Raw genomic sequence first — 55,489 nt, 5'->3', positions numbered from 1 at the left:
TTGCGAAAGCAAAAGAAGTGCGAGACGAAATGGATCGCGCAATGGTTGGTTCCACCAAAGGACACAAAGGCGCAATTGATCGTGCGTGGATGCCACCAGGGCGTCGGCCAGAAGAGGTTGAAGAGTAATCTAGCTATCGAATCCTATTTTCGGGGGAGAAATGCTATGCGTTTCTCCCATTTTGTTCACAATGTTAGGTTGAATTGGGCAAAAAAGGACTTTAATTAACGAATTTGTGAAAAATAGCTCGACGTAGGAATATATTGATCTATGTTCCACACTTGATAATTTTCAAACGATCAAAAATTTTTGTGTGTATTTGATGGCCGGATTTTCTGTAGAACAATTTATTACAGATGACATTGAATTCTCCTCACGTGAGGAGGCCATCGGCCATTTGCACAAAACAGCCGCTAAATACAATGGTAAGCACATTGCCTACGGCATTCTAAACCCAGGCAAGCAGTCTCCACGCTTAGCGTTTGACGCAATATCCACCTATTCGGAAGACTGGCTGCAGCGGTATTTTAGCCAAAACTACCATGTGATCGATCCTGTCATTAAACGGGCAGCGAATAGCCCTACTCCTTTTGACTGGGAGGCGGAAAAGCACGATTCGCCGCAAGAAAGTGCCTTTTTTGGTGAATCCGTTGAACATGGTTTGGGCCGACAAGGATTTGCGATTCCTATTTTTGGACCTCAGGGTGAGTTGTGTGCGCTGTCATTTAATGCTGATGTTCCGGACAAAGAATGGATAGAATTGCGCAATGAAGTCATGCCGCATCTGTTCCTATTCGCTTATCAATTCAACGCGCTTGCACTAAACATTCGAAAACCGCAAAATAAACGCGCCAACCTTTCAATGCGCGAATTTGAGGTGCTCAAATGGGCTGCAGAGGGCAAATCTGTGTGGGAGACTGCGCAAATTCTGTCAATTTCTGATCATTCAGTAAAATCATATCTTCAGAACTGTCAGCGCAAACTACAATGCAGCAACAAACTCCACACTGTAGTTACAGCAGTTAGGCAAGGGCTAATTTAGCCTCCCCCATTTGGGGGTAGTGATATTAGTTACTCTTGGCTGCATAATCGACTACAGTGAAATACATACTTTGAATATTGGGAACAAAAATGAATGAGTTGAAGCTTAACAAAGTCAAGAAGTCAGGCGACAAGGATGACAGGCATCTGATGCTGGTAAATTGGTTGAATGAGAATTCAACCATTCTTCAGCGCGATAGATCCAATCCCGTCCCCGACTCATTTGAGCTTTTACTATTTGCTCGGAAGCTAGAACGCTTAACGACACGCGAGTTCGAGGTGTTTGAACAGGTTATCGAGGGTCTAACAGCGGTACAAATCGGCGAAAAACTTAAGATCAGCCCGCGTACAGTTGATGTGCACAAATCGCGTTTCATTCAAAAAATGGAAGTTGGCAATATGGTGGTTGCGGCCCGATATTTCGCGGTCCTTGAAACACTCATTGAGTCCGGACAATCAGCAGACCGGCTGCGCGAAGGAATTGCCGCCGCGAGTTAGCCGCAAAGTAAGTCATCATGCTGCACCTTCTGGGAAATACATAGTGGCACATCGCAAATGACGACGAGTAAAAATCAGGGTCAGCCCCATGTGCATCATTGCGCTTTGTGAGCTGGCAGCCAAGCGCAATAGCTGATTGAACAGCTCCCACTTCTCAACATGCTTTTGTTTTTGAGAAGCAAAATAGGCCCTGCCCCATCTCATATCAATTTCAGACCATCAAAAGCCACCACGCGATATCGGTTTAATCAATCGTTTGACTTTATTCAAACACTTGATTAAATTCTCTCTGTAGATGCAAAGAGTGCCGGTTGATCAACTCTCTCAAAGCACATCGGATTGGTGCTCATTGCGAGAATTGAAACGAAAATCGGCAGTATCGGTGATTAAGGGTTGTTTTGATGTGGGAAGAAGAAGGTACGCACACACGGTCTGATAAGGGCTCGAATGCGGACGACAATACGAAGAACGCATTGTTGCAGACAGCAATCTCGCTTTTTTCTAAAAACGGCTTTGCCGCGACTTCTACCCGCGAAATTGCAAAAGCTGCAAAAGCCAATATCGGCTCGATATCTTATTATTTCGGATCAAAAGAAGGGCTGCGGCGTGCTTGCGCTCGCTCCATTGCCAGCTTAGTGGCGGCTACTGCGGCGCGCGCTCTACCCGATTCTGATGCCCTAAGTCCTGATGAAGCGACTGAGCAGCTATCTAATGCACTTGGCAGTGTCATCAAACTGATGCTTTCACACCCCAATTCGCGCAATATGGCGGCGTTCCTCCTCCAAGAGGTCTCAGAGCAAGGTGAAGTACTTGATGAGATTTACACTCATCTGTTGGAACCACTCCACAAAAAACTCTGCAGGCTTTGGAGCGTCGCCACAGGCGATCCCGCCGAAGACTCTCAAACAATCATGCGCGTCTTTTCGGTTTTGGGCCAAGCCCTCTATTTCCGAATTGGCGAACCGTTGGTTGTTCGTCGCTTAGGCTGGGAACGAATCGGCAAGCCTGAGGCCGAACAGATCAGCGAAATGGTTCTGCAAAACCTGCAAGACATGATTATTGCTGCGCGTGTACGGAACAAAACGTAATGGATCTGTGCAACCTGCCCTTCATTGCATCACTTTTTAGCGCCTGTGCTGCGCCCTTGCCTCTGGCGTCTGGTTACGTGGAAGGCCAATTTGTGCTGCTTGCTCCGGTAGAAATAGCGCAAATTGAATCGATCGAACTGTCTCGAGGCGACAGATACAATGCCGGCGACAGTTTGGTGCAACTTGAACAGCGCGACGCTGAAATTGCTGTTGCAAAGGCGCGCGCGGGCTTGGCACAAGCAACAAATACGCTTCAAAACATCTCTCACGGGCGTCGACCCGAAGAAATTGCGGTAATTGATGCTTCGCTACAGTCTGCGCAGGTACAAGCAGAAGAGGCGTTACGTGAATATGATCGCCAAAAAGCGCTCTTTGACCGCGGTGTGATTGCCAAGGCGAGACTGGAACTTGCATCAACACAAAAAGATGTTAGCGCTGCACGCGTCAGTGAACTGCAAGCGAACCTCGCCGTTGCAAGGCTTCCTGCCAGACCTGAAGAGATTGCGGTTGCCCAAGCCGCTGTAAAGCAAGCAGAGGCTGCATTAGCCAATGCAGAATGGCGATTATCGAAACGCGTTTTGTCAGCAACAAAGGATGGCGTTGTATTTGACATCATCCGAAATGAGGGCGAAATCGCTGGACCGCAAGCACCTGTTTTATCGCTGCTGCCAGACGGAGCCGTTTCACTTCAAGTCTATGTGCCAGAGGCTAACATAGCTTCCTTGAACGTTGGTTCTATTCTTGAGGTCAAATGTGACGGCTGCCCAGATAATCTAACCGCAGAAATCACATATGTTGCGAATGAACCTGAATTTACCCCGCCTGTAATCTACTCGCTTGAGAACCGGCAGAAGCTGGTGTTTTTGGTGGAGGCAAAGCCTACCGAGCACTCATTCAGACTTAAGCCGGGCCAAATCGTCAATGTTGATTTGGCAAGTTTAGAACAATGAATGCCATAGACGTTCAGAATCTAGTCAAAAGATATGGCGACAAAACCGTCGTAAATGACGTGACGATGTCCGTGGCAGAAGGCGAGATTTCCGGGTTCTTGGGGCCCAATGGATCAGGCAAGACCACAACGATCCGCGTTATGTGTGGCCTACTCACTGCAGATTCTGGCGGCGGCACAGTTCTTGGATTTGACCTTAAGACTGAACAGCACAAAATCAAAAACCAAGTCGGCTATATGACGCAGAAGTTCTCTTTTTATGAGGACCTGTCAATTGAAGAGAATTTGGACTTTGTCGCGCGACTTCACCAGTTGTCACCCTACAAGCAATATGTACGTGAAACGTTGGATACGCTCGGCCTCACCAGCCGCAGGCATCAACTTGCAGGAAGTTTGTCTGGCGGTTGGAAGCAACGATTGGCCCTTGCGGCGTGCATAATGCACAAGCCAAAACTACTTCTGCTGGATGAACCAACGGCTGGCGTGGACCCAAAAGCACGACGTGAATTTTGGGACGAAATACATGCGCTTGCGGCCAACGGTATGACAGTTTTGGTATCCACTCACTATATGGACGAAGCCGAGCGATGCCACCGCATCAACTACATTTCGTACGGCAACCTGCTGGCTAGCGGGACGGTTCAAGAAGTCATCGATGGCGCACATTTGGCAACATTTGTGGTGGAAGGTCAGCAAATCAACACAGTTGCAAAAGCGTTGAAGTCTCTTCCGGGTGTCGACCAAGTTGCGCCGTTTGGCAACAGTTTGCATGTTGTTGGGCAAGACGAAAAGCAGTTATCTCAAACACTTGCGCGCCATTCAAATGAACTTGCGTACAGCTATCATTTGGGCGAGACCAGCCTTGAAGACGTGTTCATTCAATTCATGGCCAATTCTGCGGACAATATGCAATGAACCGGTTCTTCTCTCTCGTCAGGTTGCTTGCCCTGCTTGCTAAAGAAACCATTCAAATGCGGCGTGACCACATCACTTTTGGCATGATGCTTGGCGTACCCTTGATGCAACTTATCCTATTTGGATTTGCAATCAACAATGACCCAAAAGCGTTGCCAGCTGCCTTAGTCACGAACTCCCATGATCAATATACACGCGCAATGGTGACTGCGTTAGAGATGACTGGCTATTATCGATTTAGCCACATTGCGGTCAGTCCAGCCGAGGCCGAGGCTTTGATCGCTGATGGCTCTGTTTCTTTTGTGGTTACCGTACCTTCGGACTTTGCTCGGCGCATCGAACGCGGCGACCGCCCTCAAATCCTTGTTGAAGCGGATGCAACAGACCCATCTGTCGCCTCTGGCGCCATTTCGACACTTAGCTCTGTCGCCTCAAAGGCTATTTCACGTGCGCAAGGGTTAGAAGCACAATTGGCGCGGCAAAAAGGCCAACAATTAGAAGTCGTTGTGCACAAAAGATACAACCCGGAGGGCATAACGCAATACAACATTGTTCCCGGCCTTCTTGGCGTGATTTTGCAGATGACGATGGTAATGATGACATCCATGGCTCTGACACGAGAAACGGAACGCGGCACAATGGAAAACTTGCTTGCCATGCCGGCAACGTCGCTAGAGATCATGTTGGGCAAGGTTTTGCCCTATCTCGCGGTCGGTGCAGTACAGGTCTCGGTCGTGTTGATTGCGGCAAAACTGCTGTTCAATGTGCCATTTGCAGGCTCGATGCCCCTATTGCTAACGGGTATTTTGATTTTCGTATCTGCACTAGTGCTGTTGGGCTACACCATTTCCACCGTCGCAAAGACGCAAATGCAAGCGATGCAACTGACTTTCTTCTACTTTTTGCCTTCGCTCTTACTTTCCGGATTCATGTTTCCATTTCGCGGCATGCCGATTTGGGCACAATATATTGGCGAAATGTTTCCCCTCACCCATTTCCTGAGGGTCGTACGTGCGGTCATGCTTAAAGGGGCTGACTACCAGGCTGTGCAGAAACCCATGTCAGTTTTGCTATTGTTTACTCTTGGTTTTGCAACAATTGCGCTATTGCGGTTCCGCAAGACACTGGACTAGTTGGCCGATTGAACAACGCGCGGATGCACTAATCTATCGCCAGCCTTCAGACCGATCTTGAACGCCCCGCCGCCAACAATTTCAAAAACAAAACGAACCGGCCCGGCTGAAGGGATGGGTGTTGGGTCCTGTGGCCGTGCGTTCGAATGGATGTTGACAATAACGCCATCCGCCCTAACAAAAATCATATCCAGCGGGATAAGCGTATTGCGCATCCAGAACGATACGGGCCGTTCTTCGTGGAAATCGAACAACATGCCAGCGTTGTCTGCCAAGTTGGTGCGAAACATCAAGCCTTGGGCGCGCGATGCATCGTCATCCACCAACTCGATATTGAAATGATGCTCACCACTTTCGGAAATCAGCGTGAGTTTTTCTTCACTCGCAAAACAGGCCGAAAGCGAAGCGAAAAGAAAAAAGGCGCACAGTGTGCGCGCCAGGTAATTCAGGGAGGTTGAATTCATATTTAGTGCGAAGACGGTGCGTCGCCCCATCCATCTGGCCGTATTTCGGCAACCATCAATCCTTTTGGTCCATCGCCGTAACGAGCCAATACATATTGACCGGGACGCAACTCAGCTAACCCGAAGCGTCGTAGTGTTTCCATATGGATGAAAATGTCAGGATGTCCCTCGCCTGCAGACAAGAAACCAAATCCGCGCAACCGATTAAACCACTTTACTTGCAATCGTTCCAGCTTTGATGTCGGCTCGACGACCACATGCGTTTTAGGAGGTTCCATTTGCGCGGGATGCTTTGCCGTCGATTCATCCATCGACAAAATGCGGAAAGCCTGCAAGCCGCCCGGGCGATCTAGCGCTTCTACAACAATGCGCGCACCTTCATAGGCTGTCTTGAAGCCATCGCGTCGCAAGCATGTCACATGAACAAGCACATCCGGCATGCCATTATCTGGCACGATAAAACCAAAACCTTTGGCTACATCAAACCATTTAATTGAGCCGGCAATTTCAATAACGTCTACAGTTGGATCTTTTATTGCTTCACTAGCGCTACCGGTCGATGGCTCCTGGCCTTCGTACTCGACATCACTGTCTACATCGGCTGTGAATTTGGCCCCCATAATCGCCATGTCCTTCTGTCTCGCCTGTCCCACCACAAACAGGGTACACCTTACTAAGTTCTAAGTTTGTCCGATTCATCGCAATTTGTTAAGTAAATAATTAGAATTCATTAACCATTCAAGCAAACAACATGCACGTCTAAATTGCAATACGCGCAAAAACGTTGGCCCTTCAATCAGATAAGTATTTGAGAGTTATTCACATTCAAGTATCGCAATTGTTGCCAAATACGCAATAATCCGCAGGGTAGTCCCCGATAGTCACGAGAGGAATCAAGATGAAATATTTGCACACAATGGTGCGCGTATCAGATGTAGACGAGAGTTTGCGGTTCTATTGCGAAGGTCTGGGCCTCACTGAAACACGTCGCTATGACAATGAAAAAGGTCGCTTTACGCTTATCTTTTTGGCCGCGCCAGGTGATGACGGCGGTGAAATTGAACTTACCCATAACTGGGACGAAAAGGGATATGATGGCGGGCGCAACTTTGGTCACCTCGCCTATCGTGTGAAAGACATTTATGCCTTGTGCGCGCACCTGCAGGATATGGGATACACAATCAACCGCCCACCACGCGACGGGCACATGGCCTTTGTTCGCTCACCTGACAATATTTCAGTTGAGCTACTGCAAGAAGGCGATCTGGAGCCAAAAGAACCTTGGGCATCCATGCCAAATGTAGGCGAATGGTAAACGAGGATTTATTCAAAAAGATAAAATCTTAACTATTCTCATTGACTGGCGGTTAGTCATCGCCAGTCTATCTTAACGGCTCGTTTTCCATTTTTGCGAGCCGTTTCATGCGCGTTCTTATTGCTCTTTTACTTAGTGTCAGTGTGCTGGCAGGCTGCGCATCTATGGGCGGATTTACCGGCGGAACGAATTACAACAAAAAGTATGGACTTTATGTTGAGCACTCAAAGGTGCAAACATTTTGCTTGCTTCCAAAGCTTCGCTTTGTGTTGTGGAAAGCAGAAATGCATTTCAAGCGCGCAGCGGTTGTAACATCGGGCTATCGCAATCCATTTCACAATTGGAAAGTTGGCGGTGCTTGGGGCTCCTATCACCAGAAATGTATGGCAGCAGACGTTTTCATTCCCGGCGTTTCAAAGTCAAAACTAATTGCCTTTATGAAAAAAACTGGTGAGGTGGGCGGTCTTGGCTGCTATCCGGGTCGTAAGTTCATACACGTAGACATTCGCAAGCGGCCAAACGGCTATCGGCAACCCGTAATGTTTAAGGGATGTTGAGTTTTTTCCACGGGTTCCGATTGAAAAATCAGACTTTTTTGGAAAAAAGTTCAAAAAAATGAAATTGCCTCTTGCGTCTTTCGATGAACGTCAATATACGGTCCACACAGTTCGCTAGCGCCCTTCGTCTAGCGGTCTAGGACGCCGCCCTTTCACGGCGGAAACACGGGTTCGAGTCCCGTAGGGCGCGCCAACTCTTTGATGAGTTGGGCGAAACAAGAAGCCGGCCTTTATGGCCGGTTTTTTTGTGTTTAGCGGTACGAAAGCTAGTCATTCAAATCAAACTAAGCTAATTCAGTCGCACAAATTATCCAAAGAGATGCCTGTGCCAAATCAAAACAGTGACTTTGCAGTCAATACCTCGTTTCACACTTGGGTTTCGCCAAAACCGCTAATTGCAATGCTTGCTATATTGTTCACCCTAAAACTAGCATTCGCGTTTTTTGCCGAGGTCGCAGCCGACGAGGCCTATTATTGGACTTGGTCACAAATGCTTGCATTGTCCTACTATGACCACCCTCCACTAAACGTTTGGCTGATAGGTATAACCGACGCTGTTTTTGGTACAAACGTCGTTGGCTTACGCGCTGGAACATTTATCAGTTTTGCTGGCACTCTTTGGTTTTTTTGGCTGTTCGCAAAAAGGCTTTCACCGCAGGCGCCTGGGCTCCACCTCCTGCTGACAGTCGTTGTGTTCTTGGGTGCGCCAACGCTGCTCGTTTGGTCAACAATCGTCTATAATGATCATTTGTTGATATTTTTAAGCTTAGGTGCAGCTTATTACTTCGCTGACTATTTTGCAGCATTTGCCAGAGATAAGAATGCGAGAGTGCGGTCTCTTTATGTTGCCGCTATTCTATTGGGCCTTGCGGGCCTTACCAAATACAATGCCGCATTTATGGGCGTCGCAGTGGCGGGTCTTGTTGTATTGCATCCCAAACTGCGCCTGATGCTTCTTAAAAAGCACATCTACGCTGCGGGAATCGTAACCGTTTTGTGTCTCACACCGTTACTGCTTTGGAATATTGGCAACGATTTCTTGTCATTCAAACTTCATGTGAGCACGAGGTTCGAAGATGGACGTGATGTTCAATTTCATGCAGCTACATTCTTGCGGTATATTTATTCCACCTTGCTATATTTTGGGCCGCTGATGGTCATTCCAATGATTGCACTATTCATGCCATTTAAAAACGATGATGCATTCGTTGAATTCGGTGTCTGGATCGCGAGAGCTGTCATACTGACTTCCCTAGTGACCTTCACCTACCTTTCGACCCGCGGGTCGGTTCACTGGTATTGGAACTGTGTCGCTTACACTTTGATGCTCGTATATTTGCCGCTGCTTATTAGACACATGTGGGTTGTTTGGGGGCATGTTATTTTTGGCATATTGGTCACTTTAGTTGGTCTGTTTACCGTTACAGTCATGCCTGTTGCCTACTTAACTGGTGCAACTGAACCTGAAAGTGCACGCATGATTGGTTGGCCGGAATTGGCTCGGCGCACAGAACACCATGTTCAAAATATTGCCCCAGAATATTTGGCAACAACGACATACCAAGGTACCGGGAACCTCGGCTTCGCGATGGACAATGTTGATATCTATGATCTTTCCGACAAAGTGTCCCACTACAATTTTGTTGACCGCAAGAACCTACCTGCTGGCGCAAACGCTTTGATTTTGCACGACCGGTTTGGCGAACTTGAAGACATAACAGACAAGTTCAGGTCTGTAAGGAAGATTGAGGATTATCAAATCGTAAGAATGGACAGAGTAGTCTCAACCTACGAATTCTATCTCGGTGAAGGTTTCATACCACCACAGGATCAATAGAAATCCTTGAGCAGTCGATAGTACCAAAAACGCTCCTCATGGTCGAAGAGGTCGTCTATTTGTTTCGGCGACATGCCGGTAATGCGTTTGACGTCTCGACCCAAATGGGACTGATCAGCATAGCCGTGTTCTGCAGCAAGTTGCGAGATACTGAAGCTTGTATCGCCGCGTGACGCCAAGAAACTCTTATAAAGCTCTTCGCCTCTGCTATGCGCTTGAATTTCGCGCCGTGTTAGTCCAGTCCATTGCTTGATTCTTCGTTGCAACTGGCGGGTTGATTTGCCAACCCCATTGGTCGCAAGTTTCGCCAATCCACGATTGATCCAGTCTGATAAATCGTTCGGAATGATCGCATGTGTGGGCCGGTTTCGACGCCAAATTGGAATTAGGCAGTCTTGAAGCCTTTGAAACCCCTCATCAACATCTTCAGTTGGCGAAAAGCATTTTAAACTTGGTGCGAATTCTGGTGGAAGAAATTCATGCGCGTCAAAAATCTCATTTGCAACCTTGGCTGCAGATATGCCGGTTAGCGCAAACCATGCGTCAGGCAAAAACCCTATTGTAACAGCAAATACATCAGCGTCGTTCCAAGAGACCGTTGGCGTATCGGTGGGCCCACTAACGGCGACTTTCGGCATCAAGGGCCATTCTCGCGGATCGATTCCAGTCGAATTGTTCGACACCCGAACAGTACCCTCTACAATCCAAGACAGGGCGCAGTAAGGAGATGTCGAGAAGTTGTTGTATCGGTCCTCAAAACATAGATTTGCGCCGCGCGTATCCCGCACAACACCCGTGGCAATGCAAGAAGCAAGTGGCGTATCTGGCCACAGAAGTTTGGCTTTTGCCTTCGATTTATCGGCGCGTCCAATCACTTCTCTTTCAACGAAACTATCATCAAACATGTCGCATTCGTTCTATACCCAAACACATGATTTTCACAAGTTCTGTCGCAAAACACAGCGGAGCGAAATCATGAACCATCAAAACAACCTCACGAATAAAGATTCGATACATGGTGACAATTGGGAGCTGTTTTCAAACGAATTGGCCGACAAAGGACATGTTGTCACCAGCGCATCCGCGTTGATAAATTGGGCACGAACCGGCTCACTTCATTTGCTGAGTTTTGGCTTGGCCTGCTGCGCGGTTGAAATGATGCAATTCTTGACGCCAAGATACGATTTTGAACGCCTTGGCATGGCATTTCCAGGCACACCTAGACAAGCGGACCTTATGATTGTTGCAGGCACCGTTACCAACAAAATGGCACCAGCTTTGCGCAAAGTTTACGACCAAATGGCAGAGCCACGATACGTCATTTCCATGGGATCTTGTGCAAACGGGGGCGGATATTACCACTACTCGTATTCGACGGTGCGTGGTTGCGACCGCATAATCCCGGTAGACATCTATGTGCCAGGTTGTCCGCCAACAGCTGAAGCATTGATGTATGCGGTTTTGTTGCTGCAAAAAAAGATCCGGCGCACCGGCACAATCGAGAGATAGTTGCTCTGGCCCTAATTGTTGAAACCGCCTATAGAGCTGTCATGTAGTTTTGGGCATATGAGGCGAGTATGGCGGACAAGCGGCCAAACGACAAACTGATACTTGAATCGGCAACAGCTGGGCTTTCTGTTCGGTTTATGATTGGGGTGCTCTTGTATCTAGCGCTGGTGAAATTTGCAGCTAGCTTCTTAATGCAACCATTGGGCGATGAAGCCTACTATTGGCTGTGGGGCCAAAACCTTGCCCTATCCTATTTCGACCACCCAGGGCTGGCTGGATGGCTTCTAGGGCTCACTGACGCGGTTTTTGGCACATCCTTGTTTGGACTACGTATTGCATCAGTTTTGACTGCCGTCGGCTCATTGTGGGTTTTGTGGGCCTACGCGGGACGGATATTGCCACAGCATCAACATCGCGTATTTCTTTTCCTTACATTGATGATCGCTGCCTCACCAACACTATTCGTTTGGTCCACCCTAGTCTATCACGACCATCTGCTGATTTTTGTTTCATTGGCCGCAATGTACTTCTTCACTTGCTATCTTGGCGACGAAGCACAGAACAAGGCCGGTTCACATTCCCATCTCTATCTTGGCGCGTTCTTTTTGGGGCTTGCGGGGCTAACGAAATATAGCGCGGTGTTTATGGGGTTAGCGATTGCGATTTTGGTGATTGGGCATCCCAAACTGCGGCATTTGTTGGCAAAGCCACACATTTACTTGGCAGGTACCCTCACCATTGCAATGCAAACGCCAACTCTGATTTGGAATCTGAACAAGGATTTTGCGTCCTTTGGCTTTCATTTCAATGATCGGCATGGCGCCCAATGGCTGAGCGAGTTTAATTCTGACAGCTTCTTCAATTTCGTTCTGGTGACGCTACTGTTGTTCGGACCATTCCTTGTGCCACCGTTCGTTCGCTTGTTCCGACAATCTACAAATGCTGACTTTTTCGGCGTCGGGATATGGCTCGCGCGTTTGGTGACGGTAATGTCTACTGGCACCTTCATGTTCATCTCGCTGTTTTCATTTACGCTCTGGTATTGGAGTGATCTTTCTTACATTTTGATGCTTGTGATGCTGCCGGTGCTGGCAATGCGCAAATGGCTAGCGCTTTCGCATATTTGGTTCGGCGTGGTTGTTATCAGCCTTGTGTGTGCGAACTACACTATTGTACCAATTGCAAACGTGCTGGGGCAACGCGACATCGAAGCGGCCACCGTGTATGGCTGGCACGAGATTGCTGATTTTGTCGAACAGGCGGAACAAAAGCACAAGACTGATTTTGTGGCTGCAACGCGCTTTCAGTCAGCTTCTCAGCTCTCGTTTGCCATGCAACGCACTGACATCACTGCAATAGAAGTTCGCCCTTCTCAATTCGATATTTGGGAGGATCGCGCCAGAATTGCTGGTGGCACTGGCCTAATATTGCAGGATGAATTTGGGCACATGGGGGAAACACAGAAACGGTTTGAGACGCTTGAAAAAATTGGAGAGTTCACCGTAGAGCGGTTTGGCTACGAATTACTGACTTACGAATTGTATCTTGGGACAAACTACAAACCGCGCAACACAAATCTGATTGCGGATGAATGATTGACGCACCAGAGAAAACAGCCTGGGTAATTGGCGCAAGCTCTGGACTAGGTGCTGCGCTTGCAACGCGATTAGCCAACGAAGGGTATCAAGTCGCGATTTCAGCGCGCCGGGCTGAGCGATTGCAGGAAATGGTTTCGCACCAACCAAAAATGCATGCGTTCGCATTAGATGTTGCTGACCACGATGCAACGACCGCCTGCGCCAATGAAATTCTTGATAGATTTGGCCATCTCGATTTGATCGTGTTTTGCGCGGTGCATGGTGGTGAAACACTCGGATTTCACGACCGTGCTACAAAAGGCATGGCTATTGGTCTACTTGGTGTAACAGCAGCGCTTGAACCCATTCTCTCGTCGATGAAAGAGCGGAAGTCAGGTCATATTGCATTCATTGGTTCTCCGGTAGGGTTTCGTGCCCTACCCGGCACCGGTAGCTATGGTGTCATCAAATCTGCACTCCACTATCTCGCCGAGCAGCTCAAAATTGAGCTGTCAATCTATTCGATAAACGTGCAGCTTATTCTGCCGGGTTTTGTTGACACGGAACTCACGCAAAAAAACGAATTTCCGATGCCATTCTTGATGTCCGTTGATGAGGCAACAGATCGTATAATGCGCGGAATGCGAAAACCATCTCGCTTCAGGGTGGCGTTCCCTCGCCGGCTAATGTGGCCGATGCGCCTGCTGGGGATGCTGCCTGACCACTTGTACCATTGGGTTATGTCTAAACTCGTCAAGTCGGTTGACAAGCATCAGCCCCGGAACTGACGGGCATTGTCGCCTTGATGTCGCTTCCGTGACGTGGCCACCTTGTTGGCATTGGGCTAGCCAGAGTTCGGTAAATGACAGGAAACAAAATGAGCATTATTGGACGAAGAACCGAACGCGGATGGACACAAGAACAACTCGCAGAAGCAGCAGGGATTAGCACACGCACTGTCCAGCGCCTAGAGGCTGGACGGACCGCAAACCTTGAGTCTTTAAAATGCCTTGCCGCCGTTTTTGAAACCAATGTTGCCACACTCATTGAGGAACAAAAAATGGCGCATTCAGCAGAAGACACACATCTAGAAGACGATAATTCAAAGTCATATTTAGAATCTGAAGCAATAAAATACGTGAAGAACCTAAAGGACTTCTACAAGCATCTAATTGTCTTCATCATTGTTGCGCCCTGTCTCGTGGCCTTCAATGCTTGGCTGACGCCTGGCGTTTGGTGGGTTGTTTGGGCGATTGGTCCATGGGCCTTTGCAATTGCCATGCATCTCTTGACCGTATTTGGTTTTTTGAAGTTTTTTGGTCCCGATTGGGAGCAACGCCAATTTCAAAAGCGCATGCGCGAACATGAGTTGCGCAACTCGAAGGCAGATTTCATAAAGAAATAGTATGATTGCCGGGGAAGCGAGAACGCCTCCCCATTAGGGTCGTCTTCTTAGTCGTTGCGCCGATATTGATAGACGCCCACGTCGATCATCTCTTCAGCAAAACCAGCTTCGCAATAGCTCAGATAATAGACCCATTTGCGTTTGAACACATCGTCAAAGCCTAGCTTTTCAATCTCTGGCCATGCTTCAAGGAAGTTCTCGCGCCAAATACGCAAGGTTTTGGCGTATGATTGACCAAAGAGTTCTTGCCGCTCAAGGGTCAGTCCTGCGGCATCGCCCTGCTCTTTCATCGCCGTTTCGGTGAGAAGCATACCCCCGGGGAAAATGTAGCGCTGGATGAAATCAACGTTTTTGCGATAGTGCTCAAAATCAATTTCGTTGATCGTAATCGCTTGAATCGCAGCAGTTCCGCCAGGTTTGAGACGGTCATGTACGGTTTTGAAATAAACTGGCCAATGATCTTCCCCCACGGCTTCGATCATTTCAATTGAACAAACATGGTCAAACTGACCTTCAGTGTCTCGATAATCTTCAATCACCAACTCGGTTTTGCCGGATAGGCCGTGTTCTTCCATGCGGTGTTTGGCAAATTTGAGTTGTTCCGTTGAAAGCGTAATGCCCTTTAGTGTCGCGGCATAATCTTTGGCAACGGTTTCGGCAAACGCGCCCCAACCACAACCAATTTCGAGAACAGATGCGCCTTTCTTAACTCCTGCCATGTCGGCAACCAGATGGTTCTTTGCCCACTGCGCATCGGTAAGCGTTTGATTTTCATCATTGAAAAGAGCTGACGAATAGACCATCGATGGGTCAAGCCATAACGAATAGAAGTCGTTGCCCAAATCATAGTGCTCTGAGATGTTCTTCTTTGAGCCTTCCTTCGTATTACGCCGCGATAGATGGTACGCCATGTCGTGCGCTGCACGTCGGAACAGGTTTGGCTTTTTGCCCACCAGTTGTTCACGATTAAGCAGGAAGAAGGTGAAAACCTTCACTAGGTCATCAACTTCAATGTCTTCGTTCATGTAAGCGGCCGCAAAGCCTACAGTGCCGCGTCGGGCCGATTCACGAATTACATTGAAATTGTTCAGTTTAAGCTGCGCGTGAGGTCCGGCATTTGCGGGATCGCCCAAATTTATGGTTTTGCCTGAAGGCAAAATAATCTTCAGACAGCCATGTTTGATTCGACCAACAGACCGTTTCCCGATCCAGCCGACAAGGTTAGATACTATTTTTGACCACACGGAGTTTGATGTGTTCGCGCGATCTAGTGCAAAGTCACTCATACCACTTTCCGGCGTATATCGCGCGGGATAAGACTATAAAAAATCGCACAAATCTGCGCTAAAGCCTTTAAATCCGCTACGCCAAGGCCTCCCTCAAATTACTAATAGAAGTTTAACGAGGCTGTTTTTTTGTTGCAACCCCATTTCACAAGCCATTGATTTAGCGTTAATTTTGGGGTGCATTCGGCTTTTGGATCAGCCGATTGGCGCCGCATCCATAATCCTTAGCTGCACCTCTTCTCGGCCTTGCCAATGGTTTATTGATAACGTGCCAACCACATGAATCGGATCAGAATTTCTTGCTTCAAGTAAAAATTGTCCAAGCGCTGAACCGGCGGCCCTGAATGCGATGCCATTGATCCGCGCCCGATCTTGCGAAACCATGCTAACTTTTACATGTCCGCCAACCCCAACAATATCGGCAAAAGTAACTCGATGCGCGGGCAGCGCAAACACTGGACCAGGGTTGCCTGAGCCAAATGGCCCTGCCTTTTCAATAGAGTGAAGGAAATCAACGGTGGCGCCGCGCGCTGTAAGCGCAGCATCAATTTTGATTCCACTGTCTTTTTGTGCTGCTGCTACCGCGTCTTCAAGCTTTTCGCAAAGGAATGTGCGGAACGGGCCAATTTCTCCTGATGCGACAGAAATCCCCGCAGCCATCGCGTGGCCGCCACCTTTGGGGATAATGCCCTTGCTTACAGCCTCCAGAACAGCGGCACCAAGATCAACTCCAGAAATCGAACGGCCCGACCCCGTGCCACTTCCATCTGGACGTTGTGAAATAGCAAATGCGGGTCGGTTAAACCGCTCCTTTAGCCGTGCGGCAACCAGACCAACAACGCCCTGATGCCAATCCGGCGAAGCCACCACAATAACCGGCGGCCCGTCGCTTTCGCCAATTTCCGCCTCGGCCACAGCAACAGCTTCATCCACGGCTTGTTTCTCGATCTGCTGTCGTTCGGTATTAAGTTGGTCAAGCTGCGCGGCAATATGCATAGCGTCGTGCTCATCGCTGGTTGCCAACAGTTTCGCTCCCAGCCCCGCATCGCCAATGCGTCCACCGGCATTAATTCGCGGACCCACAACAAATCCCAGATGATAGGGATTTAAAGGACCGGACACGCGTGCCGCCATTGCAAGTGACGCGATGCCCATATTTGAACCTTTACGCATAACTTCAATACCGCGCTGTACAAATGCGCGATTCAATCCCTTTAGCGGCACCACATCACAAACGGTGCCCAGCGCAACCAGGTCCGTCATTGCCATCAAATCGGGCAAGGGCGAAACACCCTCATCGCGCAAGCGCCTATTGAGCGCAACAAGCACCATAAAAGTAACGCCTGCGGCACAAAGGTGCCCCAACCCTGAAATATCGTCTGGCCTGTTTGGATTGACTAACGCGTCGGCGCTTGGCAACTCGCCTTCTACCAAGTGGTGATCAATCACCACAATATCTACATTCTTTGACTTCGCGTGAGCGATTGGGCCGTGGCTGGTTGTGCCGCAATCAAGTGTCACGATGAGCGTTGCCCCATCGTTGATTAGCTGGTCGATCGCACCGTTGTTTGGCCCATAGCCTTCAAATATGCGATCAGGGATGTAGATGAGCGGATCAAGCCCTATTCCAGACAGGTAGCGGGTCATCAACGCCACCGACGTTGCACCATCCACATCGTAGTCGCCAAACAACGCGATCTGTTCGTTATTCACTACAGCTGAAACTAGCCGTTCAACCAATTGGCTCATTCCGGTCAGTTGATCCGGGTCTGGCATAAGATCTCGAATTGTTGGCGCCAGGAATTGTTCTGCTTCTTCCAAGGCCACACCACGCGCGGCCATCACGCGCGCAACAATCTCGCTGACTTCGATTTGCTGGCTCATTGCTGTGGCGGTGCGAACCGAATTTTCGTCAAGCCGATCAAGCCATTGGCGACCAGAGACGGACTTTTCAACACCTAAGAAGTATCTAGTTTGCTGCAACATAGCTAATTGCTAGCGCCCAAGCTGCCATTCGTCGAGTGAAAACTCCAAATTTTCGTGTTGAGGAACAAATAGGCAGAAGCCAAATGTATACGGCCAATTGCGTACAGCAATTATCATACATTTATGCTGTATTTTACATTTATTTCATCTATTGTACGACAAAATCGATCAATATTGAGTATTTTTCATTTTAGACATGCGAATACTGAAATTACGTAGTTAAAACTACTTATATCAAGCATTCGCGAAGAACACTTTAGGCAAAACTAGTTGGTTCGCTTCGGCTGCGACCCTGTTTTCGTCTGAACACACGAACGCGGTGCGAGTGGTCAATTTGAGTGATCAACACATAACTCTTGATGGTAGGACATCAGTTGTTGTGCACTTACTCGCTGTTTCGCGCCCATTGTGTCCAACGCAGCTTGCGTTGCGCATAGCAAAACAGCTCAACTTTTATTAAAATGGCGTGCAATTGCGCGTCCGGTTAGCGGGGCTTTTTGCCCCGCTAATTGATTTTTGAACGGTTCATGCGTTGATTTGCGGCGTCAGTGGTAAGGGTTCTCGGCACGATATCCACGCTTTCAACACACAGTGCCGCTGCCGATGCAGCAAATTTTCCCGCAATTTCAAGCAACATACCTTCTTGCAGTGCGTGCCATAGGGCGACAGCGAAAGTGTCCCCTGCACCATTCGCGTCTTTTACACTCGCCTCGCAAGGAGCGATCTCGATAAATTCATCTGCGGTATAAAGCGTTGAGCCCTCTTTGCCCTTTGTAAGAACAACAAGCTCCATACCTCGCTCCAATAGGCTCCGAACGACCATTTCTGGTTGTTCCAATTGCTCATCAGACAACTGCACCATATCCGCGTGTACGATAAACTGTTCATGCCATGGGTTCTGGCCATCGTAATCGTGCAAATCGACATAGACTTTAGCCTTCGCCCGCTCAAGCAAGGGCAACACTGGCACACTTGATGCGGTGATGTTGAGGAAGATTGTGTCTGACTTTGCGATGATGGGCGCTAGGCGGTCAGTCTGCACCTTAGGATCAGCGGCCCCATTTTCCCTAAAAATTGAGATACGCTGCCCATCTTTGTCCATTAGATTGTAGTGCTGTGGGGTTGGCGCATGATCCAAGTCTACGATCGTTTTTACGCCGCGTGTCGTACACTCGGCCATGATCTTCTTGCCACGCTCATCGTCACCAATCACGATTTGCAATGCGGGATCATACCCAAATTGTTTCAGCGCAAACGCCTTGCCAATGCCGGTTGATCCAGCGCCATCATGGAACTGCGCATCTGCTATCGTTTTTGGGATACCGTCAGGCAATTGCTCCAAATAGATCATCGTGTTCCAACTTGCGCCACCAAGAACCAAAACGTTTTGATTTTTCGACATTGTCACCCCAAAAAGAAGAGGCACCCAGTTTGGGTGCCTCAAATTCATTATCAGAATGTCGCGTGATGTGTCGACTATTTGTCGCGCAAATGGCGTGCATCAATCCAGCGCACTGTTTTCGACCAAGAACGCATAACGATTGTTGATGTCTCAAAGTAATTCGGACGGATTTTCACGCCGTCAAGCATTGAGCCATCTGTTACACCGGTTGCGGCAAACAAGACGTCGCCAGATGCCAAGTCGGTTACATCATAAATGCGATCTGGGTCTTCAATGCCAAGGCGCGCAGCGCGCTCTCGCTTTTCTTGAGTGTCCAAAACAAGACGACCTTGCATTTGCCCACCAACACAGCGCAACGCCGCAGCAGCCAGCACGCCCTCTGGTGCGCCGCCAGTACCAACATAGATATCTATGCCAGTTTCTTCGCGGTCAGTTGTGTGAATTACGCCAGCAATATCGCCATCGTTGATCAGCTTAATGGATGCGCCAAGTTCGCGCAGCTCATCAATGATCTTTGCGTGACGTGGACGGTCAAGCACACAAACAGTGATCTCTGCAGCCGACACACCTCGTGCCTTGGCAACAGCCTGCACATTTTCTGTAATTGAACGGTCAAGCTGCACGATGCCTGGCTCGTAGCCCGGACCAACAGCGATTTTTTCCATGTAGACGTCTGGGGCGTGCAACAAGCCGCCGCGCTCGGCCATGGCCAAAACTGCCAAAGAATCATGCTGGTTTTTTGCGCACAATGTTGTGCCTTCCAACGGATCAACAGCGATGTCTACTTTGGCGCCTTCGCCTAAGCCAACTTCTTCGCCGATGTAAAGCATTGGCGCTTCGTCGCGCTCGCCTTCGCCAATGACCACCCGACCAGCAACGGTAACTTTGCCCAGCTCTTCGCGCATCGCTTCCACAGCAGCGCGGTCAGCAGACTTTTCATCGCCTTTTCCGCGCCATTCGGCAGCAGCAATTGCCGCATTTTCGGTTACCCGTACGATTTCTAGTGTCAGGTTGCGATCGACGATTGCTGGTTCGCTTAGTGCTGATTTCGCAGTATGTGCCATAATTGACGCCTTCTTGTGTCTGTCCCCAAAACGGTGATTTCGATTGAATTGGTCAATTGCGCAGGCAATTAGAACCGTTCAATACGAATAACTTGCGGAGTGCCAACAATAAATCCGTCTTGCGCGACCTGATCAAGCGTCTGGCGCACAGACTGTTCCATTGTCTCTTGAGTGATCAAAACCACTGTCCGAGTTGCCACATCACCCGCCTCAGGATCATTAACAACCAAATCTGGACGTTGGATGACGCTTTCCAGCGAAATGTCACTCTCACCCATGCGAGACGCTATAGCAGCTAGCGCGCCCGGAATGTCCCTAGCATTTAGTCGTATGAAGTAGCCACCTTCATGTGCACGCATGCGCGCCTTTTTGTATGGCGCGAGCTCGTCTACCGGCATACCGAGTGGCGGCACCAATGTACCGCGTGCACTATCAAAAATGTCCGCCAACACTGAAGCCGCTGTTGCATCACCGCCTGCGCCTGGCCCCGCCATCAGCAGTTCTTGCACATGGTTGGTTTCAAGTGCCACAGCGTTCAATACCCCATCAATTCCTGCAATTGTCGATGTCTTGGGGATCAAGGTCGGGTGAACACGCTGCTCGATACCGTCAGGCGTGCGCTGAGCGACGCCGAGCAATTTGATGTTGAAGCCCAAATCGTCTGCCACTTTGATATCTGCCTGATCAATGCGTGTGATTCCTTCTACGAACATCTCGTCGGCAGCAATTTCAGTTCCAAAGCAAAGACTTGTGACAATCGCTAGTTTGTGCGCTGTGTCAAATCCCTCAATATCAAAAGTTGGGTCAGCTTCAGCATAACCAAGCTCCTGCGCATCTTTCAGGCAAGCAGCAAAGGATATATCTTCGTTCGACATGCGTGTCAGGATGTAGTTACACGTCCCGTTCATGATGCCGTAAACGCGCTGCACCCGCGCAAGACCCAAGCCTTCGCGCAATGTTTTGATCACCGGAATACCGCCAGCCACCGCTGCTTCGAAACTGAATGATGTTTGATATTTTTCCGCCAGCCGCGCAATTTCAACGCCGTGCTTGGCAATCAGCGCTTTATTTGCCGTTACAACAGGAATGCCTGCCTCAAGCGCAGCGCGTATGCTTGCAAGTGCAGGACCATCTTCGCCCCCCATCAATTCCACATAGAGATCGATAGAATCGGATTTTGCAAGCTGGACCGGATCATCGAACCATTCTACAGCGCTCAAATCGACACCGCGATCCTTTGAACGAGAGCGTGCACAAACAGCTGTTACCTCGATATCGCGACCAAAGCGCTTTTGCACATCATCTTGTTGGTCTTGCAACATATTGACCAATGCAGCCCCGACCGTGCCGACACCCGCCACCCCAATTCGAATTGGTGCGCCTGCATTTGAGTTTTCTTTTTCAATTTTTTGAATCATGTCGGAAATCTTGTTTCGTGTTTCTGCGCGAGGCTCTCGGCCTTCGCGCAAGTTGAATACAAATTGGGGATCGGCGGCCAATTCACGGCCAAATCGCGTGGCTGTCCAGTTGTGGCGTTCAATAAAGCGCTCAACCCGCATTCGGAACTGTTCTAACTCAGACATTTTTCTACGCACTCGTTTGTGGATGACGGCAAAATTGCCAGCATGCAAACACATCGCCCGCACTTAAATAGGAAATGTCCTATTCGTCAACCAGCAAATCCTATAGCAGCGCAACTAGAATGATTGAACTTGAAGAATTGCTTTTTTCGAAACTAATTTTGAGGCTCCATCTACATGCATCCGCACTTCAACTTCCTCGATGTCTTTTGTAAATCGAAGTAGTTTGCGCAAAACAAAACTTCCGGCGCTATTCGCTTGCTCAGTTTTTTGATAATGCGTTGTGAACACGCCATTTTTGTTACTAACAACATCGAAGTGGAGAGCTACCCCATCGATTTCGGGCTCAAACTCAATGTGCAAATCGATTAGCAAAGAGCGATTGCCTGCCAACTTCATATATTGGCAGCAAAAAACGTACGCGCCGTCATCTTCAATGGTAAATTGCTGATCTTCTTCCATGAGCTTGAATTCGACGTCCGGCACTCGTGGTTCGCTCAACTCCAGTGCTGCTAGCATGGTGGGCGGAATAGCGTTTTTCGATGAAGTTTGGCTCAACTTGCCAAGTTGACCGCCGGGCATTTCAAACCACTCGCACTTGCTTAGCTCTACTGTACACATCACAACCATATTTTGTGAAAGCTCGAAGAGCGTACCTCCATAATTGTGAAATGCGAAGATTTTGCGAGGCTTAATGTACTCTCGAAAAGCTGATCGTCCTTGAAACTGGGTCTCCCCCGTTATACCAAGTAAATCGACAATGGTCGTCGCAAAATCAATTTGTCCGAAAACGTCGTCGATGCGCCGTGATGGCAGGGATGGGTGAACCATCGTCATTGTACCAAGGTTGCGCGCCAATTTTTGCACAGCAGGCGTCCCCCGCCCCATCAAACCACCTGCTTCATCACTGGTGATTACAATGAGTGTGTTCGACAGGTCTCGTCGATCTGACAACTGGTTGATAAACTTGCCCAGCTCATAATCAAGATATTCAAATGAACGGGTCTTTTGGTCGCTGCTACCAACAAAACTGCTAGGCACCTGATCAAACGGATGGTGAGTGCCCACATTGAGTACTGTTAAGAACCAAGGCTGATCTTTGTCATTTAGCGAAGATACTATTTTTAAAGCTTCTTGGAACAATGCATCATCGCCAACACCCCAGCCAGCCCCAACCAAGTCTTTCCCGAACCACTCTGCTCCTTGTGCTACATCATAACCAATCAATGGCAATGCCGTGTCCTTATTGGAGTATGACAGCGGCGCGGCTTGTAGGTAGTTTGTTGAATAACCATGATCTTTGAGCACTTGTGGCAGACATCGCAACCGATTTCCACTTAGGGCAGCAACCTCTAGTTTTGGCATTTCAAATGAAAAACGGGGTAGATCACCACATAACATTGCATAGGTTCCGCGCATGGTCTGCACCTGATGCGTCATAAAACGAGAATATGAAAGCCCGCGCTTAGAGAATTCATCCAAGTTTCTCATTTTGACATCACTGTCTACGCCATGCTGCAAAGCGATTGAAGGCAAAAAGGGACCAGCTACACTTTCCAAGACAATTAGCAGGATGTTGGGTTTGTTAAGCGGCTCATTAATCAGAGACACTCCATCAACATCATGCTTTAGACTGCGTTCAACCTCCGCAAATGCCTCGGCACTGATCTCGAGTGCGGCGTGATATTCTTGTCGCCCGTTGACGGCATTGAAAAAACTCTGACTGCTATGTTGTAACACACTCAGCTCACGCCACGCGGCGGTATTACTGTTGTTCGGCAACAACAACAATATTGAGCACCCAACAGCGGCAGACAAAAACATCTTTCGTTTGATGTCCAATTCCAAGCTCTTGGCTGACCAAATCACCCCAGCAACAACTGCACCATAAACAGCAAAAACCCAGGGGGTCGAAACTCTGATGGCAGAACCGAAGAAAAACGTTGGATCAAAAAGGTATCCCGCTTGCCTAAACTCTATCGGCTCGCCAAATACGCGAACAAACTCCATGTTGCACAACGTGATTAAACCGAACAATGCGATCACCACTGCCGTTATGATTGGGTTGAGCCCACCAGATATGAAACTGAAAACAAACAAGATGACGGCAACAATCAGAAAATCGAAAGCCGAAGCGCGCATGTCCATAATAGAAGGGTTTAGGGCAAGAGAGTCAGCTGCGAGTGTCCGCAAGAGAAGCGGAACGAAAAACAACCCAACTGCCACTGATAAAAAAAATACAATAAATCTAGTTTTCACAAAAGCAACGTCACAAATTTGAAACAGGGCTGCACTATACTTAAGTTGGCTATTGGGCCAAGCTTCATTTCACAAAAATAAAAACTAACACAAAAAACGCAGCGCCGGTTACCGACACTGCGTTTTTACAAAATACTCGTTAGACCAAGATTGGTTATTTGCTCATCGGCACAACATTGCTGCCGTTGCCGTTGTTCGACATAAACTTTTTGATGTTGCGTGCGGCTTGGCGGATGCGTTGTTCGTTTTCCACCAATGCAATGCGCACATAGTTGTCGCCATATTCGCCAAAGCCCAAACCGGGCGCTACGGCCACATCTGCCTGCTCGATCAACATCTTTGCGAATTCGACTGAGCCAAGATGCGCAAACTGATCCGGAATTGGTGTCCATGCAAACATCGTGGCCGGTGGTGGCGTTACGTCCCACCCTGCCCGCGCAAAACTCTCGACCAAAACATCGCGACGATGTTTATAGATGTCGCGCACTTCTTTCACGCAATCGTCTGGTCCGTTAAGCGCCGCTGCGGCAGCCACTTGGATCGGCGTAAATGCGCCATAATCCAAATAGGACTTTACGCGCTTAAGTGCCTTAATCAGGCGCTCGTTGCCTACTGCAAAACCCATGCGCCAACCCGGCATGGAGAAGGTTTTTGACATCGACGTAAATTCCACAGCGATGTCCATTGCCCCCGGCACCTCAAGAATTGATGGTGGCGGCGTATCTTCGAAATAGATTTCTGAATAAGCCAGATCCGACAGGATGAAGATTTCGTGCTTTTTACAGTAATCAACTACGCGTTTGTAGAAGTCCAAATCTGCTACATAAGCAGTTGGGTTGGCTGGATAGTTCAGAATCAAAGCGATTGGCTTTGGAATTGAGTGACGCACTGAACGGTCTAGCGCTTCAAAGAAATGCTCGTTTGGCTCAGCTGGCATAGAGCGCACAACGCCACCGGACATGATAAACCCAAATGAGTGAATCGGATAAGTTGGGTTTGGCACCAAAACGACGTCGCCCGGCGCCGTGATGGCTGACGCCATGTTGGCAAAGCCCTCTTTTGAACCGAGCGTTGCAACAACTTGTGTATCTGGATCAAGCTTCACGCCAAACCGGCGGCCATAATAGGATGCCTGAGCCTTGCGCAGCCCCGGTATACCCTGAGACGCTGAATAGCGGTGCGTGCGCGGGTCTTTGACCGTTTCTTGCAGCTTTTCAACAATATGTTTTGGCGTCGGCAAATCTGGGTTGCCCATGCCGAGATCGATAATGTCCGTGCCCGCCGCTCGCGCCGCCGCCTTGATCGGATTGATATGCTCAAACACGTAAGGGGGTAGTCTGCGGATGCGGTGAAACTCTTCGGTCATTTTCTCTCTTTCGACCTCATATTAGGGGTTAATGCGGTGCAACATGCACGTCGCGCAATCTGCGCTATAGCATCTATTATGAATGAATGTGGTTTTTAAAAGAATAATTGAGAACCACCTTGCGCTTTTTCGGGCTTGTTAGAAGTTGTCCTGGCCAATGTCCAATTCTAGTTGATGCCTTTCGCACGCATTTTAATGAAAAATTGTTTGTGTTCACACACACATTCTCAAGCCAATCCATCCAAGATGAGAACATCAGTTTGGGATGGTGACGATGGAACTTCTTGAAAAGGTCAAATCTGCGCAGGACAATAGCGAACGACGCAAGCTAGCGCATGAAGTTGTCAAACTATTCCTTCATTCCAATGGACGTGCCACCAACGACCAAGTCAGTGTGTTTGGCGAGGTCCTATGCAGACTGCTCAGCGAGATGGCGCAGAGCGTACAAGTCGAACTGGCAAACCAAGTTTGCGATTCTTGTGGTTCTCCGCTCGACCTGGTGAAGGCCTTGGCGTTTGCTGACGATGTTGAGGTGGCAGAACCTGTGTTGCAACGATCAAAACAGTTGGAAGAAACTGACCTGATTGAAGTTGCAAACAAAGCATCGACGGAACACCGGCTAGCAATCTCTAAGCGCGAGCATTTGTCGGCGAATGTTACTGACAATCTGATTAAGTTTGAAGAAGGCGTGGTGATGCAGTCTGTCGCGCAAAATGAGACGGCAAAAATCTCAAGCAACGGTTTTTCTACACTGGCGAAGAACAGCGAGACCGACGAGCGAATTATGCAGGCGCTGATTACGCGCGAAGATTTGCCGGCCGAAACTGCACAACACATCTTGGACCATGTGGATGCAGACGGAAAAGCTATTCTTGACCAGCTTGTACAAAGTGACAGCACCCTGCTTCATCGGTTGATCAAAAAATCGCAGCGCTTAACCGAAGAAGGCAAAACCGACGATAACCCGGATCGAATTGAAACCGTTGCGCTGATCCAACAAGTTGAAGGCGGTCACCGATCTCTTGAGCAAGCAATAAAGCTATTGGCAGAACAATCGCGCCTAAAATCGATTGCCACCATGATGGCATGGGCCGCAAACCTGCCAGAGGAAGAAGTCAATAAGGGCATTGTGAATATCAAAGGTGACTTCTTGGCCCTAATTGCGGGCGCACTCGAACTCTCGTTTGAAGTATATGCGCTCATTGATGCTCTGCGCACCAGCCAGCTGCGTATTCCATCCAATGACCCGAACAAAATCTTTGACCAATATGATCAACTCGATCCAGATCACGCACGGGTTACGCTTCGCATGGTCAATGTGATCGTCAAAGTCAGCTAGACAGGCACTGCGCAAACATTTGCAAAATTGTGGATGGTCTTGCGGTCTGTGTTTTTCCAATTGACGCAACGGCTTGCGCTGCATTTAGTGCGCAAACCGAACATTCTTGCTTTGATTAGGTCCCAATCATGTCTCTTGCACTTAAGCTGGAACAGATCCACCGTCTAACACACCGTTTTTGGATGAAGAACGCTAACTCGCTCGGCTTGAGCTATAGCGAGTTTGAATATCTATGCGCTGTGCATGAACAAGCCGTTCTGAGCGAGAAAGAAGACTTTCATGGCCAGCACTTGCACGACATTGTGACCGCCATGGGCGTCAACAAAGCATCGGCGAGCGCGATGATGGACAAGCTGGAAAAGCGCAAGCTTGTCAGGGTAAAACCATGCAAACGTGACGCGCGCGCAAAACACTTCATTTTGAGCAAGAAAGGCGAAGAACTGCGCTTGCAGGGACAAACTGCATACACGCGGATGTCAGACGAGATGGATGATCTACTGGCCCCACTGTTCATAGTAGCGACAGGAGTTCAACATCAAGCAGCTCCAGCAATTGAAGCTGAAATAGAAGAAACGGTCGAACCGCCTACACAGCCGAGAAAACATTCCAAGCCCAAGCAAAAAACTAAAAAGAAGGAGCATGCCGATAAGCAAAATGACGTCGACACGCTTCCGCAACTAAGCTTGTTTGGGTAACTCAACTGGGCACTATTGCGCCAAGTGAATTTGAAATTTGCTTGCGAAATCGTACGTTTGCGTCAATCTAACTCTGCAATATGGCGAGTAAGCAATGTGGAGGCGCAATGAAGCGGATTTATGAGCACTTTGCTTACGGCGATGGGCCAATTGAGCGCTGCTATTGGAACCAATTTCTCGCAAAAGACGAATTGAGTTTCCCCTCGGTTACTGACGACATTAGTTGCGACTTTGCAATTGTGGGTGCTGGCTTTACGGGGATTACTGCCGCAATTCGACTCGCTGAACATGGCGCTGACGTCGTGGTTGTCGATGCCCAAACACCTGGCTGGGGCGCTTCTGGCCGCAATGGCGGGCTAGTTTCCGTTGGCGGTTCAAATCTCTCGGACAAGCAAATTGAAACGAAATTCGGCACGGAAGATGCTCAGAGCTATTTTCTGGCAGAACGAGCTGCTGTCGACTTGGTTGAGCGATTAATCGTTGAGCACCAAATTGACGTTGATCGACATTCGAACGGCTATACTTTTGCTGCCCATAACCAGAAGTCGATTGCGTCCGTAAAGGCGTATGGCGAACAATATTATCGGCGCTATGGGCTTAAATCCCAATTTTTAGATAAGCAAGACATGATTAGTGCCGGCATGGCGAGTGAGGAATTCCACGGCGCAGTGAACTTGCCCGTCGGATTTGCATTGAACCCAGCAAAGCTAATGAGTGGGCTGCTAAGGGCCGCGCAAACGAAAGGCGTTCGCATTTATGCGAACAGCGTTGTTGAAGATATTTCTGAACATAACGGATTTGAATTGCGCACTAAGCTTGGCCAAATCCGTGCAAAAAAGCTCTTGATCGCGACCAACGGCTATTCGAGTGACGATGTGCCGTCAAAGCTCGCCGGGCGATACATGCCTGTTCAGTCAAACATTCTTGTCACCCGTCCACTTAGCCAAGAGGAAATTGCAGCCCAAGGCTGGTCTAGCCGCCAAATGGTGGTGGATGCACGCAATCTCTTGCACTATTTCCGCCTATTGCCTGACAACAGGCTGCTTTTTGGCTTGCGCGGGTCGGTTCGAGCTAGCGCGAATAGCCTCGCCCAAACCGAGCAAGTTGCGCGGGCAGATTTTGATCGATTCTTTCCGTCGTGGGCGAATGTGGAAACCGAATATTTTTGGTCGGGCCTTATCTGCATGTCTCGTAATTTGGTGCCGTTCGCAGGGCCATTGCGAGGCATGGATAACGCATTCGCCGCAATGGCATATCATGGCAATGGCGTCAGCATGGCACCCTATTGCGGCGCCCTAGTTGCAGATATAGCACTTGGGCAGCAAAAAATGCCGCATCCGTATTGTATGCAAAAACAAATGAGAAAATTTGAACTCGGCTCCTTGCGGCGACACCTGCTGCCACCGGCCTTTGCTTGGTACAAAATGTTAGACAGACAATAGACGATGCGCCTCACAAAATGAATCAAGAGGCTCGCAAATCGATTCCAAAATCGAATTTAAACGATTGAAACATTTGGCTAAATTATTCCAACCTGTTTCTTCATCCAGAATTTCGTGGTGCCGTTTGGGAAGCAGATTTCGCCAAAAATCTCGTAGCCGTGTTTTTGGTAGAATCGGGGCGCTTGGAAATCAAAAGTGTTCAAGTGGATCAGCGAAGCGCCACGAACTATCGCTTCGGCTTCAGCTTTCCTTAGCAATTTAGAACCGAGCCCCTTGTCCTTGTTGCCATCTGCAACCCAAAGCGTGTCGATTTCCGCTGCGCCCATCCTTGCGCGCACCCACACACCGCCAATCAACTCATCCTGCGCATTTTTCGCCGCAAAACCAAAATCGTCGGTGGCAATGTCCGGGTTTGCTCGCGCGTTGAACTGGCGCAAACCGTCTTCGATTTGCGACAGCAATTCACCGCGATCAGAGAATTCGAAAATCTCCGCCATGATTCTCCTATTACGGGAACATTGGGATTTGGCTAAGGCCCGTCGTTTCTTCAATGCCGAACGCGACGTTGAAGTTTTGCAGAGCCTGACCAGCACTTCCCTTGACCAAATTGTCGAGCGCTGCAATGACAATTGCACGACCTGGAATTCGATCTTCAAACACATTGATGACGCAAGTATTTGAACCACGCACCATGCCAGTTGATGGCATCTTGCCTTCACTCAATACGCGCACAAATGGCTCATCTTGGTAGTTTGATTCCAGGACTGCCCGTAAGTCATTGACTGACTTGCCACTTTCCAGCTCAAGGTGAGCAGTGATCAGTTCACCACGCGACATCGGAATCAAGTGAGGTGTGAAATTCACCTTGATCTCTTTGCCGGAAACCGCACCAATTTCTTGCTCAAGCTCCGCTGTATGGCGATGGGCACCAACTGCATATGGTGACAAGCTTTCGCCTGCCTCAGCCGCCAGCGTGTTTTGCTTCAATCCCCTGCCCGCGCCGGTCACGCCTGACTTCGCGTCGATGATCAGCGCCTCAACATTTATCAAAGATGCTTTTGCGAGCGGCAGCAGCGCAATCAATGTGGCCGTAGGGTAGCAACCTGGGCACGCGATAATCCGTTTCGAGCGAATCGCATCTCGATTATGCTCGGTTAAACCGTAGGCCGCGATATCCTGCAATTGTGGGTCCACGTGGTCATTGCCATACCACGCCTTATATTGCGCTGGGTCACGCAGCCGGAAATCGGCTGACATATCAACAATTTTTGGCCGATCAGTCGATTTCACGATTTCTGACACAATTTGCTGGCTAGTTGCGTGTGGCAATCCACAGAAAACAACATCGAGCTCAGACCAGTTAATGTCATCAGCACGTTGCAATTGTGGAAGGTCAACACCACCTAAGTGCGGAAACACCTCCTCTACGGGCTTTCCAGCATGCGTATTGGCGGTGAGTACAGTGAAATCAATATTGGGGTGACGGACGCCCAATCGCATCAAATCTGCCCCTGTATATCCGGAGGCACCCAGCAGTGCGGCGTTGAGCTTCTGGCTCATGATACTTGCCCTCTTTGGTTGATTGTGCGAAAGAAATATGTCCGTTTGCGCTGTTTTATCTGCGCTGTAAGGCGTTGTAAATGGTACGATGAGTGGGCGCGGCGGCTTTTTTGAGGCGCTGTGGAGTTGTGGGAAGTGAGGTTTTGATGGCAAAACGCATTGCGATCGCCACGATCGGCACGCAAGGTGATGTCCAGCCCTATGTGGCTTTGGCAGTTGCTCTTCGGGATCGAGGGTATTCGGTCGTATTGGGTGCGCCCAACGACTTTAGGGAAATGATAGAGGCGTACGGCCTCGACTTTTTCTCGCTTGGAAGGAACATCCAAGCCTTTGTAAAACAATCAAATTTGGATGAAATCGTCAGCAAATCTGTGCTGACAAGCGCACCGCGTTTGATGCGCCAGGGCCAAAAGATCGTCGAAATCGCTGCACGACGTTCATGGGAAATGGCGCAAGGTGCAGACCTTCTTATTGCCAATATGAATACGACATTTTGTATCGATATTGGCGAAGCATTGGACATCCCTGTGATGATGTCCGCATTGCAGCCTTTAACCGCAACCAGTGAATTCCCAATTGTTGCTTATGATGGTCCAGATCTGGGACCAGCCTTCAATTATATTTCACATGCGCCGATGAACTGGCAGCAAATGTTTTATGATTGGCCGCGCAATAAATTGCGCAAGGCATTGATGGGCATGGAACCGCGCAAAAAGGGCGGCTTCTTCAAAGACAATAATGGCATCGATCTGCCCGCGCTTTATGCCTACTCTTCTCATGTGAGCCGACGCCCTGACGATTGGCCGCAATCTGCGCATGTATGCGGTTATTGGCAATTGAAAGACCAAACTGGCTGGGAGCCGAGTGAGAGCTTCAAAGAGTTTTTGGCCAACGGTTCAAAACCAATCTATGTGGGTTTCGGATCAATGCCGTTTGGCGCAGAGCGCAACACACAGATTTTGAAAGAAGCTGTTGCAAAATGGGGCGGCCGATTGGTCGTGGGTCGTGGTTGGGGTGGCATCAACCCAGATGACTTGCCTGACAGTATTTATGCGATACGCCGTGCGCCACACGACAAATTGTTCAAATATGTTGCGGGCGTTGTGCACCACGGTGGTGCGGGCACCACGTCAGCGGGGCTTCATGCGGGCAAACCTGCCTTTGTTGTCCCACAAACCATGGATCAACCGTTCTGGGGTCGCCGAGTTCATCAGCTCGGATGCGGTCCAAAGCCAGTTCCACTGCGTAAATTGACGTCAGATGATTTGGCTTATGCGTTGCGACAGCTAGCGACAAATAAAGCCTACAAGGCTGGGGCTGAAGCAATTGCGGCAAAACTCAACGCCGAGGATGGTTGTAAGCGCGCTTGCGATATAATCGGTGACGTAATCACCAACTATGAGTCTGAAGCAGTACGTCGAGGCAGTGCCGCACAATAGCGGCACAACCCCAGATCAGTTCGCCTTTTCAACTTTGGCATTTTCGCGAATGCTATAGCTGTAGATCACGGTGGCAAGCACCGCCAAAAACACACAGCCAAGTGTCAGCAACAAGATTGCAGGACCACCCAAATTGATCAGCCCAACAAGGACGATCAAAAGACCTGCAAGCATGAAGCATTTGCCGGCAAAGTGGTGTGTGCGCGCCCATACACTTTCAGAACTCATTGTCCAAGGTAACCGGACCCCCGCGAACCGATTGGTTTGCGATTTCGGCAAGTAGTTGCCTAAAATAAGCATGACAAGACCGATAAAGACAGCTGCCAATTGTGGCACATCAAACAAAGCGCCTTGTGCACCGAACACCACGATCGATTGGACAAACAGCCCGGCAGCCAACGCAATGGACACCGATACTGTTACAAGCGCCTGCCCCGCTGCAAACTCGTCTTTTGGCAACCTGGTACGCGCCAACCAAAAAGCGCCAAGCGCAACAACCACCTCCAAGGGACCGATCCAAAGCGCCCACTCAGCAGCGATTGTATAGTCGACCTCGCCATAGATATTCCAGTGCACAGGGACCAGTTGATCGCCTGGTATGGTCATCATGCCATAGATGAAGAGCGCAAAAACGGCGAGTATAAGCAGAATATTGATCGGTGAGAGCAGTCTAGTCATCGTTACTTCCTTGGCCAAAATCGAGCAAGTCATTCAATGCGGTCTCCAAAACAGACGCGTTTAGGTGATAGAGAATGGTATTGCCCTGTCGGGTTGTGCGCACCAATTCAGCTTTTTTGAGTTTCGCAAAATGAGTCGACATGGTCGGTTTGGTCAGATCAAACATATCAGCCAATTCGCCAGCCGATTGCGGGCCCCGTTTAAGGACCTTGACGATCTTTCGCCGCACCGGATGCGACAATGCTTCAAAAACGGAATTCATACGCGCCTTCTATTTCGAATAACATCTAATTAGATAAATATCGAAATAGAGTCAAGCGCCGTTTTGCCGAATTGGCGACAAGCGCTTGTTGCGCATGTTTTCGGCACGGATGTTGATGGTATTTGCGGCCAAGACCAACACAGCACCAAGGATCACCGGCCACTCAAACGCTTCTTTGTAGAGCACAAATCCGATGAATGCGATCAGTGGCAAACGCAAAAACTCTAGTGGGGTGACCACTGTTGCGGGCGCCAAATTGAGCGCTTTGGTAATGCAGAAATGCGCCAATAGGCCACAAACACCAATAATAACCACCAACACGATCTCCATGCCTTGGGGCACAACGATTTGCCCATCAAACCCCGCACAAACAAGGCCAAAGACCGAATGCATCGTGACCAACCAAAATAGAATCGAAGTGATTGACTGTGATCCGGTGAGTTTTTTCGTCGCCATTGTGGTGCCAGCAAAAAAGATCGCACAGGTCGCCGCAGCAATAATGCCAGAATCAATTGCCACACTGCCCGGTCGCGCAACAATCAAAATGCCCGTGAAACCCAGCAAGGCAGCAAATATTTTTGTCCGCGTAAGCGTTTCGCCAAGGAAGATGGGTGCAAGGACGACAACCCAGAGCGGGGACGAAAACTCAAACGCAAACAGTTGGGATAATGGGACAATTGTCACCGCATAAAACCACAAGTTTTGCCCAACAAAGTGGCAGCTATTGCGCACAAAGTGCAGCTTCAACTGTGTGAAACCAATGTCACCAAGTGTTCCAGCCAGTTTTGCGGCAACCAACACAATGACCACGCCAAGGAACGAGCGATACATCATGATTTCAAATGTATCTAGGTGGCCGCCAAGCTCCCTCCCCGCAATGGCCATGAGCGAGAAAGACGCCATTGCGCCTGCCATCCAGAAGGCGGCTTTTAGAGGTTGCGAGCGTTGCACTTGAAGTTCCTACACATGCGAAGAGAACCCAAGATTACACCCGTTGGATTGCCCCTGCAATAAGAGGTTGGACCAATAGATGCAAAAAAGGGCCGGCATACGCCGACCCTTTGAAATTTTGTAGAAGCAAAGTGCTGTAAAGTTTAGCGCTTTGAGAACTGGAATGAACGACGAGCTTTTGCGCGACCGAATTTCTTACGTTCAACAACACGGCTATCACGTGTAAGGAAGCCACCTTTTTTCAACACAGGACGAAGCGCAGGCTCGTAATGTGTAAGGGCTTTAGAAATACCGTGACGAACCGCACCAGCTTGACCAGACAAGCCACCGCCAGAAACGGTTGCAACTACGTCGTACTGATCTTTACGGTCAGCAGCAACAACTGGTTGCTGAACAACCATTTGCAACACTGGGCGTGCGAAATATTTAGGCATTTCGCGACCGTTGATTGTGATTTTACCTGAGCCAGGCTTTACCCAAACGCGAGCAACAGCGTCTTTACGCTTGCCTGTTGCGTATGCACGGCCTTGTGCGTCAAGTTTTTGCTCATAAACTGGAGCAGCTTCTTCGTTTGCAACTACTGCTGCTTCGCCCAATTCTTCGAGCGAGTTGATGGTCTCTTGTTCAGCCATTATTTCACCCGCTTATTTTTAGGGTTGAAAGATGCCACGTCCAATGTCTCTGGATTTTGGGCTTCGTGAGGGTGTTCTGCACCACCGTATACACGGAGGTTTTTCAACTGGGCACGTGTTAGCGGGCCACCTGGCATCATACGCTCAACGGCTTTTTCCAATACACGCTCAGGGAAACGACCTTCAAGAAGATCGCGCATTGAGCGCTCTTTAATGCCGCCTGGGTGATTTGTGTGCCAGTAGAAGATTTTGTTGTCCATCTTCTTGCCGGTGTACTTCACCTTGTCAGCATTAATGACGATAACATTGTCGCCACAATCCATGTGTGGTGTGAAAGATGGCTTATGCTTGCCACGCAAACGAGTTGCGATAACTGAAGCAAGGCGACCTACCACCATTTCTTCTGCGTCGATCAAGACCCATTTCTTCTCGATCTCGCTCGGTTTTGCCGAGTACGTCTTCATTTCCAAATCCTTGATTTGCTGGATAACCAAACCGGGTTATATCCCGATTTCCAGTCGGTTCGTGGTGCGATTTAGACAAGTTTACACAGCACGTCAAGCGCAAAGTTTTTATCTATATATTTCAACAACTTATCATTACGGTATAATAATACCGCTAATTTTGTCGTGACATATCAGATAGATAGGCAGTGATTGCACCAACAAGAATGAATGCTGTGACCTGATGGGCCAGCGCTAAATGCATCGGAACCACATAAATCAGTGTCAAAATGCCCAAAATGACCTGCAAAAGGGTCAAAGCGGCAATAATCACCATCCAACCGTGAACGCCATCAAACTGCGTTTTGCTCCATGCGTGCCAGGTAAGACCCACGGTAAGTGCCACGATGAGATAGGCAATCATGCGATGGTTGAACTGCACGGCCGTGATGTTTTCGAACCAATTGAGCCAAAGCGGATCAATCAGCGCCAAATTCTGTGGGATAAACCGGCCATCCATTAGCGGCCAAGTATTGTAGGTAAAGCCAGCGTCGAGTCCTGCAACGAAAGCGCCCGCGGCGATCTGAATGAACACGACAATCCCTAAAAGGCTTATGAGCAACGGCCAGCCTTTTTGCACCCAAAGCACCTGAGCTGGTCGCAAGCGACGTGACACCCAAATTAGTGAAACGAACAGCACACAGGCGGCGCTGAGATGTGCGGCAAGTCGATATTGAGAGACATCTACCCGTTCGCTAAGGCCCGATGAAACCATCCACCACCCTAAAAAGCCTTGAAAACCGCCCATAAAAAATAGAATTGCCAGCGCAGGCGCGAGTTTCCAGTCCAATCGCTTTTGAAACAAGAAGATGAGGAATGGAATTAGAAACGCAAATCCGATTACACGTCCAAGAAATCGATGTCCCCACTCCCACCAAAATATGCCCTTAAACTCTTCTAAGGACATGCCTTTGTTGATTTGCTGATATTCTGGAATTTGTTTGTAAGCTTCAAACTCGGCATTCCAGTCATCGATTGAAAGCGGCGGGATTGTTCCTGAAATCGGTTTCCATTCTGTAATTGATAGGCCAGAATCCGTAAGGCGGGTCGCACCGCCCACCATGACCATCAACAGCACCAAAGCGGCTAAGAAGTAGAGCCAATAGCGCACGGGCTTTAGCTTTTTTTCCTGCAATTGTTCTGGTGAAATCTGATCTGATACCGACATGAGTGCGTTTCTACCCTTGTTTGGACGAGGCTTTGTGTTAAATCCAAGTGGTCAATGACGCAAGAGAAAGCATTGACGCACTTTGCTATTACGCATCGCGCAACGATAGGGTTCAAAATGAGTTTAAGTCAGCGCAAGCTTTTGGGTATTCCGCTTTTGCTGTTCATCGTGATTGCTTATGCAACGCTTGCCAGCATAATCTATGAACAATTTTTGGTGGATGCGCACGCGATCATTTTGCTGATCTACTTTTGCGTCGCTGGGTCGTGCTGGTTTTTCCCTGCAGCTTGGGCCATCAAATGGATGTCAGCCCGCCCACATGAGTTACCGCCTAGTCAAGATTGACCTTTTTCATGCCGCTATGAGCGGTGAAAATGGCGCCTGTGAGAAACACGTCAATGAAGCGCAGCTTTTGATAATTGCCATTAAGTGAGATGCGCGGCAACGCTTCTAGAAACTCTGCGTTCTCAGCGTATAGCCCGCCAGGCCGTGTGGTCACACCACTTGCCAATGCTTGCCGTTTCACTTGCGCAAATTCGCGTCGACCGGCGGACAATGGTCCCCCCACAGGATAAGAAAAATGGGTTGGCCGCTTGCCCGTTTTCTCCGCCAATGTTTCAACCGATTTTGAAATCTCATCTGCCATTTGGTCTTCCGGCAGCTTTTTCAACTCATAATGGTTCATCGTATGCGCACCGATGGTACACAGCGGCTCATCGATGAATGCTTGTAGCTCCTGCCACTCCATAATCAACGCTCTACAGTGCGCTGTGAGGTCCAATTGATAGCGCTTTGCCAATGCATGCAGCAAACGCAATCGATCCGCTTCAGGCTTTTTTCGCATATACCAGTAAAGCTCGTCGAAAACCTCACATTTGCTGGCAGGAGTTGATGTTTCGCGATATTCGGTCCCCTGCCCTAAATCAAACTCGACGCTGTTGTTTTCGCGGATAATATCCTCAAGCGCCTGCCACCAAATTTCAGCTTTTGCCTCGATCAGGTTGGGCGCAATAAACAGTGTGAATGGGCAATTGTGTTTCTTTAAAATCGGCAAGGCGTATTGAAGATTGTCTTTGTAGCCATCATCAAAAGTAAGAACGACAAAGGGATCTTGCGCCTCGTCTGCTTCCAGCCGGTCCAACGCCTCATCCAAGTCAACAATATCAAAGCCATTGGCACGCGCTTCAATGATAACGCTTTCCAAAAACTCAGGCGTGATCTGCAATATGCCGTTTGGCGAAAACGCAGCTGGCGCGTCTGGCAACACACGGTGCAGCGTGAAGATGACGCCGCGACAATCGGAAAACCTTCGTATGAGCTTCGCCACATTTGGCAATGCAAAAACTTCCATTGCCAAATTGATCAAACGGTATTTGAGGTTTGACACGTTCGCCGCCTTGCTACGCTACGTCTGATTTTGCTTGAGCCGTTGTTGCGAATGAAATGTTTTCAAAACCAAGGGCCATTGCATCATCCGTAATTTCAACAGAACGCATTGCTTGGTGGCGACCCGCCGCAATGATCAGTGGCACATCCATTTCAACAAATGGCGCAAGCGGTGCGCGCATGCCAAATGGGCCACATTCAATGATCACATGGTCGTAAATTTCGCTCAACGCATCGATCATCAAGGTGAAACGCTCATTATTGAACAACAATCGATCCTTTGTGCCCCAAGGTACAAAGAATTGATGTTCATTGGCACCTTGTTTGATCACGGCACCAAAATCCGCGCTACCGTCGCACATATCAGTGAGGCCTTGCATTTGAATGTGGTCCGCGCCACCTGCATTGACCAAGATTGTAGCTGATCCGTTGCCGCTCAATTCCTGCTGCAGCTGGGTGGCGAGATCACTGTCTTGCCTATCACGTTCAGCGCTGGCAACCAACACAATGCCACTTTCAGATTGACGGATTTGCCCAACCAACGCCGCTAGCGTCGCTTCATTTGATGTGTTTGCCCTTGGTGAAGCGGGCTTTTCCGGCTCCACTACAACCGGAGCTTTCGTCTCCAACACTTGTTCAGCTTCTACAGCTTCCGGCGCAGGCATTGGCTCAGGGACAATTTCTTCCTGTGCAACGTGTTCTGGCTCGACGGCGACCGGGGCCATCATTGGCTCCTCGCGAACAGCCAAACCATCGTCCTCTTGATCTCGCAACTCTTGGCGCACAGTAATCAAGTTTCCGGCAGCAAGTTCACCAATGATGATCATGCCCAATTGCAGGACAATCGAAATACCGCCCACCAACATCAGCAAGAACGGTTTATTTGGTGACGAAGGTTTCGTTGGCACCGATGCAGTAGAAATAATTCGAACGTCAGGGAAAATCGCACCCGTGTTGGTGCGCGCAGTAGCCTCACTCTGGCGAGCGAGGAATGTATTGAGCAGATCGCGCTTAGCCGTCGCTTCGCGTTCAAGCTCTGCCAATGTTACGCCGCTGCGCTCAGCGCCTGATGCTGAGAGTTTAAGGCGGGCAAGATCATCACGGAGTGTTTTCTCCAACTCACCTTCGATCTTCGCCTGAGTTTCTAGCGATTCTGCAATGCGACGACCTTCCAATTGTATTTGACGATCGATATCGCGAATTTGCGCATCAAGTGCCTGCAAAGTCGGATGATTATCAAGCAGCGTCGCGGCAGACTGTGCGCGTGACGCCTGAAAGTTCGCCTTTTGCTCTGACATACGTTGAATCATAGGTGATTGACGAACGTCAGGAACAGAATCAAGGCTGCGCCCAGCACTCAACAGGTCGCGTATGAGCCTGGCACGCGTTGCCGCTGCATTCTTTCGCTCTGATACGGTACTGATTTGGCGCGACAGATCAGACAATTGCTGTCCGATCAACGTGTTGTTTTCCGAAGAACGGAACAAGTCATTATCCACACGGAAGTTGGCAACGGCGCTTTCGGCTGCTGAAACGTCGCGACTTAAGCGTTCAATTTCTTGGTTGAGCCACCGGTTTGCATCAGATGTATCTTCAATTGCCAAACCGGACCGACGATCAACAAGCGCTTTTGCAAGCGCATTGGCAATTTTCGCCGCCATTTCCGCGTCACTAGATGTGTATTTAATTGAGATCACGCGACTATCTCGAGCCTGTGCGGCAACAAGATTTTTATTTAGCTTCGCGATGATTTTCTCGTCCGTTGATATTGCAACGGCCTCAGTATCGCTGCCACCGCCTATCGAAAACAGTGCGAAAACCATATCAAGTGGACCAACGGAAGTGTCCACGAACTCAGGGTTCGACCGCAAATCCAACTGATCGACAACTTTAAGCAACGTCTCCCGAGACTTTAAAAGCTGGATCTGACTAGCGATTGCCGCGCCGTCAACCGATGCCTGACTGGTTTGACTTGTACGGTTGGCCGCCGACTGGGCGAAGTTATCGCTTCGCGGTTCTAAGAGAATACTGGCCTCAGCGGAATATTTTGGCGTCATAAAAGAAAATGAAACGAAGGTTAGACCGCATAGAATCGCCGTTACCACGATGATGCGTGGTAGCGCACGAATGATCGCAGCAAACAGGTTGTAGACGTTGATCTGCACGTCTTCGTAGCTTCTGGCCCCATTCTGGGTCATATGAAGAATCCTTCGAAGTCCTATCTTTTCAAGAATCCCTTGTGGCCCGTTTATGGTAAGAATTCAGTTAATATTGCTTGATTTACAAAAAGACTTCGAACAATCAGCAATAGCGATTTTTCCAGATTGTTAACCATAAACGCCCCATAAAAGACCCAAGAGTTCGAATCTCAAAAGGTATAGAGTCATGGGTTTGGTGCGTTTCGCCGTCTTGTTTGCGATATTGTTGGTTTCTGCTTGTGCCTCTGGCCCGCGCAGCCATAGCTCTGTTGCACCAAATTATGAGCAATCAAACGCCTCTTACGCGCTTGATACAGGCGATGTGCTCCGCGTGACCGTATATAACGACAATCAATTGACAAACAGCTATGGCATTGACGATGCAGGCTACATTTCTATGCCACTTGTTGGCCGTGTTTATGTTCGGGGCAAGACAGTCAGCGCAACGAGCGCCCTAATCACCACCCGACTGGCAAGCGGTTATCTGCGTGATCCAAATGTTGCCGTTGAAGTTGCCCAATATCGCCCATTCTTTATTCAAGGCGAAGTCGCAAGTTCTGGCCAGTTCTCATATGTGTTTGGCATGACCGTTAGAGCGGCGATTAGCACGGCTGGCGGTTTCTCAGATGTTGCAGCAAAGAACTCTGTCACGATCTATCGCAACAGTGCCGCAGGTGTCATCACGCTGCGGGCAAGCATGGATGATTTGGTGCAACCGGGTGATACGATTGTTGTGCATGAGCGCTGGCTCTAACCTGAATCACAGGATTAAAGATTTTGACTAAGCCCTTACGCGTACTTCAAGTTCTGCGCGCGCCAGTTGGCGGACTGTTTCGCCATGTGTGCGACTTGGCTGGTTATTTGAACGACAAAGGCCACGAGGTCGGAGTTGTTGTCGACGCCCTATCATTTGATGCTGAATCTCAAACCAAACTGAAAAAGTTGGAACCGCATCTTAAGTTAGGTGTCCACCCAATCGCTATCCCACGGCTTTTTGGCCCACAGGACATCATAGCGCCTTTTCAAATCCGCAAGCTGATCTCAAAGCACAATATTGATGTTGTGCATGGTCATGGGGCAAAAGGCGGGTTTCACGCACGATTGGCGGCACTGGGCAAGCGCAACGTCAAAAAGCTTTATACCCCGCATGGTGGCGCGCTTCATTTTGCCAGTAGTTCTGCGGCTGGGCGTATATTTCATCTTCTCGAAAAGAGCCTCATCCCATTTAGTGATAACATCATTTTTGAAAGCGAGTTCGCAGCAAAGTCATATCGCGAGCAAATTGCGGACCCGGGGGACAAGGGAGTTGTGATTCACAACGGCCTATCCCAAGATGACTTCACGCCTGTTCCGTCGAATGGCGAGTTTGATTTTGTCTTTGTTGGCGAACTGCGCGATCTCAAAGGCGTGGAGTATCTATTGCGCGCCCTGCCCCAAATTACAAAACATGATGGATCGAAACCTCGGCTTTTGCTGATTGGCGATGGCCCCCACAGGCAGCAATTTGAAGAATTAAGTACTGAGTTGGGGATTGAGTCGCAGGTCGAATTTGCTGGTGCCCAACCTGCGCGAAACGGATTTGCCCGGGCCGGCATTGCGGTGGTCCCTTCGCTCAAAGAATCTCTGCCTTACGTCGTTATGGAGGCAATTGCAGCGCGCAAAAACGTTGTTGCAACAAACGTGGGCGGTATTGGCGAGATATTTGGGCCTGAAAAATCTCAACTCGTTCCAGCAGCGGATGTGGGAGCGCTTGCCAAAGCAATGCAAGCCCATGTGGACGGCGATAAAGACCTCAATAACCGCAATAATCGGCTGCTTGCCCATGTCGGTGAGGAATTCTCATTAGAGAAAATGGCGGGTGATATTGCCCAGGTCTATTTGAATCAATAGCAATTTATTTACCATGCTGTTTCATTCGGCTTTCACGCCTTAAACCCTATTGTGGTGCCTGAAATTGGAATTTTCAGGAACCACAACTAAAATGTACCGCATCGACCCCAAAGAAGTCGTTTCCGAGTTAGTAGGCTCTCGCTCTGAGAGCGTGGCAAAAAGCACCCTGTCCAAATTGGGCAAAGAAATAGCTGACCGCCCTAGCGACCCGGCAATGTCATCAAAGATTATTGTTGGCGTGGTCCAAGCCATTGAATTTTTGGCTTTAGTGCTGGTGGGCATGGCCGTTTTCGCTGCCTACGCACCGGATGGCGACCTATTGCATTATTTGGCATTGTCAGTTGCAACATCGACTGTTGCCTTGTTCGGGCAAAATATCGTCAAAAACCATTCGATCCAGAAGTACCGGACGACACTGACACAAATAACGCGCGCTTTGGCCGTTTGGGCCGTTGCCGTGTTGATTGTCATTTCTGGTTTGTTTTTGCTCAAAATCGGCGAGGTTTACTCTCGGGCTTGGGTGACGGGTTTCGCTGTAACTGGCGCGGCATTTCTCATTTTCTACCGCATTGCGGTGCGCAGTTTGATTATTCAGTGGACACAAGCCGGTCGTTTGAAGCGCCGCACGGTGTTGGTCGGTGGTGGTCCTGATGCGGAAGAGCTTATTCGCAACATCACGAAAACAGCGACGAACGACATTGAATTGCTTGGCTTGTTTGATGACCGCGCAGACAAACGCTCCCCTGAACTAGTTGCAGACTGCCCTAAACTTGGCAAAGTCAAAGACTTAGTGGAGTTCGCGCGGTTGACGCGCATCGATTTGGTGATTGTATCTTTGCCCGTAAGTGCAGAGACACGTGTTTTGCAAATGCTCAAACAGCTTTGGGTATTGCCAGTTGATATTCGCCTAAGCGCACACATGAGCAAGCTCAAGTTTAAGCCACGCGCTTACTCCTTCCTTGGCGACGTTCCCGTATTTGATATGGCGGACAAGCCGATTTCTGACTGGAACATTGTCGCTAAATGGTTGTTTGACATGGTGTTTGCTACGATCGCTTTGATCGCATTTTCGCCAATCATGCTGATCACTGCCATCGCAATCAAATTGAACAGCAAGGGCCCAGTCTTCTTCAAACAGAAACGCCACGGCTTTAACAACGAGCTGATTGAAATTTATAAATTCCGGTCCATGTACACCGACATGTCGGATGAAAAAGCGGCCAAATTGGTGACAAAGGACGATCCGCGGGTCACCTCCGTTGGTCGTTTTATCCGCAAAACCTCGATTGATGAATTGCCGCAATTTATCAACGTGTTGCGCGGCGAATTGTCGATTTGCGGACCTCGACCGCACGCATTGCAAGCCAAGGCTGATGATCGCTTGTACCATGATGCCGTTGATGGTTATTTCGCGCGGCACCGCGTGAAGCCAGGCATTACCGGTTGGGCGCAGATCAATGGTTGGCGCGGTGAAACCGATACGGTCGATAAGATCATGCAGCGTGTGAACCATGACCTTTACTACATCGAAAACTGGTCGATCTTTCTAGATCTCTACATCCTGTTTATGACCCCAATTTCCTTGGTCAGCAAAAACGAGGGCGCGTACTAACGCGGAACTTTTGATGTCGGTTCAATCCAGTTTTGCCAGCGAAAACATAAAAGTCAGTGGCGGTGAGCTTGCTCATCGCCTGATGATGTTGCTCGTTCCAATTTGGATTGCGGGCGGTGCGTTGGTGATGTTTGAGCCCTCCCCGTACGAACTGGTGTTCCTCGCCGTTTTTGCTTGCGCATTGATGGGTGGATTACCGATTTCGCGCCGCACCAACAATTTTCTAATGGCGATATTGCTGTTTATCCCACCGGCTTTTGTTGCCATTTTGCAGATGAAATATTCTACCCTGTCAAAGGGGATGATTTTCACCACCGTGACGGTGTTCCTGCTGATCACAGGCTATTTCATCGCCAACTTTGTCGCTGAAAAACCCTATGAGCGCATGCGCCTGATCAACAAGGCTTACCTGTTCGCCGCAGTGTTTGCCGCATCTATTGGTGCCCTTGCCTATCTCGGGCTTATGCCGGGCAAAGATCTGTTCTTGCGCTATGGTCGCGCAAAAGCGTTCTTTAAAGACCCAAACGTATTTGGCCCATTTCTTATCCTGCCAGCCGCCTATTTGGTACAACGCATATTGCTTGGCAACCCACGCAAGATGTTCATGAACGCGATCTGGTTTGGCATTATCGCGGTTGGCGTATTTGTGTCCTTCTCGCGTGGCGCGTGGGGGCATTTGTTCCTGACTGTGATTTTGGTATTCATTTTGAACTTTAAGCTCGAGGCGACGCCGCGCGAGCGCATTAGGATGATCGGCTTGGCGCTTTCAGGCGTCATTGCGCTGGTGCTGGCGATCCTTGGCCTTTTGATGATCCCTGAAGTCGCAGAACTGTTCAAACAGCGCGCTTCGCTGATCCAAAGCTATGATGGCGGCGAAACGGGGCGTTTTGGCCGGCAGGCGTGGGGATACGCCCTGGCACTCAACAATCCGCTCGGCATTGGCCCATGGCAGTTTGATCAGATGCTGGTGACCGAACAACCGCACAATACCTATCTCAAGGTTTTCCTGGACTATGGTTGGCTAGGCGGAGGCGCATTTGTGTGGCTCATTCTGATGACGCTTTGGCGGGCTATCGCGTCGCTCGCAATCGCTTCGCCCAACCGTTTGCTGATGATCCCTGCTTTTGCAACCTTCTTACCGTTGATTATGGAAGCAGCGATTATTGATATCGACCACTGGCGACACCTGTTTTTGGTGATGGGCATTATTTGGGGCGTTTCAGCGGGATATGACGTGATTGACGGCAAAAAAGACGAACGCCGCCTCCCCTAATACAGTCAACCAAAGCGCTTGATGTATTTCTCTGCTAGAACCGCGCCACGCGGTACAAATTCATGCGCAAGGCTTTGGGCAAACGGTGTTTCAGCGTGAGAACCAATCCAAGCGGTCAGTGCCATGCGGCGCAACATGACAAAGGTGTCAATTTCCGATTCATCCTCTGGTGGCAGCTCACGAATTTCGCGATAGCCTTTCAGCCAGGCCATTTTGAGCTGCGGAATGGTCGGGCTGTCTTCAATGAATGAAATAGCTGCCGCGAAATCATATAAATACCAACAAAAACCGCAGTCATCAAAATCGATAAGCTTGATCTGATCTTTGTCGATCAAAAGGTTTGCAAGGCGCATGTCGGCATGCACAAGCCCATAGCGGTCTTGACTCTGACCATATGCATTTAGCCTTTCGCGCAGCAATTCATCGAGCCGATCAAAGGTTGTTCTGAGGTCACTGGTCATGCCCGGCGCTTTGCGCCAATCCCCCCAAAGCCCATCAGGGTTGAGAATCGTCTCTTCAGTCCATCGCAAACGTTCGAAATTTTCGGGTAGTTGCCAATTTTGCACGTGCTTGTGTGCAGTCGCAGCCAGTCGGCCCAGTTCAACAAACCAAGGCGCTAGGTCCTCAGTCTCTTTGGGTTCCCGCCCCTCTTCGAATTCAAACAGCACCATCATTTGCGGTACATCTGACGCGCCGACCGACGCACTTTGAACCAGCTCGCCGTTTACCCCGGCAATGGCAACAGGTGTTTGCACCTTGGCATCAGCGCGCAACGCTTTCGCCCAGGCTAGTTCGGACAGAACGGCGTTAGTCGTGTTGTAACCGGGTCGGTGAACGCGCAGAATTCTCTTAGCTCCGCTCGGCAAATCCAAGCGAAAGGTGGCATTTTCTGTGTGATTGATCAGTTGAACGCGCGCGCCAGCAAGACCAGCCCAAAGGGGCAATGCCGCCATCAACTTGTCGCGCTCAATCCCTGTATTCTCAATCAATGACATTATTGCTTATCCATTGCCTATGCGGCGCATGGCTATCGCAATTTGGCCAAGCTGTTAAGTCGCAAAAGGTCGGATATGTTCGGCAACAGGATTTTTGCGCAAAGCCGCGCTTGCGTCTGCAAACGAATTTGGCTAACAAGGCGCATGAGTTCGGGGTGTAGCGCAGCCTGGTAGCGCATCTGTCTGGGGGACAGAGGGTCGTCGGTTCAAATCCGGCCACTCCGACCATTTTTTACCTTACCGATATGGCTTGGCTTCAACCGCGCTTCGAATTAGAGCTGCGATATTCAATGCGTTGTACTCGTTGTTATAAACTGGGACGTGACGAACATATTTCGCATTTCCCTTAAGCATTTGACTTGGGTCATCCAGCAAAGCGCCCGCATAGAATCCGAACTGAAGATGATCCGGCTTGGCGTGAATGAATATCAGGGACAGCCTCCCTTTTAGCCATACCGCGTTCCCCCACTTGCTAGACCGCGAAAGCTCTGGAGCCGTTTCTTCAACAAGCAAAGACAAGCCACAAATTGTGCTGTGTAGACTTATCGGCTGCTCTTCAAACCAATCTTCAAATGAGCAAAAAGTCTCCATTGGTTTATCGCCCAGTGCCAGTCTGACATTTAGAATTTAGCCCTAATTCAGCGGCTCTTCCGTCGCCTTGTCCAAAATCCGCTTGCATTCCAGCAGTTCGTGCAGCGCTTCGTTGAGCCGCGCGCGAGAATATGTGTCGATTTTGCCAGATTGTTGGGTTTGGGCGTCGGGTGCTGCGAGTTGCGGTGCTTCGATTACATCGTTGTCGCCATTGCCGCCCACGGGCACCACAGGCTCAATTGCCCCCGTCTCACCAATAGTGATCACGTGGCGTGCGCCATTTTCTTTGAGGATTTTTTGAACGCCCTTGATGGTGAAACCTTCATCATAGAGCAAATATCGGATGCCGCGCAGAAGCTGTACATCGTCCGGTCTGTAATAGCGTCGCCCTCCGCCCCGCTTTAGCGGTTTGATTTGCGAAAAGCGTGTTTCCCAAAAACGTAGGACATGCTGAGGCAAGTCAAGCTCGTCCGCCGCTTCCGATATGGTACGAAAAGCGTCTGGCGACTTTTCCAACGGTTCCACCCTTGTACTGGCTAAACGCTATTGTTTATTTTTTTGCGTTCAGCATCTTATCGTTGATTTTAGCCTTTAAGACATTGCTTGGCTTAAAAACCAAAACTCGTCTTGGCAAAATCGGTACTTCTTCACCGGTTTTTGGATTCCGGCCAATCCGTTCATTCTTAGATCGAACTAAAAACGAACCGAATGATGATAGTTTGACGCTTTCCCCCGCGACCAACGCATCACTCATCAAATCTAATACACGCTCGACCAAATCAGACGATTCAGCCCGTGATAGGCCAACTTGCTGATAAACTGCTTCGCTCAAGTCGGCGCGCGTTAATGTTTTCCCTGCCATGTCCGCTCCGCAATGCTTTCAATATGTTAAGGAGCATAGTAGCGACATTTGGTCTGGTCAATGACGAAGAGCAAACTCTTATTGTGCTTCTACCACCGAACCAATGACGCGCCCCATGTAAATCCGCCACCCATCGCCTCAAGCATAACCAAGTCGCCTTGCTTGATTCGGCCATCCGCAACGCCAATGCTGAGTGCCATTGGCACCGATGCAGCTGACGTGTTTGCATGTTTATCAACTGTCACGATGACTTTGTCGGCTGGAATTTTCAGCTTCTTGCCCGCGCCATCAATAATCCGCTTGTTGGCTTGGTGTGGCACAAACCAGTCAAGTTCACTTGGCTCGATGTTGGCTTTTTCGAAAGCCCCCTCAACCACGTCTGAGATCATACCGACAGCGTGGCGGAAGACTTCTTTGCCTTCCATGCGCACAAAACCGACCGATTGAGTCAGCGATGGACCGCCATCTACGTAAAGCTTTTCCCAATGCTCGCCGTTCGAGCGCAAGCAGTTGGACAGCACACCACGATCACCTTCGGTGTCGTCAGGCACAGCCTCGAGCACCATCGCGCCCGCGCCATCGCCAAACAGCACGCACGTTGTGCGATCTTCCCAATCCAAAAGACGAGAGAAGGTTTCAGCGCCGATCACCAACGCTTTGGTGCCTAAGCCGTTTTTCATGTAGCTGTCAGCAGTTGCGACCGCATAAACAAAGCCAGAGCAGACCGCTTGGATATCAAATGCGGAGCCTTGGGTGATGCCCAATTTCTCCTGCACAAGTGCGGCTGTGGCTGGGAATGTGCGGTCTGGCGTTGTTGTTGCCAAAACGATCAAATCAATTTCTGATGCGTCCATGCCTGCGGCTGCAAGCGCGTTTTTCGCCGCACCTAGCGCAAGATCAGATGTTTGCTCGTCCTCGCCTGCGATATGACGTTGTTCAATGCCTGTACGCTGAACAATCCACTCGTGGGTTGTGTCGACCTTTTTTTCCAAGTCGTGGTTGGTGACGACATTCTTAGGCAAGTAGTGCCCAACACCCCGAACTACTGATTTTACCCCACTCACGCTGACGCTACCTCATCATTCTTTTTGTCGTCGTCGTGTTCTTCACTCACGCCTGACTTTTCATATCTCTTTAGACCGTTTTTAATGCGGTCCATCAAACGGTTATGTGCAATCTCGTAGGTGACACCAAGCGCGCTTTTAAACCCGATCTCGTCCGTGCCACCGTGACTTTTGATCACGATTCCGTTCACCCCTAGAAACACCGCGCCGTTCGCATTGCGCGGATCCATCTTGTTGCGCAACGTGCGCAATCCGCCCGATGCAATTAATGCCCCAAGCTTTGTGACCCAGTTTTGGGTAAGCGCCGTGCGCAAATAGGTACCAACTTGGCGAGCGGTTCCTTCTGCCGTTTTCAGCGCAATATTGCCTGTAAAGCCTTCGGTCACCACAACATCAACGGTGCCCTTGCCAATGTCATCGCCTTCAACAAAGCCGTGATATTGATAGCCGCCGCCGGTATGCGAGCTGAGTTCTTTTGCTGCTTCTTTCACCGCATCGAGGCCTTTGACCTCTTCAACACCGACATTCAGCAAACCAACAGTAGGCTCTTTCATATCAAACAGCGCACGCGCCATCGCCGCGCCTAGAATTGAAAAATCAATAAGCTGTTGCGCGTCCGCGCCAACCGTGGCGCCCACGTCAAGCACCACGATCTCGGTGCGCAAAGTCGGCCAGATCGCTGCCAATGCCGGGCGCGAAATGCCTTCCATCGGGCGCAAACAGAACGTGGCCATCGCCATTAAAGCGCCTGTATTGCCGCCAGAAATCGCCGCGTCCGCCTCACCGTCTGCCACTGATTGCAGCGCATTCCACATAGATGAATTGCCCCGCCCCTTGCGCAATGCTTGGGTTGGTTTTTCATCCATAGAAATCACTACATCGCAATGCCGAATTTCAGAAACGGCTTCAAGTTCTGGGTATTTTTTGAGAATCGGTTTGAGCTCATCTTCACGGCCGTGAAAGATGTATTTAGTGTTCGGTCGCTCCAAAAGCGACATTTTCGCGCCTAAGAGAACGATCTCCGGCCCGTTGTCGCCACCCATTGCGTCGACTGATATTGTTATGTTTTTTGCCATATTCGCTTTGGTTTTTTAGCAAAACTGATCAACAGCTTAACTCGGAATAAGCCGCATACAAGTTTTTTCGCACCTTTTCGAGAAATTACTCTTTCGGCTTCAGTGCCGCTAACGCGGCAAATGGAGACTGTTCACCCGGATCATCATCATCTTTGACATCGGGCATTTGTGCGCCTTCCAGCTTAGGATATGGATTCAAGTTTAGCAAAAACTGCTCGTAGATGAAATCACTTAGATCGATTTTATCGCCATCGAACCACTCATTGTCGGCGTTGGCTTCTAGATCGACAAACACTTCACCATTCGCCGTCACATCAAGCTCTGGCTCTTCACCGCGCAAATAAATGCGCTCAATATTCACGTCGATCTGTTCATCAACTGGCTCAAGTGTAACCACACAAGGCTGCTGCAGAACCGCCTTAAGGCGTCCCTTTGCTTCGATACCCCCGCGAATCGGGCGCATATCGATATGGCCGTCGAATTTTGATACGCTGGATGCAGGAGAGTTCTCAATGAGCAGCGCCAAAGTTTCTTCATCGGCGCTAAACTCATATTTGCGCCCCTCAGTCGGCACCTCGTCAACGCGGACATTCATATCCAACAATGTGGAAAGCTCAGTGGAGAAGCTGTTTTGTTCGGTCGTCATGATTGTTATTCACTCGCAATATTGGCGATTGACTGCGCTGGCGCCAAGAAATTCAAAGAGCCGCGCATTATCTCGTCTTGGTTTGCCAAATGATCGGTCTGGCCGATGGCATAGCGCGCTAGTGTGTCGGCGTTTGCCGTATCTTCACCATCATAGATATTGCGGTTTAGCGCATCCGCAAGTGTTGCAACATCTTTATTCTCGTAAGAATCCTTCACTGCCCCCAGTAGGCCGTAAAAGACTTCGCCCATCTTTTTGACCTTTTTCGGCACGGTGATATCACCCACGCCCATTTCGCGCAGTGAGCGGTCCATGTCTTTGAAAAACAAATCAAACAGCGACTGTGCGAACTTTCTTTGCTGCTCATCGCCCTTGTGTAAACGGTGAAACACCAGCGTCATGTGCAAGGCAATCATGTCAAAACGACCGGTAACGCTATCCTTGATGCCGTGGTCGGTGTAGAAATCTGGGTGCCGAGATTGCGCCACAATGATGTTGTAGGCAGCTAGCGCCGCATCGGCGAATGGGTCTTTACGAAACGGGTTAAAAATCATCAGTCTTTTTGTCGGTTCCGCTACAGGTCTGGTTTTTAAGTTCCATCTGTGTCTTGCCATCATACGCGATTGGCAGCTAAACAGATTTCGAAACGCCTTTTTACGATGCGTTATTTGTCTTGTTAATCGAGTTTTTGTGAGAAAGCCAATTAAATGATGGTCATGCGTTCAGCAATCCGCTTCCTTTCACTCATCAGTGTATTCGCTGCAGCGCTTGCGCTTTCCGGTTGCCTTACGCAACAGCGCACCCAAGGCTATGATATTTCTGAAGACAATCTAGCTCAAGTTCGCCCAGGCGTTTCCAAGCAATTGGTTGAGTTTGTGATGGGTTCCCCCCAATCCAAAAACACATTTGGCGATGAAGAAGCCTACTACTATGTGGAAACAAAGATTGAGCAAACCGCGTTTGGCCTAAAATCGGTCAAAGAACGCACAGTGGTTGCTGTTTATTTCGACAAGAAAGACCGTGTGATCGATAAAGCGGTATATTCGCTTGCTGATGGTCGCGTGGTTGAGACAGTATCACGCAAAACACCAGGCTTTGGCCAAGATCGCTCATTTGTTGAGCAATTGCTGGGATCACTAAGCTTCTAGCAAAGCTGCGATATTTGAAAGATGGCGAGGGTTTGAGCGATAAGCTCCCCTCGCCTTTTTTTGTTCTTAGCTATTGGCCCGCAACTGGCGCTGACGATAATCGCCCCACGCCAGCAATGCCAATGTGGCGGTAACGATGGGCAACACCAACACGTTGATTGATTGCCAACCGAGCGTGTTGAGCAATACACCAGATGAGATTGACGCGACTGCCATCGAACCGAACACCAATGGTTCGTTCAACCCTTGCGCGGTTGACGCTTCTTCTGGCCGATAGGCTTTTGAAAGCAGAGTTGTTGACCCAATAAAGCCAAAGTTCCAGCCAACGCCCAGCAAGATCAACGCGATGTCGAAATGAAGCACTGAAACGCCATTTAAGTTGATCAGTGCCGTGCCCAATATCAAAATTAAACCGATGGCGACCGTGGCGTGTGCGCCGATTTTGTTGATGATGTTGCCCGTCACCAAACTTGGGGCAAACATAGCAATGATATGCCACTGGATTGTCGTTGTGGCCTGTTCAGCTGTGTGTCCACAGACATGCACCATCGCCAATGGGGCTGCGACCATTACAAAGGTCATTAGCGCATAAGAGACAATCCCCGTGATGATCGGGATGTTGATCTCGGGCAGTTTGATCAATTCCATGGCGCTGCGGCCCTTGGCATCACCTTCTTTAGGCTTCACGATAGGCGCAAGGCGTGTTTGCGAAAGCATCACGATCGCTACAACGGACAATATTGAAATCACGAGGAATGATCCGGCAAATTCTACACCGCCGAGCCAGTCCTTTGCCAAATAGGACAGCCTTGGCCCCAAAAATCCAGCAGCCACGCCGCCAAGCAAAACAAGCGAAATCGCCCGCGCTTTCATATCGTCCGGCACGCTATCTGCAATTGCGAAGCGATATTGTTGGGTGAAAGCGCCACCCATGCCGACAATTGAAAGCGCTAGGGCGAACAAAACAAATGATGAGAATGCCACGGCCGTCGCGGCACAAATGCCAGCGACAACGCCAAGTGTTGCACCAATCAAGAAACCGTTTTTTCGGCCCAAAGCATAAATGATCTTTGTTGCCGGGCCTGCCATCAGCGCCAGACCGATAATCATAGCGGTGGTTGGAATCGTTGCCATGCTCTTGTCGGGCGCCAAATTGGCAGCCGTCAGCGCGCCCACAGCCATAATGATGGCTTGGCTTGAACCGCCTGTTGCTTGGGTAATGGCAAGAAGACCGATGTTCCGGCCCGCATTGTTTGCTTTATCGAATTCGGGCTCGGTCATCATGTAGTCTCCAGTTTATTTCACTTCGTCTGCCCGAAATGTTGTGGCGATGTTGTTCAACACGCCGTTGACCATTGCAGGCTGATCCTTGTCAAAGAATGCATTGGCCACATCGACATATTCACTGATGACGACGCGAGCTGGAATGTCTTTTTTGTAGAGCATTTCAAATGCTGCAGAACGCAGGATCGCACGAAGTGTACTGTCGATTCTTGTAACAGGCCAACCTTCAACTAGCGAATTGTCGACAATCGGATCAATTTTGACCTGATATGTCCGCACCCCGTCCAAAATCTGTTTGAAGTAGTCTTCGTCAGCAGGCAAATACTCTTCGCCTTCAACCTCTTTGCCCAAGTGGAACAATTTGAATTGCTCCACAGTGGCGTCGAATGGTGCGCGACCAACATCCATTTGGTAGAGCGCTTGCACCGCTGCCAGGCGCGCTGCACCGCGTTGGTTGGCTTTACCGGGGTCTTTTGTAGGTTTATCGCCAGCCATTTGCTACAGTCCAAACTTCTTCTTGTTCTCAATCATGGCCAAAGCGGCTTCAGCTGCACCGCCGCCCTTGTTCTTTTCAGAACGGTTGGCGCGCGCCCATGCCTGTTCTTGGTTCTCAACGGTTTGAATGCCGTTGCCCAGTGCCAAGCCTTCAGACGTCACCATATTCATGATCGCGCGAGCGCTTTCATTGGCGACAATATCATAATGGGTTGTTTCGCCACGAATGACCACGCCCAAAACCACATAACCATCATAAATGTCAGCATCAGCAACTTCAGCGCCGATTAGCGCCATCGATAGGGCAGCGGGGATTTCTAAAACACCCGGCACAGAGATGCGCGTAATTTCAGCGTCTGCTTTTTCAAGCACCTCAATAGCGCCCGCTGCAAGTTCGTCTGCCAAGTCATCATAAAAGCGTGCTTCAATGAGCAGAATTTTTGGCTTATCGGTCATATTTGTCCCCAAAATCGCAAGCGTGCGGGCTTTATTGCATTTCTATCAGGCGGGCTGCATATCGTGCCATCTGATCAATTTCAATGTTTATCTCATCATTGGCTTTCGCAAGGTGCCAATTTGTCACTTCAAGCGTATGCGGTATCAGCAAAACTGAGAACTGATTGCCTTCAACCCAGTTGACGGTAAGTGATGTACCATTTAGCGCCACTGACCCCTTTGTCGCGATGAAACGCGCCAGGTCTTTGGGCACTTCAAAAGTCAGCTTGCACTGGTCGCTAAAGTCTTCTCGTGACACGATTTTTGCAACGCCATCGACGTGGCCCGACACTAAATGCCCGCCTAATTCGTCTTGCAGGCGTAATGACCGCTCAAGGTTCACTTTGTCGCCAACTTGCCAGTTTCTTGCCGTCGTCAAAGACAAGGTTTCGTGTCCCAAAAACACTTCAAACCAGTTCTGACCGCCTTCTTCATTATGTTTGGCGGTAACAGTCAAACAGATGCCGTTATGGGCAATTGAAGCGCCCAAATCGAAACCGTTGGTGTCGAAAGCTGTGCCAATTCGCATTTTGCGGCCATCGGGGTGCTCATCAATAGTGAGAATTTGGGCAACATCCGTGACAATTCCAGTGAACACTAATCATTCCTTCGAATTAAGGTGACGCGGTCCGCGCCCAATTGCTCAGTTGAATAATCCAAAAACTGAAACGATGCCAGCTTGTCGCGGATATTTGAGCCACTGGCCGCCGGCTGACCGTTTTCGCCGACATTTTTGTCACTTTCAAGCAGATAGAATTGATCAATCAAGCCTTCTTCAAGCAAGCTATTCAGCAAAGCAGGTCCGCCTTCAATCAACAGATGATTGACGCCGGCGTTGGCAACATCCCGTAACGCCTGCGTCAATCCGCCATTCGTGGTTATGATCTGCGCCGCATGGTCGGCAATCAACTTCAAGCTGGCCGGAACAGTCTCAGGCTTGCTCGTAAAGATCATGGGCTTGGGGCTTCTAACTTCTAAACCCTTCAAACGCACATTGAGCGATGGATTATCCAAGTTTGCCGTTTTCGCGCCCACTGCTATGGCATCGACGCGCGATCGTAGCGTATGCGTCCATGTTTTTGCCTCAGCACCGGTGATTGGCACATTGCCCTCACCTATGCGCCCAACCATACCGTCGTTTGAAACGGCTAACTTCGCAGTAACAAAAGGCAAGTTGGTTTCGACGCGCTTGAAAAACGCTTTATGAAGCAATGCTGTTGGCAGATGCTTGTTAAGCACCGTCACATCAATTCCAGCCAAACGCATTTTCTCAATGCTTTTGCCACTGGTTCGTGGGTCTGGATCTTTTTGGCCGATCACAACCTGCCCCAGTCCAGAAGCGATTACCGCATCAACACATGGGGGCGTTTTGCCGTAGTGGTTGCAGGGCTCAAGCGTGACAAAGAGGGTTGCACCCCTCGCCTTTTCGCCTGCATTTTCAATCGCTTGGGTTTCTGCATGTGGACGACCACCTGCAGCGGTTACGCCACGTGCGATAAGAATTTGTGTTTTGGGATCAACAATCAGCGCGCCAACCGTTGGGTTGTCAGCTGTGGTGCCGAGATAGCGGGAGGCTAGTCTGGCTGCTGCGTCCATCCATTTGATGTCCGCCGGCGTTGCCATTTATTCGTCGTCCAAACTGTCCGCATCGAGCTTAGACAGGAACGATTTGAAGTCGTCGGCTTTTGAGAAATTCTTATAAACAGAGGCGAAACGCACGAATGCCACGTCATCAAGCTCTTTAAGGCCTTCCATAACTAGATGGCCAATTTGTTCGGACGTGACTTCCGCATCGCCAATGCTTTCAAGTCGGCGCACCACGCCAGAGATCATCCGATCTGCAGCTTCGGCGTCGACTTCGCGCTTACGCAGCGCAGTTTTGATAGACCGGTTTAGTTTTTCCCGATCAAAAGGCACCTTGCGACCTGACTTTTTGCTGACAATCAATTCACGCAATTGCACACGTTCGAACGTGGTGAAACGCCCGCCGCACGCCGAGCAAACTCGACGACGGCGAATCGCATTAGAATCCTCGGTGGGCCGAGAATCCTTCACTTGCGTGTCATGATTACCGCAATAAGGGCAGCGCATGGTGCCTCCTTAAGGCAAATTATGCGTAGATTGGGTGTGCGTCAGTAAGCACTTTAACTTGCTCACGAACCGCTGCTTCTACTGAAGCATTACCTTCTTCGCCATTCTCCGCCAAGCCTGAAACCACTTCAACGATTAACTCACCAACCTTGGTGAAGTCATCTTGATTGAAGCCGCGTGACGTTGCCGCTGGTGTGCCCACACGAATACCTGAGGTAATGAATGGCTTTTCCGTATCAAACGGAATTGCGTTTTTGTTACAGGTAATGTGTGCACGCTCAAGTGCCGCTTCTGTCGCCTTGCCGGTAACGCCTTTCGGGCGCAGATCAACAAGCATCAAGTGGTTGTCCGTTCCGCCTGAGAAGATGTCCAAGCCGCCGCCAATGATTGATTTGGCCAACGCATCAGCATTGTCCACCACATCAGAGATATATTGCTTGAAGTCAGGTGTTAAAGCTTCGCCAAAAGCTACTGCTTTTGCTG

The 55,489-nt window shown here is 49.5% G+C and carries 61 protein-coding genes and 2 tRNA genes (2 of these 63 cut by a window edge); 27 read left to right on the top strand and 36 right to left on the bottom strand.

Translation table 11 applies throughout. The annotated features are described in order from the left end of the window. The 3 genes from QQL65_RS12625 to QQL65_RS12615 all read left to right on the top strand — a co-directional run. On the top strand, positions 1-128 hold the 3' end of the coding sequence (locus tag QQL65_RS12625; protein ID WP_284365106.1) for a monovalent cation:proton antiporter-2 (CPA2) family protein. 1,783 nt of this gene lie to the left of the window's left edge; the window shows 128 of its 1,911 coding nt (coding positions 1,784-1,911); its start codon lies beyond the left edge, outside the window; the stop codon is at positions 126-128. Between the two features lie 194 nt (positions 129-322). Beyond that, complete coding sequence (locus QQL65_RS12620; RefSeq protein WP_284365103.1) at positions 323-1,042, top strand: helix-turn-helix transcriptional regulator; 720 nt, start codon at positions 323-325, stop codon at positions 1,040-1,042. 89 nt (positions 1,043-1,131) lie between these two features. Further along, complete coding sequence (locus QQL65_RS12615) at positions 1,132-1,539, top strand: LuxR C-terminal-related transcriptional regulator (protein WP_284365101.1); 408 nt, start codon at positions 1,132-1,134, stop codon at positions 1,537-1,539. Between the two features lie 15 nt (positions 1,540-1,554). Here QQL65_RS12615 and QQL65_RS12610 read toward each other — a convergent pair whose 3' ends face one another. After that, positions 1,555-1,743: a hypothetical protein gene (locus QQL65_RS12610; protein ID WP_284365100.1), complete on the bottom strand. Its 189-nt coding sequence runs from the start codon at positions 1,741-1,743 to the stop codon at positions 1,555-1,557. Between the two features lie 197 nt (positions 1,744-1,940). On the opposite strand from QQL65_RS12610, the gene QQL65_RS12605 reads away from it, so the two are divergent. The 4 genes from QQL65_RS12605 (at position 1,941) to QQL65_RS12590 (ending at position 5,624) form a co-directional block, all read left to right on the top strand. Beyond that, on the top strand, positions 1,941-2,627 hold the full coding sequence (locus tag QQL65_RS12605) for a CerR family C-terminal domain-containing protein (protein WP_284365098.1): 687 nt from the start codon (positions 1,941-1,943) through the stop codon (positions 2,625-2,627). 77 nt (positions 2,628-2,704) lie between these two features. Further along, entirely contained in the window at positions 2,705-3,577 is an 873-nt protein-coding gene (locus QQL65_RS12600; RefSeq protein WP_348529149.1) for an HlyD family secretion protein, read from the top strand. Beyond that, complete coding sequence (locus tag QQL65_RS12595; protein ID WP_284365095.1) at positions 3,574-4,491, top strand: ABC transporter ATP-binding protein; 918 nt, start codon at positions 3,574-3,576, stop codon at positions 4,489-4,491. The genes QQL65_RS12600 and QQL65_RS12595 overlap by 4 nt, the downstream gene beginning before the upstream one ends. Further along, complete coding sequence (locus tag QQL65_RS12590) at positions 4,488-5,624, top strand: ABC transporter permease (protein WP_284365093.1); 1,137 nt, start codon at positions 4,488-4,490, stop codon at positions 5,622-5,624. Before QQL65_RS12595 ends, QQL65_RS12590 begins: the two co-directional genes overlap by 4 nt. On the opposite strand, the gene QQL65_RS12585 is transcribed toward QQL65_RS12590, so the two are convergent. Then, the gene (locus QQL65_RS12585; RefSeq protein ID WP_284365091.1) at positions 5,621-6,088 is read right to left on the bottom strand and encodes a DUF192 domain-containing protein; all 468 of its coding nucleotides are present in this window, start codon (positions 6,086-6,088) and stop codon (positions 5,621-5,623) included. The two genes, QQL65_RS12590 and QQL65_RS12585, sit on opposite strands and share 4 nt — an antisense overlap. 2 nt (positions 6,089-6,090) lie before the next feature. After that, positions 6,091-6,708 (bottom strand): cold-shock protein, encoded by a 618-nt coding sequence (locus QQL65_RS12580; protein ID WP_284365090.1) that lies wholly within the window; start codon positions 6,706-6,708, stop codon positions 6,091-6,093. A gap of 278 nt (positions 6,709-6,986) precedes the next feature. Between QQL65_RS12580 and QQL65_RS12575 the strand changes: the two genes are divergently transcribed. The 4 genes from QQL65_RS12575 (at position 6,987) to QQL65_RS12560 (ending at position 9,797) form a co-directional block, all read left to right on the top strand. Beyond that, positions 6,987-7,403 (top strand): VOC family protein, encoded by a 417-nt coding sequence (locus QQL65_RS12575; RefSeq protein ID WP_284365088.1) that lies wholly within the window; start codon positions 6,987-6,989, stop codon positions 7,401-7,403. A 107-nt stretch (positions 7,404-7,510) separates the two neighbouring features. Next, the gene (locus QQL65_RS12570; RefSeq protein ID WP_284365085.1) at positions 7,511-7,960 is read left to right on the top strand and encodes a YcbK family protein; all 450 of its coding nucleotides are present in this window, start codon (positions 7,511-7,513) and stop codon (positions 7,958-7,960) included. A gap of 117 nt (positions 7,961-8,077) precedes the next feature. Further along, positions 8,078-8,153, top strand: a tRNA-Glu gene (locus tag QQL65_RS12565). A gap of 132 nt (positions 8,154-8,285) precedes the next feature. Continuing rightward, positions 8,286-9,797, top strand: coding sequence for an ArnT family glycosyltransferase (locus QQL65_RS12560; protein ID WP_284365084.1), 1,512 nt, complete (start codon positions 8,286-8,288; stop codon positions 9,795-9,797). Here the strand turns inward: QQL65_RS12560 and QQL65_RS12555 are convergent. Continuing rightward, on the bottom strand, positions 9,791-10,702 hold the full coding sequence (locus tag QQL65_RS12555) for a helix-turn-helix domain-containing protein (protein ID WP_284365080.1): 912 nt from the start codon (positions 10,700-10,702) through the stop codon (positions 9,791-9,793). The genes QQL65_RS12560 and QQL65_RS12555 overlap by 7 nt on opposite strands. A 70-nt stretch (positions 10,703-10,772) precedes the next feature. Here QQL65_RS12555 and QQL65_RS12550 point away from each other — a divergent pair, with 70 nt between their 5' ends. The 4 genes from QQL65_RS12550 (at position 10,773) to QQL65_RS12535 (ending at position 14,288) form a co-directional block, all read left to right on the top strand. Beyond that, positions 10,773-11,306, top strand: a complete 534-nt coding sequence (locus QQL65_RS12550) for a NuoB/complex I 20 kDa subunit family protein (protein ID WP_284365078.1) — start codon at positions 10,773-10,775, stop codon at positions 11,304-11,306. 68 nt (positions 11,307-11,374) lie between these two features. Continuing rightward, positions 11,375-12,901: an ArnT family glycosyltransferase gene (locus QQL65_RS12545; protein ID WP_284365077.1), complete on the top strand. Its 1,527-nt coding sequence runs from the start codon at positions 11,375-11,377 to the stop codon at positions 12,899-12,901. Beyond that, on the top strand, positions 12,898-13,671 hold the full coding sequence (locus tag QQL65_RS12540) for an SDR family NAD(P)-dependent oxidoreductase (RefSeq protein WP_284365075.1): 774 nt from the start codon (positions 12,898-12,900) through the stop codon (positions 13,669-13,671). Before QQL65_RS12545 ends, QQL65_RS12540 begins: the two co-directional genes overlap by 4 nt. An 89-nt stretch (positions 13,672-13,760) precedes the next feature. Continuing rightward, positions 13,761-14,288, top strand: coding sequence for a helix-turn-helix domain-containing protein (locus QQL65_RS12535; protein WP_284365072.1), 528 nt, complete (start codon positions 13,761-13,763; stop codon positions 14,286-14,288). 47 nt (positions 14,289-14,335) lie between these two features. Here QQL65_RS12535 and QQL65_RS12530 read toward each other — a convergent pair whose 3' ends face one another. From QQL65_RS12530 to QQL65_RS12505, 6 genes are all read right to left on the bottom strand, one after another. After that, positions 14,336-15,574: an SAM-dependent methyltransferase gene (locus QQL65_RS12530; protein ID WP_284365069.1), complete on the bottom strand. Its 1,239-nt coding sequence runs from the start codon at positions 15,572-15,574 to the stop codon at positions 14,336-14,338. A 195-nt stretch (positions 15,575-15,769) separates the two neighbouring features. After that, complete coding sequence (recJ, locus tag QQL65_RS12525) at positions 15,770-17,560, bottom strand: single-stranded-DNA-specific exonuclease RecJ (protein WP_284365065.1); 1,791 nt, start codon at positions 17,558-17,560, stop codon at positions 15,770-15,772. A 505-nt stretch (positions 17,561-18,065) separates the two neighbouring features. Continuing rightward, a complete protein-coding gene (locus QQL65_RS12520; RefSeq protein WP_284365063.1) occupies positions 18,066-18,962 on the bottom strand; it encodes a carbohydrate kinase family protein in 897 nt (298 codons plus the stop codon). 74 nt (positions 18,963-19,036) lie between these two features. Next, positions 19,037-20,026, bottom strand: a complete 990-nt coding sequence (gene glpX / locus QQL65_RS12515; protein WP_284365060.1) for a class II fructose-bisphosphatase — start codon at positions 20,024-20,026, stop codon at positions 19,037-19,039. Between the two features lie 68 nt (positions 20,027-20,094). After that, complete coding sequence (locus QQL65_RS12510; RefSeq protein ID WP_284366285.1) at positions 20,095-21,444, bottom strand: homoserine dehydrogenase; 1,350 nt, start codon at positions 21,442-21,444, stop codon at positions 20,095-20,097. 279 nt (positions 21,445-21,723) lie between these two features. Further along, positions 21,724-23,397: an LTA synthase family protein gene (locus QQL65_RS12505; RefSeq protein WP_284365058.1), complete on the bottom strand. Its 1,674-nt coding sequence runs from the start codon at positions 23,395-23,397 to the stop codon at positions 21,724-21,726. A 130-nt stretch (positions 23,398-23,527) separates the two neighbouring features. Here QQL65_RS12505 and QQL65_RS12500 point away from each other — a divergent pair, with 130 nt between their 5' ends. Next, complete coding sequence (locus QQL65_RS12500) at positions 23,528-23,887, top strand: hypothetical protein (protein WP_284365057.1); 360 nt, start codon at positions 23,528-23,530, stop codon at positions 23,885-23,887. Positions 23,888-24,019: 132 nt separating this feature from the next. Here the strand turns inward: QQL65_RS12500 and QQL65_RS12495 are convergent, their stop codons facing one another. After that, a complete protein-coding gene (locus tag QQL65_RS12495; protein WP_284365055.1) occupies positions 24,020-25,231 on the bottom strand; it encodes an LL-diaminopimelate aminotransferase in 1,212 nt (403 codons plus the stop codon). Positions 25,232-25,505: 274 nt separating this feature from the next. On the opposite strand from QQL65_RS12495, the gene QQL65_RS12490 reads away from it, so the two are divergent. From QQL65_RS12490 to QQL65_RS12480, 3 genes are all read left to right on the top strand, one after another. Continuing rightward, positions 25,506-26,570: a DUF2336 domain-containing protein gene (locus QQL65_RS12490; protein WP_284365052.1), complete on the top strand. Its 1,065-nt coding sequence runs from the start codon at positions 25,506-25,508 to the stop codon at positions 26,568-26,570. A 128-nt stretch (positions 26,571-26,698) separates the two neighbouring features. Then, the gene (locus QQL65_RS12485) at positions 26,699-27,265 is read left to right on the top strand and encodes a MarR family winged helix-turn-helix transcriptional regulator (protein ID WP_284365051.1); all 567 of its coding nucleotides are present in this window, start codon (positions 26,699-26,701) and stop codon (positions 27,263-27,265) included. 107 nt (positions 27,266-27,372) lie between these two features. Continuing rightward, positions 27,373-28,707 (top strand): NAD(P)/FAD-dependent oxidoreductase, encoded by a 1,335-nt coding sequence (locus QQL65_RS12480; protein ID WP_284365049.1) that lies wholly within the window; start codon positions 27,373-27,375, stop codon positions 28,705-28,707. Between the two features lie 77 nt (positions 28,708-28,784). Here the strand turns inward: QQL65_RS12480 and QQL65_RS12475 are convergent, their stop codons facing one another. Both QQL65_RS12475 and argC read right to left on the bottom strand, forming a co-directional pair. Next, the gene (locus QQL65_RS12475) at positions 28,785-29,204 is read right to left on the bottom strand and encodes a GNAT family N-acetyltransferase (protein WP_284365048.1); all 420 of its coding nucleotides are present in this window, start codon (positions 29,202-29,204) and stop codon (positions 28,785-28,787) included. Between the two features lie 10 nt (positions 29,205-29,214). Then, positions 29,215-30,267 carry an N-acetyl-gamma-glutamyl-phosphate reductase gene (gene argC / locus QQL65_RS12470; RefSeq protein ID WP_284365047.1) on the bottom strand — a complete coding sequence of 351 codons (1,053 nt, stop codon included), beginning with the start codon at positions 30,265-30,267 and terminating at the stop codon, positions 29,215-29,217. Positions 30,268-30,413: 146 nt separating this feature from the next. On the opposite strand from argC, the gene QQL65_RS12465 reads away from it, so the two are divergent. Next, positions 30,414-31,706: a glycosyltransferase gene (locus tag QQL65_RS12465; RefSeq protein WP_284365045.1), complete on the top strand. Its 1,293-nt coding sequence runs from the start codon at positions 30,414-30,416 to the stop codon at positions 31,704-31,706. Positions 31,707-31,721: 15 nt separating this feature from the next. Here QQL65_RS12465 and QQL65_RS12460 read toward each other — a convergent pair whose 3' ends face one another. The 6 genes from QQL65_RS12460 to QQL65_RS12435 all read right to left on the bottom strand — a co-directional run bounded on the left by QQL65_RS12460 (position 31,722) and on the right by QQL65_RS12435 (position 35,900). Beyond that, positions 31,722-32,384 carry an SdpI family protein gene (locus QQL65_RS12460; protein WP_284365044.1) on the bottom strand — a complete coding sequence of 221 codons (663 nt, stop codon included), beginning with the start codon at positions 32,382-32,384 and terminating at the stop codon, positions 31,722-31,724. Next, positions 32,377-32,646 (bottom strand): autorepressor SdpR family transcription factor, encoded by a 270-nt coding sequence (locus tag QQL65_RS12455; protein WP_284365042.1) that lies wholly within the window; start codon positions 32,644-32,646, stop codon positions 32,377-32,379. The genes QQL65_RS12460 and QQL65_RS12455 overlap by 8 nt, the downstream gene beginning before the upstream one ends. Positions 32,647-32,697: 51 nt before the next feature. Then, positions 32,698-33,597, bottom strand: a complete 900-nt coding sequence (locus QQL65_RS12450) for a DMT family transporter (protein ID WP_284365040.1) — start codon at positions 33,595-33,597, stop codon at positions 32,698-32,700. 143 nt (positions 33,598-33,740) lie between these two features. Then, positions 33,741-34,229 carry a 30S ribosomal protein S9 gene (gene rpsI / locus QQL65_RS12445; RefSeq protein WP_284365037.1) on the bottom strand — a complete coding sequence of 163 codons (489 nt, stop codon included), beginning with the start codon at positions 34,227-34,229 and terminating at the stop codon, positions 33,741-33,743. After that, positions 34,229-34,693, bottom strand: coding sequence for a 50S ribosomal protein L13 (rplM, locus tag QQL65_RS12440; protein ID WP_284365035.1), 465 nt, complete (start codon positions 34,691-34,693; stop codon positions 34,229-34,231). Before rplM ends, rpsI begins: the two co-directional genes overlap by 1 nt. A 154-nt stretch (positions 34,694-34,847) precedes the next feature. After that, a complete protein-coding gene (locus QQL65_RS12435) occupies positions 34,848-35,900 on the bottom strand; it encodes a COX15/CtaA family protein (RefSeq protein WP_284365034.1) in 1,053 nt (350 codons plus the stop codon). Between the two features lie 117 nt (positions 35,901-36,017). On the opposite strand from QQL65_RS12435, the gene QQL65_RS12430 reads away from it, so the two are divergent. Next, complete coding sequence (locus QQL65_RS12430; RefSeq protein WP_284365033.1) at positions 36,018-36,245, top strand: DUF2842 domain-containing protein; 228 nt, start codon at positions 36,018-36,020, stop codon at positions 36,243-36,245. Here QQL65_RS12430 and QQL65_RS12425 read toward each other — a convergent pair. Beyond that, complete coding sequence (locus QQL65_RS12425; protein ID WP_284365031.1) at positions 36,232-37,287, bottom strand: polysaccharide deacetylase family protein; 1,056 nt, start codon at positions 37,285-37,287, stop codon at positions 36,232-36,234. The two genes, QQL65_RS12430 and QQL65_RS12425, sit on opposite strands and share 14 nt — an antisense overlap. A gap of 13 nt (positions 37,288-37,300) precedes the next feature. After that, a complete protein-coding gene (locus QQL65_RS12420) occupies positions 37,301-39,484 on the bottom strand; it encodes an exopolysaccharide transport family protein (RefSeq protein ID WP_284365029.1) in 2,184 nt (727 codons plus the stop codon). A 187-nt stretch (positions 39,485-39,671) separates the two neighbouring features. On the opposite strand from QQL65_RS12420, the gene QQL65_RS12415 reads away from it, so the two are divergent. From QQL65_RS12415 to QQL65_RS12400, 4 genes are all read left to right on the top strand, one after another. Then, the gene (locus QQL65_RS12415; protein ID WP_284365027.1) at positions 39,672-40,238 is read left to right on the top strand and encodes a polysaccharide biosynthesis/export family protein; all 567 of its coding nucleotides are present in this window, start codon (positions 39,672-39,674) and stop codon (positions 40,236-40,238) included. Positions 40,239-40,261: 23 nt separating this feature from the next. Continuing rightward, entirely contained in the window at positions 40,262-41,374 is a 1,113-nt protein-coding gene (locus tag QQL65_RS12410) for a glycosyltransferase (protein WP_284365025.1), read from the top strand. Between the two features lie 91 nt (positions 41,375-41,465). After that, positions 41,466-42,986 (top strand): undecaprenyl-phosphate glucose phosphotransferase, encoded by a 1,521-nt coding sequence (locus tag QQL65_RS12405; protein ID WP_284365023.1) that lies wholly within the window; start codon positions 41,466-41,468, stop codon positions 42,984-42,986. Between the two features lie 13 nt (positions 42,987-42,999). Then, entirely contained in the window at positions 43,000-44,259 is a 1,260-nt protein-coding gene (locus QQL65_RS12400) for an O-antigen ligase family protein (RefSeq protein ID WP_284365020.1), read from the top strand. A 5-nt stretch (positions 44,260-44,264) separates the two neighbouring features. Here QQL65_RS12400 and QQL65_RS12395 read toward each other — a convergent pair whose 3' ends face one another. Further along, positions 44,265-45,254, bottom strand: a complete 990-nt coding sequence (locus tag QQL65_RS12395; protein WP_284365018.1) for a phosphotransferase enzyme family protein — start codon at positions 45,252-45,254, stop codon at positions 44,265-44,267. 151 nt (positions 45,255-45,405) lie between these two features. Here QQL65_RS12395 and QQL65_RS12390 point away from each other — a divergent pair. Beyond that, a tRNA-Pro gene (locus QQL65_RS12390) sits at positions 45,406-45,482 on the top strand. Between the two features lie 9 nt (positions 45,483-45,491). Here the strand turns inward: QQL65_RS12390 and QQL65_RS12385 are convergent. The 7 genes from QQL65_RS12385 to QQL65_RS12355 all read right to left on the bottom strand — a co-directional run bounded on the left by QQL65_RS12385 (position 45,492) and on the right by QQL65_RS12355 (position 50,047). After that, the gene (locus QQL65_RS12385; RefSeq protein ID WP_284365017.1) at positions 45,492-45,845 is read right to left on the bottom strand and encodes a DUF1801 domain-containing protein; all 354 of its coding nucleotides are present in this window, start codon (positions 45,843-45,845) and stop codon (positions 45,492-45,494) included. Between the two features lie 42 nt (positions 45,846-45,887). Next, the gene (locus QQL65_RS12380) at positions 45,888-46,361 is read right to left on the bottom strand and encodes a MerR family transcriptional regulator (protein WP_284365015.1); all 474 of its coding nucleotides are present in this window, start codon (positions 46,359-46,361) and stop codon (positions 45,888-45,890) included. A gap of 34 nt (positions 46,362-46,395) precedes the next feature. Next, positions 46,396-46,707, bottom strand: coding sequence for an integration host factor subunit alpha (locus tag QQL65_RS12375; protein WP_284365013.1), 312 nt, complete (start codon positions 46,705-46,707; stop codon positions 46,396-46,398). 89 nt (positions 46,708-46,796) lie between these two features. Further along, positions 46,797-47,771 (bottom strand): beta-ketoacyl-ACP synthase III, encoded by a 975-nt coding sequence (locus QQL65_RS12370; protein WP_284365011.1) that lies wholly within the window; start codon positions 47,769-47,771, stop codon positions 46,797-46,799. Further along, entirely contained in the window at positions 47,768-48,847 is a 1,080-nt protein-coding gene (plsX, locus tag QQL65_RS12365) for a phosphate acyltransferase PlsX (protein WP_284365010.1), read from the bottom strand. Before plsX ends, QQL65_RS12370 begins: the two co-directional genes overlap by 4 nt. Positions 48,848-48,932: 85 nt before the next feature. Then, positions 48,933-49,493: a YceD family protein gene (locus QQL65_RS12360; protein WP_284365009.1), complete on the bottom strand. Its 561-nt coding sequence runs from the start codon at positions 49,491-49,493 to the stop codon at positions 48,933-48,935. Between the two features lie 5 nt (positions 49,494-49,498). Next, positions 49,499-50,047 (bottom strand): ubiquinol-cytochrome C chaperone family protein, encoded by a 549-nt coding sequence (locus tag QQL65_RS12355; RefSeq protein WP_284365007.1) that lies wholly within the window; start codon positions 50,045-50,047, stop codon positions 49,499-49,501. Between the two features lie 153 nt (positions 50,048-50,200). Here QQL65_RS12355 and QQL65_RS12350 point away from each other — a divergent pair, with 153 nt between their 5' ends. Continuing rightward, the gene (locus QQL65_RS12350) at positions 50,201-50,641 is read left to right on the top strand and encodes an outer membrane protein assembly factor BamE (RefSeq protein WP_284365004.1); all 441 of its coding nucleotides are present in this window, start codon (positions 50,201-50,203) and stop codon (positions 50,639-50,641) included. Between the two features lie 66 nt (positions 50,642-50,707). Here the strand turns inward: QQL65_RS12350 and QQL65_RS12345 are convergent, their stop codons facing one another. The 7 genes in view from QQL65_RS12345 to glyA are tightly spaced (at most 31 nt apart) and all read right to left on the bottom strand, a layout consistent with a single transcriptional unit that may run on beyond the window. Further along, the gene (locus QQL65_RS12345; protein ID WP_284365001.1) at positions 50,708-51,925 is read right to left on the bottom strand and encodes an MFS transporter; all 1,218 of its coding nucleotides are present in this window, start codon (positions 51,923-51,925) and stop codon (positions 50,708-50,710) included. A 12-nt stretch (positions 51,926-51,937) separates the two neighbouring features. Continuing rightward, entirely contained in the window at positions 51,938-52,420 is a 483-nt protein-coding gene (gene nusB / locus QQL65_RS12340) for a transcription antitermination factor NusB (RefSeq protein WP_284364998.1), read from the bottom strand. Positions 52,421-52,423: 3 nt separating this feature from the next. Next, the gene (gene ribH, locus QQL65_RS12335) at positions 52,424-52,876 is read right to left on the bottom strand and encodes a 6,7-dimethyl-8-ribityllumazine synthase (protein WP_284364996.1); all 453 of its coding nucleotides are present in this window, start codon (positions 52,874-52,876) and stop codon (positions 52,424-52,426) included. A 31-nt stretch (positions 52,877-52,907) separates the two neighbouring features. Then, entirely contained in the window at positions 52,908-53,513 is a 606-nt protein-coding gene (locus QQL65_RS12330; RefSeq protein ID WP_284364994.1) for a riboflavin synthase, read from the bottom strand. After that, positions 53,513-54,538, bottom strand: a complete 1,026-nt coding sequence (gene ribD, locus QQL65_RS12325; RefSeq protein ID WP_284364991.1) for a bifunctional diaminohydroxyphosphoribosylaminopyrimidine deaminase/5-amino-6-(5-phosphoribosylamino)uracil reductase RibD — start codon at positions 54,536-54,538, stop codon at positions 53,513-53,515. The genes QQL65_RS12330 and ribD overlap by 1 nt, the downstream gene beginning before the upstream one ends. Then, on the bottom strand, positions 54,539-55,006 hold the full coding sequence (gene nrdR / locus QQL65_RS12320) for a transcriptional regulator NrdR (protein WP_284364989.1): 468 nt from the start codon (positions 55,004-55,006) through the stop codon (positions 54,539-54,541). It abuts the gene before it with no gap. Between the two features lie 19 nt (positions 55,007-55,025). Next, positions 55,026-55,489, bottom strand: partial view of a serine hydroxymethyltransferase gene (gene glyA, locus QQL65_RS12315; RefSeq protein WP_284364987.1) — the 3' portion only. The gene runs 820 nt beyond the window's last position; 464 of the gene's 1,284 nt are visible here — the last part of the coding sequence; its start codon lies beyond the right edge, outside the window; it ends in the stop codon at positions 55,026-55,028.

It is taken from the genome of Maritalea porphyrae, assembly GCF_030159895.1.
GTDB classification, from domain to species: Bacteria; Pseudomonadota; Alphaproteobacteria; order Rhizobiales; family Devosiaceae; genus Maritalea; species Maritalea porphyrae.
The sequence above is the reverse complement of the archived record's forward strand: the minus strand, read 5'-3'. Positions and strand labels throughout refer to the sequence as shown.

What these genes read in the sequence shown, in the direction of transcription:
- QQL65_RS12465 (WP_284365045.1), top strand. Translation starts at nt 30,414, where the DNA reads ATGGCAAAACGCATTGCGATCGCCACGATCGGCACGCAAGGTGATGTC.
- rpsI (WP_284365037.1), bottom strand. Translation starts at nt 34,229, where the DNA reads ATGGCTGAACAAGAGACCATCAACTCGCTCGAAGAATTGGGCGAAGCA.
- QQL65_RS12430 (WP_284365033.1), top strand. Translation starts at nt 36,018, where the DNA reads ATGAGTTTAAGTCAGCGCAAGCTTTTGGGTATTCCGCTTTTGCTGTTC.
- QQL65_RS12455 (WP_284365042.1), bottom strand. Translation starts at nt 32,646, where the DNA reads ATGAATTCCGTTTTTGAAGCATTGTCGCATCCGGTGCGGCGAAAGATC.
- QQL65_RS12420 (WP_284365029.1), bottom strand. Translation starts at nt 39,484, where the DNA reads ATGACCCAGAATGGGGCCAGAAGCTACGAAGACGTGCAGATCAACGTC.
- QQL65_RS12500 (WP_284365057.1), top strand. Translation starts at nt 23,528, where the DNA reads ATGGCAGAACCGAAGAAAAACGTTGGATCAAAAAGGTATCCCGCTTGC.
- QQL65_RS12605 (WP_284365098.1), top strand. Translation starts at nt 1,941, where the DNA reads ATGTGGGAAGAAGAAGGTACGCACACACGGTCTGATAAGGGCTCGAAT.
- QQL65_RS12490 (WP_284365052.1), top strand. Translation starts at nt 25,506, where the DNA reads ATGGAACTTCTTGAAAAGGTCAAATCTGCGCAGGACAATAGCGAACGA.
- QQL65_RS12610 (WP_284365100.1), bottom strand. Translation starts at nt 1,743, where the DNA reads ATGAGATGGGGCAGGGCCTATTTTGCTTCTCAAAAACAAAAGCATGTT.
- QQL65_RS12615 (WP_284365101.1), top strand. Translation starts at nt 1,132, where the DNA reads ATGAATGAGTTGAAGCTTAACAAAGTCAAGAAGTCAGGCGACAAGGAT.
- QQL65_RS12415 (WP_284365027.1), top strand. Translation starts at nt 39,672, where the DNA reads ATGGGTTTGGTGCGTTTCGCCGTCTTGTTTGCGATATTGTTGGTTTCT.
- recJ (WP_284365065.1), bottom strand. Translation starts at nt 17,560, where the DNA reads ATGTTGCAGCAAACTAGATACTTCTTAGGTGTTGAAAAGTCCGTCTCT.
- QQL65_RS12435 (WP_284365034.1), bottom strand. Translation starts at nt 35,900, where the DNA reads ATGTCGGTATCAGATCAGATTTCACCAGAACAATTGCAGGAAAAAAAG.
- QQL65_RS12510 (WP_284366285.1), bottom strand. Translation starts at nt 21,444, where the DNA reads ATGATTCAAAAAATTGAAAAAGAAAACTCAAATGCAGGCGCACCAATT.
- QQL65_RS12555 (WP_284365080.1), bottom strand. Translation starts at nt 10,702, where the DNA reads ATGTTTGATGATAGTTTCGTTGAAAGAGAAGTGATTGGACGCGCCGAT.
- QQL65_RS12375 (WP_284365013.1), bottom strand. Translation starts at nt 46,707, where the DNA reads ATGGCAGGGAAAACATTAACGCGCGCCGACTTGAGCGAAGCAGTTTAT.
- QQL65_RS12405 (WP_284365023.1), top strand. Translation starts at nt 41,466, where the DNA reads ATGTACCGCATCGACCCCAAAGAAGTCGTTTCCGAGTTAGTAGGCTCT.
- plsX (WP_284365010.1), bottom strand. Translation starts at nt 48,847, where the DNA reads ATGGCAAAAAACATAACAATATCAGTCGACGCAATGGGTGGCGACAAC.
- QQL65_RS12485 (WP_284365051.1), top strand. Translation starts at nt 26,699, where the DNA reads ATGTCTCTTGCACTTAAGCTGGAACAGATCCACCGTCTAACACACCGT.
- QQL65_RS12570 (WP_284365085.1), top strand. Translation starts at nt 7,511, where the DNA reads ATGCGCGTTCTTATTGCTCTTTTACTTAGTGTCAGTGTGCTGGCAGGC.
- QQL65_RS12520 (WP_284365063.1), bottom strand. Translation starts at nt 18,962, where the DNA reads ATGTCGAAAAATCAAAACGTTTTGGTTCTTGGTGGCGCAAGTTGGAAC.
- QQL65_RS12395 (WP_284365018.1), bottom strand. Translation starts at nt 45,254, where the DNA reads ATGTCATTGATTGAGAATACAGGGATTGAGCGCGACAAGTTGATGGCG.
- glpX (WP_284365060.1), bottom strand. Translation starts at nt 20,026, where the DNA reads ATGGCACATACTGCGAAATCAGCACTAAGCGAACCAGCAATCGTCGAT.
- QQL65_RS12575 (WP_284365088.1), top strand. Translation starts at nt 6,987, where the DNA reads ATGAAATATTTGCACACAATGGTGCGCGTATCAGATGTAGACGAGAGT.
- ribD (WP_284364991.1), bottom strand. Translation starts at nt 54,538, where the DNA reads ATGGCAACGCCGGCGGACATCAAATGGATGGACGCAGCAGCCAGACTA.
- argC (WP_284365047.1), bottom strand. Translation starts at nt 30,267, where the DNA reads ATGAGCCAGAAGCTCAACGCCGCACTGCTGGGTGCCTCCGGATATACA.
- QQL65_RS12350 (WP_284365004.1), top strand. Translation starts at nt 50,201, where the DNA reads ATGATGGTCATGCGTTCAGCAATCCGCTTCCTTTCACTCATCAGTGTA.
- QQL65_RS12475 (WP_284365048.1), bottom strand. Translation starts at nt 29,204, where the DNA reads ATGGCGGAGATTTTCGAATTCTCTGATCGCGGTGAATTGCTGTCGCAA.
- QQL65_RS12540 (WP_284365075.1), top strand. Translation starts at nt 12,898, where the DNA reads ATGATTGACGCACCAGAGAAAACAGCCTGGGTAATTGGCGCAAGCTCT.
- QQL65_RS12355 (WP_284365007.1), bottom strand. Translation starts at nt 50,047, where the DNA reads ATGATTTTTAACCCGTTTCGTAAAGACCCATTCGCCGATGCGGCGCTA.
- QQL65_RS12595 (WP_284365095.1), top strand. Translation starts at nt 3,574, where the DNA reads ATGAATGCCATAGACGTTCAGAATCTAGTCAAAAGATATGGCGACAAA.
- rplM (WP_284365035.1), bottom strand. Translation starts at nt 34,693, where the DNA reads ATGAAGACGTACTCGGCAAAACCGAGCGAGATCGAGAAGAAATGGGTC.
- QQL65_RS12580 (WP_284365090.1), bottom strand. Translation starts at nt 6,708, where the DNA reads ATGGGGGCCAAATTCACAGCCGATGTAGACAGTGATGTCGAGTACGAA.
- QQL65_RS12385 (WP_284365017.1), bottom strand. Translation starts at nt 45,845, where the DNA reads ATGGAGACTTTTTGCTCATTTGAAGATTGGTTTGAAGAGCAGCCGATA.
- ribH (WP_284364996.1), bottom strand. Translation starts at nt 52,876, where the DNA reads ATGACCGATAAGCCAAAAATTCTGCTCATTGAAGCACGCTTTTATGAT.
- QQL65_RS12620 (WP_284365103.1), top strand. Translation starts at nt 323, where the DNA reads ATGGCCGGATTTTCTGTAGAACAATTTATTACAGATGACATTGAATTC.
- QQL65_RS12460 (WP_284365044.1), bottom strand. Translation starts at nt 32,384, where the DNA reads ATGACTAGACTGCTCTCACCGATCAATATTCTGCTTATACTCGCCGTT.
- QQL65_RS12535 (WP_284365072.1), top strand. Translation starts at nt 13,761, where the DNA reads ATGAGCATTATTGGACGAAGAACCGAACGCGGATGGACACAAGAACAA.
- QQL65_RS12530 (WP_284365069.1), bottom strand. Translation starts at nt 15,574, where the DNA reads ATGAGTGACTTTGCACTAGATCGCGCGAACACATCAAACTCCGTGTGG.
- QQL65_RS12400 (WP_284365020.1), top strand. Translation starts at nt 43,000, where the DNA reads ATGTCGGTTCAATCCAGTTTTGCCAGCGAAAACATAAAAGTCAGTGGC.
- nusB (WP_284364998.1), bottom strand. Translation starts at nt 52,420, where the DNA reads ATGGCTGGCGATAAACCTACAAAAGACCCCGGTAAAGCCAACCAACGC.
- QQL65_RS12585 (WP_284365091.1), bottom strand. Translation starts at nt 6,088, where the DNA reads ATGAATTCAACCTCCCTGAATTACCTGGCGCGCACACTGTGCGCCTTT.
- nrdR (WP_284364989.1), bottom strand. Translation starts at nt 55,006, where the DNA reads ATGCGCTGCCCTTATTGCGGTAATCATGACACGCAAGTGAAGGATTCT.
- QQL65_RS12495 (WP_284365055.1), bottom strand. Translation starts at nt 25,231, where the DNA reads ATGACCGAAGAGTTTCACCGCATCCGCAGACTACCCCCTTACGTGTTT.
- QQL65_RS12590 (WP_284365093.1), top strand. Translation starts at nt 4,488, where the DNA reads ATGAACCGGTTCTTCTCTCTCGTCAGGTTGCTTGCCCTGCTTGCTAAA.
- QQL65_RS12480 (WP_284365049.1), top strand. Translation starts at nt 27,373, where the DNA reads ATGAAGCGGATTTATGAGCACTTTGCTTACGGCGATGGGCCAATTGAG.
- QQL65_RS12345 (WP_284365001.1), bottom strand. Translation starts at nt 51,925, where the DNA reads ATGATGACCGAGCCCGAATTCGATAAAGCAAACAATGCGGGCCGGAAC.
- QQL65_RS12360 (WP_284365009.1), bottom strand. Translation starts at nt 49,493, where the DNA reads ATGACGACCGAACAAAACAGCTTCTCCACTGAGCTTTCCACATTGTTG.
- QQL65_RS12550 (WP_284365078.1), top strand. Translation starts at nt 10,773, where the DNA reads ATGAACCATCAAAACAACCTCACGAATAAAGATTCGATACATGGTGAC.
- QQL65_RS12545 (WP_284365077.1), top strand. Translation starts at nt 11,375, where the DNA reads ATGGCGGACAAGCGGCCAAACGACAAACTGATACTTGAATCGGCAACA.